Annotated in this window: 49 protein-coding genes (1 of these 49 running past the window's edge); 27 read left to right on the top strand and 22 right to left on the bottom strand. The window is 54.2% G+C overall.

Annotated features, from left to right (window positions below):
• The 4 genes in view from VB780_RS12915 to VB780_RS12900 are tightly spaced (at most 2 nt apart) and all read left to right on the top strand, a layout consistent with a single transcriptional unit that may run on beyond the window.
• Positions 1 to 660 carry the 3' portion of a hypothetical protein gene (locus VB780_RS12915; protein ID WP_323351567.1) on the top strand. 609 nt of this gene lie to the left of the window's left edge, so only the last 660 of its 1269 coding nucleotides appear in the window; the start codon falls outside the window, past its left edge; the stop codon is at positions 658 to 660.
• Complete coding sequence (locus tag VB780_RS12910) at positions 660 to 1208, top strand: hypothetical protein (RefSeq protein ID WP_323350650.1); 549 nt, start codon at positions 660 to 662, stop codon at positions 1206 to 1208. Before VB780_RS12915 ends, VB780_RS12910 begins: the two co-directional genes overlap by 1 nt.
• 2 nt (positions 1209 to 1210) lie before the next feature.
• On the top strand, positions 1211 to 1633 hold the full coding sequence (locus VB780_RS12905) for a hypothetical protein (protein ID WP_323351566.1): 423 nt from the start codon (positions 1211 to 1213) through the stop codon (positions 1631 to 1633).
• Positions 1617 to 2744 carry a peptidoglycan DD-metalloendopeptidase family protein gene (locus VB780_RS12900; RefSeq protein WP_323351565.1) on the top strand — a complete coding sequence of 376 codons (1128 nt, stop codon included), beginning with the start codon at positions 1617 to 1619 and terminating at the stop codon, positions 2742 to 2744. The genes VB780_RS12905 and VB780_RS12900 overlap by 17 nt, the downstream gene beginning before the upstream one ends.
• 524 nt (positions 2745 to 3268) lie before the next feature.
• Here the strand turns inward: VB780_RS12900 and VB780_RS12895 are convergent.
• From VB780_RS12895 to mobF, 7 genes are all read right to left on the bottom strand, one after another.
• Positions 3269 to 3553, bottom strand: a complete 285-nt coding sequence (locus VB780_RS12895; RefSeq protein ID WP_323351564.1) for a hypothetical protein — start codon at positions 3551 to 3553, stop codon at positions 3269 to 3271.
• A 299-nt stretch (positions 3554 to 3852) separates the two neighbouring features.
• The gene (locus VB780_RS12890) at positions 3853 to 7926 is read right to left on the bottom strand and encodes a tetratricopeptide repeat protein (RefSeq protein WP_323351563.1); all 4074 of its coding nucleotides are present in this window, start codon (positions 7924 to 7926) and stop codon (positions 3853 to 3855) included.
• Positions 7927 to 8398: 472 nt separating this feature from the next.
• Positions 8399 to 11434, bottom strand: coding sequence for a CHAT domain-containing tetratricopeptide repeat protein (locus VB780_RS12885; RefSeq protein ID WP_323351562.1), 3036 nt, complete (start codon positions 11432 to 11434; stop codon positions 8399 to 8401).
• 127 nt (positions 11435 to 11561) lie between these two features.
• A complete protein-coding gene (locus VB780_RS12880) occupies positions 11562 to 12653 on the bottom strand; it encodes a tetratricopeptide repeat protein (protein WP_323351561.1) in 1092 nt (363 codons plus the stop codon).
• A complete protein-coding gene (locus VB780_RS12875; protein ID WP_323351560.1) occupies positions 12638 to 13915 on the bottom strand; it encodes a tetratricopeptide repeat protein in 1278 nt (425 codons plus the stop codon). Before VB780_RS12875 ends, VB780_RS12880 begins: the two co-directional genes overlap by 16 nt.
• Before the next feature lie 24 nt (positions 13916 to 13939).
• Entirely contained in the window at positions 13940 to 18757 is a 4818-nt protein-coding gene (locus tag VB780_RS12870) for a tetratricopeptide repeat protein (protein WP_323351559.1), read from the bottom strand.
• 509 nt (positions 18758 to 19266) lie between these two features.
• Positions 19267 to 22710: a MobF family relaxase gene (gene mobF, locus VB780_RS12865; RefSeq protein WP_323351558.1), complete on the bottom strand. Its 3444-nt coding sequence runs from the start codon at positions 22708 to 22710 to the stop codon at positions 19267 to 19269.
• Positions 22711 to 22934: 224 nt separating this feature from the next.
• Between mobF and VB780_RS12860 the strand changes: the two genes are divergently transcribed.
• From VB780_RS12860 to VB780_RS12825, 8 genes are all read left to right on the top strand, one after another.
• Positions 22935 to 24038, top strand: coding sequence for a hypothetical protein (locus tag VB780_RS12860; protein WP_323351557.1), 1104 nt, complete (start codon positions 22935 to 22937; stop codon positions 24036 to 24038).
• The gene (locus VB780_RS12855; RefSeq protein ID WP_323351556.1) at positions 24035 to 24451 is read left to right on the top strand and encodes a hypothetical protein; all 417 of its coding nucleotides are present in this window, start codon (positions 24035 to 24037) and stop codon (positions 24449 to 24451) included. Before VB780_RS12860 ends, VB780_RS12855 begins: the two co-directional genes overlap by 4 nt.
• A gap of 100 nt (positions 24452 to 24551) precedes the next feature.
• Positions 24552 to 25295 carry a response regulator transcription factor gene (locus tag VB780_RS12850; protein ID WP_323351555.1) on the top strand — a complete coding sequence of 248 codons (744 nt, stop codon included), beginning with the start codon at positions 24552 to 24554 and terminating at the stop codon, positions 25293 to 25295.
• Entirely contained in the window at positions 25282 to 26301 is a 1020-nt protein-coding gene (locus tag VB780_RS12845; RefSeq protein ID WP_323351554.1) for a HAMP domain-containing sensor histidine kinase, read from the top strand. The genes VB780_RS12850 and VB780_RS12845 overlap by 14 nt, the downstream gene beginning before the upstream one ends.
• An 81-nt stretch (positions 26302 to 26382) precedes the next feature.
• A complete protein-coding gene (locus VB780_RS12840) occupies positions 26383 to 26703 on the top strand; it encodes a hypothetical protein (RefSeq protein ID WP_323351553.1) in 321 nt (106 codons plus the stop codon).
• A 33-nt stretch (positions 26704 to 26736) separates the two neighbouring features.
• Entirely contained in the window at positions 26737 to 27135 is a 399-nt protein-coding gene (locus VB780_RS12835) for a hypothetical protein (RefSeq protein ID WP_323351552.1), read from the top strand.
• 148 nt (positions 27136 to 27283) lie between these two features.
• Complete coding sequence (locus VB780_RS12830; RefSeq protein WP_323351551.1) at positions 27284 to 27751, top strand: hypothetical protein; 468 nt, start codon at positions 27284 to 27286, stop codon at positions 27749 to 27751.
• A gap of 77 nt (positions 27752 to 27828) precedes the next feature.
• Positions 27829 to 28467 (top strand): hypothetical protein, encoded by a 639-nt coding sequence (locus VB780_RS12825; RefSeq protein ID WP_323351550.1) that lies wholly within the window; start codon positions 27829 to 27831, stop codon positions 28465 to 28467.
• A gap of 62 nt (positions 28468 to 28529) precedes the next feature.
• Here the strand turns inward: VB780_RS12825 and VB780_RS12820 are convergent, their stop codons facing one another.
• Positions 28530 to 28748: a ribbon-helix-helix domain-containing protein gene (locus VB780_RS12820; protein ID WP_323351549.1), complete on the bottom strand. Its 219-nt coding sequence runs from the start codon at positions 28746 to 28748 to the stop codon at positions 28530 to 28532.
• 283 nt (positions 28749 to 29031) lie between these two features.
• Between VB780_RS12820 and VB780_RS12815 the strand changes: the two genes are divergently transcribed.
• The 6 genes from VB780_RS12815 (at position 29032) to VB780_RS12790 (ending at position 36736) form a co-directional block, all read left to right on the top strand.
• Complete coding sequence (locus tag VB780_RS12815) at positions 29032 to 29184, top strand: hypothetical protein (protein WP_323351548.1); 153 nt, start codon at positions 29032 to 29034, stop codon at positions 29182 to 29184.
• 169 nt (positions 29185 to 29353) lie between these two features.
• Positions 29354 to 31501 carry a class I SAM-dependent DNA methyltransferase gene (locus VB780_RS12810; RefSeq protein ID WP_323351547.1) on the top strand — a complete coding sequence of 716 codons (2148 nt, stop codon included), beginning with the start codon at positions 29354 to 29356 and terminating at the stop codon, positions 31499 to 31501.
• Positions 31498 to 33600, top strand: coding sequence for a GmrSD restriction endonuclease domain-containing protein (locus VB780_RS12805; protein ID WP_323351546.1), 2103 nt, complete (start codon positions 31498 to 31500; stop codon positions 33598 to 33600). The genes VB780_RS12810 and VB780_RS12805 overlap by 4 nt, the downstream gene beginning before the upstream one ends.
• Positions 33597 to 35027: a restriction endonuclease subunit S gene (locus VB780_RS12800; protein ID WP_323351545.1), complete on the top strand. Its 1431-nt coding sequence runs from the start codon at positions 33597 to 33599 to the stop codon at positions 35025 to 35027. Before VB780_RS12805 ends, VB780_RS12800 begins: the two co-directional genes overlap by 4 nt.
• Positions 35024 to 35674, top strand: coding sequence for a DUF4433 domain-containing protein (locus VB780_RS12795; RefSeq protein ID WP_323351544.1), 651 nt, complete (start codon positions 35024 to 35026; stop codon positions 35672 to 35674). The genes VB780_RS12800 and VB780_RS12795 overlap by 4 nt, the downstream gene beginning before the upstream one ends.
• A gap of 21 nt (positions 35675 to 35695) precedes the next feature.
• Positions 35696 to 36736 carry a macro domain-containing protein gene (locus tag VB780_RS12790; protein ID WP_323351543.1) on the top strand — a complete coding sequence of 347 codons (1041 nt, stop codon included), beginning with the start codon at positions 35696 to 35698 and terminating at the stop codon, positions 36734 to 36736.
• 112 nt (positions 36737 to 36848) lie between these two features.
• On the opposite strand, the gene VB780_RS12785 is transcribed toward VB780_RS12790, so the two are convergent.
• From VB780_RS12785 to VB780_RS12775, 3 genes are all read right to left on the bottom strand, one after another.
• Entirely contained in the window at positions 36849 to 37175 is a 327-nt protein-coding gene (locus tag VB780_RS12785; protein WP_323351542.1) for a hypothetical protein, read from the bottom strand.
• Positions 37176 to 37293: 118 nt separating this feature from the next.
• Complete coding sequence (locus VB780_RS12780; protein WP_323351541.1) at positions 37294 to 37884, bottom strand: hypothetical protein; 591 nt, start codon at positions 37882 to 37884, stop codon at positions 37294 to 37296.
• A gap of 657 nt (positions 37885 to 38541) precedes the next feature.
• Positions 38542 to 39627, bottom strand: coding sequence for an XRE family transcriptional regulator (locus VB780_RS12775; RefSeq protein WP_323351540.1), 1086 nt, complete (start codon positions 39625 to 39627; stop codon positions 38542 to 38544).
• Positions 39628 to 39694: 67 nt separating this feature from the next.
• Between VB780_RS12775 and VB780_RS12770 the strand changes: the two genes are divergently transcribed.
• From VB780_RS12770 to VB780_RS12760, 4 genes are all read left to right on the top strand, one after another.
• A complete protein-coding gene (locus VB780_RS12770) occupies positions 39695 to 39931 on the top strand; it encodes a DUF2188 domain-containing protein (RefSeq protein ID WP_323351539.1) in 237 nt (78 codons plus the stop codon).
• 46 nt (positions 39932 to 39977) lie between these two features.
• The gene (locus VB780_RS31420; RefSeq protein WP_416349230.1) at positions 39978 to 40190 is read left to right on the top strand and encodes a KTSC domain-containing protein; all 213 of its coding nucleotides are present in this window, start codon (positions 39978 to 39980) and stop codon (positions 40188 to 40190) included.
• A 190-nt stretch (positions 40191 to 40380) separates the two neighbouring features.
• Positions 40381 to 43404 (top strand): type I restriction endonuclease subunit R, encoded by a 3024-nt coding sequence (locus VB780_RS12765; protein ID WP_323351538.1) that lies wholly within the window; start codon positions 40381 to 40383, stop codon positions 43402 to 43404.
• A gap of 211 nt (positions 43405 to 43615) precedes the next feature.
• The gene (locus tag VB780_RS12760) at positions 43616 to 43861 is read left to right on the top strand and encodes a hypothetical protein (protein ID WP_323351537.1); all 246 of its coding nucleotides are present in this window, start codon (positions 43616 to 43618) and stop codon (positions 43859 to 43861) included.
• Positions 43862 to 43929: 68 nt separating this feature from the next.
• Here the strand turns inward: VB780_RS12760 and VB780_RS12755 are convergent, their stop codons facing one another.
• The 3 genes from VB780_RS12755 to VB780_RS12745 form a co-directional block, all read right to left on the bottom strand.
• Positions 43930 to 44358, bottom strand: coding sequence for a hypothetical protein (locus VB780_RS12755; protein WP_323351536.1), 429 nt, complete (start codon positions 44356 to 44358; stop codon positions 43930 to 43932).
• Positions 44355 to 45134 (bottom strand): hypothetical protein, encoded by a 780-nt coding sequence (locus tag VB780_RS12750; protein ID WP_323351535.1) that lies wholly within the window; start codon positions 45132 to 45134, stop codon positions 44355 to 44357. Before VB780_RS12750 ends, VB780_RS12755 begins: the two co-directional genes overlap by 4 nt.
• A 370-nt stretch (positions 45135 to 45504) precedes the next feature.
• The gene (locus VB780_RS12745; RefSeq protein WP_323351534.1) at positions 45505 to 46065 is read right to left on the bottom strand and encodes a site-specific integrase; all 561 of its coding nucleotides are present in this window, start codon (positions 46063 to 46065) and stop codon (positions 45505 to 45507) included.
• A gap of 364 nt (positions 46066 to 46429) precedes the next feature.
• Between VB780_RS12745 and parA the strand changes: the two genes are divergently transcribed.
• Together parA and VB780_RS12735 are read left to right on the top strand one after the other, a co-directional pair.
• Entirely contained in the window at positions 46430 to 47068 is a 639-nt protein-coding gene (gene parA / locus VB780_RS12740; RefSeq protein WP_323351533.1) for a ParA family partition ATPase, read from the top strand.
• Positions 47062 to 47370, top strand: coding sequence for a hypothetical protein (locus tag VB780_RS12735; RefSeq protein ID WP_323351532.1), 309 nt, complete (start codon positions 47062 to 47064; stop codon positions 47368 to 47370). Before parA ends, VB780_RS12735 begins: the two co-directional genes overlap by 7 nt.
• Positions 47371 to 47461: 91 nt before the next feature.
• Here VB780_RS12735 and VB780_RS12730 read toward each other — a convergent pair whose 3' ends face one another.
• The 3 genes from VB780_RS12730 to VB780_RS12720 form a co-directional block, all read right to left on the bottom strand.
• Positions 47462 to 48565 carry a pentapeptide repeat-containing protein gene (locus VB780_RS12730; protein ID WP_323351531.1) on the bottom strand — a complete coding sequence of 368 codons (1104 nt, stop codon included), beginning with the start codon at positions 48563 to 48565 and terminating at the stop codon, positions 47462 to 47464.
• A gap of 483 nt (positions 48566 to 49048) precedes the next feature.
• Complete coding sequence (locus VB780_RS12725) at positions 49049 to 49765, bottom strand: hypothetical protein (RefSeq protein ID WP_323351530.1); 717 nt, start codon at positions 49763 to 49765, stop codon at positions 49049 to 49051.
• A gap of 30 nt (positions 49766 to 49795) precedes the next feature.
• Positions 49796 to 50911, bottom strand: coding sequence for a hypothetical protein (locus VB780_RS12720; RefSeq protein WP_323351529.1), 1116 nt, complete (start codon positions 50909 to 50911; stop codon positions 49796 to 49798).
• Between the two features lie 663 nt (positions 50912 to 51574).
• On the opposite strand from VB780_RS12720, the gene VB780_RS12715 reads away from it, so the two are divergent.
• On the top strand, positions 51575 to 52102 hold the full coding sequence (locus tag VB780_RS12715) for an excalibur calcium-binding domain-containing protein (protein WP_323351528.1): 528 nt from the start codon (positions 51575 to 51577) through the stop codon (positions 52100 to 52102).
• Between the two features lie 154 nt (positions 52103 to 52256).
• Here VB780_RS12715 and VB780_RS12710 read toward each other — a convergent pair whose 3' ends face one another.
• Entirely contained in the window at positions 52257 to 52595 is a 339-nt protein-coding gene (locus VB780_RS12710; RefSeq protein ID WP_323351527.1) for a hypothetical protein, read from the bottom strand.
• A 496-nt stretch (positions 52596 to 53091) separates the two neighbouring features.
• Between VB780_RS12710 and VB780_RS12705 the strand changes: the two genes are divergently transcribed.
• Positions 53092 to 53232 (top strand): transposase, encoded by a 141-nt coding sequence (locus VB780_RS12705; protein ID WP_323351526.1) that lies wholly within the window; start codon positions 53092 to 53094, stop codon positions 53230 to 53232.
• Between the two features lie 622 nt (positions 53233 to 53854).
• Here VB780_RS12705 and VB780_RS12700 read toward each other — a convergent pair.
• The 4 genes from VB780_RS12700 to VB780_RS12685 all read right to left on the bottom strand — a co-directional run bounded on the left by VB780_RS12700 (position 53855) and on the right by VB780_RS12685 (position 56816).
• Positions 53855 to 55501 (bottom strand): hypothetical protein, encoded by a 1647-nt coding sequence (locus VB780_RS12700; protein WP_323351525.1) that lies wholly within the window; start codon positions 55499 to 55501, stop codon positions 53855 to 53857.
• A 347-nt stretch (positions 55502 to 55848) separates the two neighbouring features.
• The gene (locus VB780_RS12695) at positions 55849 to 56172 is read right to left on the bottom strand and encodes a hypothetical protein (protein ID WP_323351524.1); all 324 of its coding nucleotides are present in this window, start codon (positions 56170 to 56172) and stop codon (positions 55849 to 55851) included.
• Positions 56169 to 56627 carry a hypothetical protein gene (locus VB780_RS12690; protein ID WP_323351523.1) on the bottom strand — a complete coding sequence of 153 codons (459 nt, stop codon included), beginning with the start codon at positions 56625 to 56627 and terminating at the stop codon, positions 56169 to 56171. The genes VB780_RS12695 and VB780_RS12690 overlap by 4 nt, the downstream gene beginning before the upstream one ends.
• Positions 56628 to 56816: a ribbon-helix-helix domain-containing protein gene (locus tag VB780_RS12685; RefSeq protein ID WP_323351522.1), complete on the bottom strand. Its 189-nt coding sequence runs from the start codon at positions 56814 to 56816 to the stop codon at positions 56628 to 56630.
• 200 nt (positions 56817 to 57016) lie between these two features.
• Here VB780_RS12685 and VB780_RS12680 point away from each other — a divergent pair, with 200 nt between their 5' ends.
• Positions 57017 to 57535, top strand: a complete 519-nt coding sequence (locus VB780_RS12680; RefSeq protein WP_323351521.1) for a hypothetical protein — start codon at positions 57017 to 57019, stop codon at positions 57533 to 57535.
• Positions 57536 to 57671: the final 136 nt, after the last annotated feature.

Here is a 57671-nt window from a genome sequence, read left to right as displayed (position 1 = left end):
CTGCCCCAGCGGCCCAAGGTGCTGATCATCGACGAGCTGGCGATGATGAAGACGGCTTTTAAGACCTGGTATGAGGGGTTCCTCAAGTCGCAGCTCACGATGGAGTTGTCGTCGGGGGAGACGGATGATCGCGCTCTGTGGGCCATTACTCAGTCGTCGCTGGTGGGCGATATCGGGGTCAGCGGCGGTATGCGGGCCACGTTTGATCTGCTCACTATTCAGACCCCCAGCAGCCAGAGCCATCTAGAGAGCCTGCGGAAGTCTGACACCAGCATTCCGCCAATCGAGGATGAGGTGATTTTTGAGCGATCGTTCTCACCCAAGCAGGCTGTTTTTTACCACTCAGAAATCAAGGAATGGCTGCCGATGGTGGCCTATGAAGTGCCGAAACTGAGTTACGCCCCTGCAACGGCGGGTGCAACGGACGGAAACGAGGACGGGGTAAGGCTTTCACCTCTGGGTGAAACGAACGTTTCCAAGTTTCCAGACCCCTCTTTAGCCCCGGATCTGCCCCTGATCATCGCGGTAACCAACGCGTTAGCCCAGGGGATGCCCCGCTCCCAAGTCATCAAAGAGGTGCTGGGTTGCACTGGCAAGAAGTACCAGGAGGGCTCCGATTTGTTTGACCGCATCAAATCCATCATTGAGGAAAATTCCTAATGGCTAGCTCCAAGAACAATCAACTCGCCAACGGCAACAACGGCCCTGAGATCATCGACGGGCAAATCATCGACATTACGCCTCAGCTGTCATCTCCAGGGCGGGGCAGCGGTGTCCAGCTCGCGCCACGCAATGCCATGCGATCTAATGTGCAGGATGGCGGCTGGTTTGATGCCACTAGCGGCAAGCGCAAGCCGATCTTTGTCATCACCCCCACCACCGATCCCTGGAGCATTTTTCCGGTGATTCGTAGCGGCCTGAGCTGCTTGCGCAACCACCCGTTACAGACGATGGGTGGAGCTTTTATTTCGGTCTGGGGCGGGCTATTCGTACTCTCGGCGGGGCTAAATGTGCTGCAAGGTTCGGCGGTTAAGGCCGGGGGCGACATTTGGAATCCGGTGGTGGCGGGAACCAACTTCGGGGCCATGCTGGTGGTGCCAACCCAGAGTCTGGCGGGCAGCGCCCACAAGGTCTTGACCGGGGAAGAACGGGTGGGGCAGCCGATTGAGACTCGTCCCTACACCCGCGCTGTGAAGGTCGGGGAGTAGCGATGCTGTTCTGGCGAATCCGCACCCGGTACCTGCTGGCCCTGGCGGCGTTGTTCGTCGGGGCCGCGTTTTTAGACCTGAAGCAGCCAGGCCGGGGGCAGTTCTACAACCCGGTCTATGGAGTGAGGTCGTGGGTCAACACCCATCAGCCTGCGGCATGGCAGCTGGTGCATCGTCTGTCTGGCGAGGATGCCCGTCTGCAAGCCTGTGTGGCGGTGGCTCCTGACCCGGTTGCCCTCGATGCCACCAAGGCGGAGCTGCGCAGGGCGTTGGTGGGGGAATCGGAGGCGATCGCTCTGGAGTGGTTGGGGCAACCTGCCTGCGCCCTGGGTAACGGGGTCTACCGCTGGGCCTTGGACAACGGCCTGGCCCTCGATGTGACGGTGACGGAGGGGGAGGTGACCCACAGTGAACTCAACCGTTAAACATATCAAGCCCCACTGGTCGGAGTTGCCGCCCACCTGGCGCTACGTGATTGGCACGGCGATGCAGGCGGGCGAGCTGGTGCTCAAGCTGGTCTGCATGGGGGCGATCGCCACCTCAGTCTGGGTAATGGTCGATAAAGAGACGAATGAATCTTGGGGGGCACGGTTCCGTAAAGTCAGCGCCGTGGCGGAGGCGGTGGCCGGGTTCTATGACGATGACTTCAAGGCCCTGATCAGCAAGGGCGATGTGATCGCGGGCTACACGGTCAACTCGGGTTTTGGCCTGCGGATGCACCCGATCCACAACGAGATGCGGATGCACTCGGGTATTGATTTGCCGACGCCGGAGGGGGTGCAGGTTCATGCGATCGGCTACGCCGGAGATACGGTGTCGGTGCGCTGCTGGAGCGACCCCAAGGGGTATGGCACGGTGGCGGATATGACCAGTTCGGCGTTCCCTGAGATCACGTTTCGGGCGGCTCACCTGTCCCACTGCAAGGGGGGAGAGCACCGGGCCGGGGCGGTGGTGGCCAAGACGGGTAACACGGGCAGCAGCACGGGCGCTCACCTGCACTGGGAGCAGCGGCAGGGGGGCGTGGCCCAGGCTCCGCAGAAGGGCTATCTGGTCTGGGCACTCAATGGTCGCAAGCCGAATGAGAGGTTAGGGGATACGCTTGCGCTCTACCAGGCGATTGTTGCCAAGGAATCGGGCGGTGACCCCAGGGCCGTCAACCCTGACACGGGGGCGCTAGGGCTAGGGCAGGTGATGCCGCAGAATCTCAATTGCTCCTGGGACGGCAAGCCGAAGAGCAACTGCGGCTGGGATTACGATGTGCTGGGCCGCGATGTGTCGCCTCAGGAGTTTTTACAGAACCCCGAGATTCAGCAGCAGATCGTGGGGGTCAAGCTGGAGAGTGCGCTGCAGCGACAGATTCAGGCGGGCCACGATATGAACACGGCGGTGAAGCGGGTGGCGGCGGAGTGGTATTCGGGTAATCCTGAACTGGCCCACGATACGCGCCCCCAAGCGGGCTATGAGTCGATTAAGAGCTATGCCGACAGTGCGGCGGAGAAGTTCCACCGGCTCCGGCAGGAGAATCTGGAGAAGTAAGCCTTCGGCGATGATGGTGCCCTTGGCCAGTGGGGGCGGTAGCCGGAGTAAGCTAGCGGACGTAAATGGAATTTCACCTCTGCCCCTGGCGCTCGCTGGGGGCATTTTGTTGGCTATTGCCGTCGCCGCCCCACCCATCACACCCCATTGAAGGGGCCTTGGCCGGTGGGGCAGGGGCAGAGGGCCTATTGCGATCAGCCTGCCCCTGGAAATCGCTAAACCGATTGCTGGACGGGGTTTAGGAGGGTTGGACACCGCCAGGGATGGCGTAGTGTCTGTACGGTTCGGAAGCGTAGCCCTCTTAGGGCGTAGCTACCCTCGCGGCTAGGGCTACTGTGCCATCTAACGCTCGGTGTCGCCCCATGACGTCCCATGTCGCCCAGGGAGTCAGAATCAGAGAGCCCTGGCGGGGGAAAGCGGTAACTGGCGGTTGAGTGGCGGTAACTGACGGTAACTGGCGTCACACCGACCCAAAACACCACCGGACGGCAAGGGCTTTGAAATGGGAGGGGCGATCGCAGTCTCTAAGCAGCGATCGCCTGTTGTTGGGGCACGACTGCCGCAGCGCACCAGTAGACCAAGACATGATCATAGGTGCCCTCGGCAACCAGCTCAAATTCCCTCACGGTGCTAGCCACCCACCCCGGCATATCGTGGACTTCAGCACCCACCTCAGTGAGTGCCTCAGGATGCTCAGGTAAACCAAACAGCACGTCGTCGGGGGAGACGCAAACATACATGAGCCGCTGCCCGGCGCTGTCCCACGGGTCGCGTTCCGGAACTTGGCCATCCAGGGTCAGCACCGCCACGCTGAAACTGTTTGCCGAACCATCGGCGGGGGAATAATCCTCAACCTGCGCGACTGTCCACTGCCGTCCCTCCCAGGAACGGACATCGCCTGCCGCAGGGGCAACACCACTCAGCTCGAAGTCGTAGTCTTCAATAGCCCACCCTTGATAGGTATCAGGTTCGCAGGAGTACTGAGCCTCCTAAGGCCAAGAAAACACAAGCTGGGTAACATTCATGGCTGACTCCTGAATCGACATACTACTGGAAATCCTTGCTGTGCAAAGGATTGATCAGTAAGTTGCCCCAAATCGCGGACCCGCTAGTTTAAGGCCTTTAAGGAACGCCAATCCCCGGTGAGGACAAACGCGGCCCAGTAGTAGGGGTGGCTGTAATCATTCGAGTGGATCATCTCTAACTGCATCTGGCGGAGTGCCTCGCTGCGGCCCATGCCGTTGAGTAGGTTCTCGTAATAGCGCACCATCAGGTCTTGGGTACCTTCATCTTCCACGCGCCACAGACTCATGACCAAAGACTCGGCCCCCGCCAGGGTAAAAGCTCGCCGTAAACCGTAAACCCCTTCGCCGCTGACTACCTCGCCCTGAGCCGTTTCACAAGCTGAGAGCACCACCAGTTGAGTGCCGTAGAGGTTCAGGCTGGCCGCTTCCAGGGCAGTGAGAATACCGTCCTCCTGTCCACTTTTGCGGGCATTAAAGCCTTCCATGGCCAGCATGGCCCGCAGTAGAGGATTTTCGATAGGCACTTCGTAGGTGTCGTTAAAGACCGTGCCCTCAGCATCACCGTTTTCCTGACGGCGGGGCGCGTCTTCCAGAAAAAGACCGTGGGTGGCGATGTGCAAGAGGCGGGGAGATTGGGACTGCTTGAGGGCCGTTTCGGTCGCGTCACGTCCGGTGAGGAAGTCCGCATCCGGGAGGAGAGCGCTGAGGGCGCGACCCTCACGAAAGGCATATTCCAATGGCCCCACGGAGAGAGTCGCCAGATCAACCGAGCGCTGACCATTGTCATCGGGCACAGCGGCAACGATTTCGCCATAGCTGGGAGCCGCGAGGATCATAGGGGGGGTCAGGCTGGGGGGAATCAGGTCAAGCTTGAGCAGGTCACGACCGCTGGTGAGGTAGCTGATCTCAAAGGTTTCGATCAGGTATTGACCGTTGTCGGAGCGCAGCACTTCAAAGGGAATTTGGTTGAGGGCACCGTCAGGGGAAATCAGCAGGTGTTCGACCCCCTCCAGTGGCTCCCGGAGCGGAGCCATGACCAGTGCATCCAGGGTTTGAGCGCGGCTATGAATTTCGTCCACACTTTGGTTGGGGTCTTCTAAGGCCTTGGCAAGGGAGAGGACGGCGGCATCAATTTTGGCAGCATCCCCCAGATCCATTGCCTCCATCCGGCCATTGGGAAACAGCAGGTAGGCCGCGTAACGAGGGTCTCCCCAAGTGCTTGCTGGACCAGCTTGGGCATCAAAGGGCTGATAGCGCACGTACTCCACCAGCATCCCATCAGCGGGAATTTGAGCCTGCACCGTGGCCATGTCAACGGGTTGAGTCTCCGCCCGGAAGACGGCGCTGCGCTGGGCTAAAGTCTTTTCCAGGTCAGTGGCTTCGGTTTCCAGTTGCGCCAGTTGCTGCCGGTATTGTTCGGGCGAGAGATTAGGCGGAGGATTGAAGGTGAGAGTGGCGAGGCGTTGCTGCACCGCAATGAAATCCTCCAGCACTACCCGGTCGGCTGGGGTGAGGTTTTGCCGCAGCCGCTGCAGGCTGCTGCTACCTGCCTCTAGCAGCCGTCCCTTGCGGCGCAGCAGCGTGGTCAGCCCCAGGGGTTGCGCCTCGGTTGCCTGCAGGGATAGGGCAATGGCCCTATCCGTAGAGCCCGCGAGGGTGGCAGCATAGTCCTGCCGTTGGGCGTCAGTCAGGGTAGCCAGATTCAGCTCTAGGTTCCATTCTTGAATCTCTAACCCGGACTGGAAGGCGGGCACCGCCTGGGCAATGTCTCCCTGAGCTTGATACAGCCCGGCCAGATTGTTGAGGTTGGTGGCGACATCGGGATGGCGATCGCCCAGCTGCTCACGGAAAATCGACAGGGATTCTTGATAGAGGGGTTCGGCTTCCCCATAGCGGCCCTGGGCATAATACAGCAAGGCCAGGTTGTTGAGGCTGAAGGCGACATCGGGATGGCGATCGCCCAACTGCTCGCGCCGAATCGACAGGGATTCTTGATAGAGAGGTTCGGCTTCCCCATAGCGACCCTGGTCACGATACAACTCGGCCAGGTTGTTGAGGCTGAGGGCGACATCGGGATGGCGATCGCCCAACTGCTCACGCCAAATCGACAGGGCTTCTTGATAGAGGGGTTCGGCTTCCCCATAGCGACCCTGGTCTTGATAGAGTGCGGCTAGGTTATTGAGGCTGAGGGCGACCGCAGGATGTTGATTCCCCAACTGCTCGCGCCAAATCGACAGGGCTTCTTGTAAGAGGGGTTCCACTTCCCCATAGCGGCCCTGGGCATAATACAACCCAGCCAGGTTGCTGAGGCTGGCAGCCACATCGGGATGGCGCTCCCCCAACTGCTCGCGCCGTATCGACAGGACTTCTTGAAAGAGAGGTTCGGCTTCCCCATAGAGACCTTGGGCACGATACAACCCAGCCAGGTTGCTGAGGCTGGCGGCCACATCGGGATGGCGCTCCCCCAACTGCTCGCGCCGTATCGACAGGACTTCTTGAAAGAGGGGTTCGGCTTCCCCATAGCGGCCCTGCTCTTGATAGAGCGAGGCCAGGTTGTTGAGGCTGAGGGCGACATCGGGATGGCGATTCCCCAGCTGCTCTCGCAGAATCGACAGGACTTCTTGAAAGAGGGGTTCGGCTTCCCCATAGCGGCCCTGCTCTTGATAGAGCGAGGCCAGGTTGTTGAGGCTGAGGGCGACATCGGGATGGCGATCGCCCAACTGCTCTCGCAGAATCGACAGGGATTCTTGAAAGAGGGGTTCGGCTTCCCCATAGCGGCCCTGGTTTACATAAAGCCCGGCCAGGTTGTTGAGGCTGGTGGCGACATCGGAATGGCGATCGCCCAACTGCTCACGGAAAATCGACAGGGCTTCTTGAAAGAGGGGTTCGGCTTCCCCATAGCGGCCCTGGACACGATACAACTCGGCCAGGTTGTTGAGGCTGGTGGCGATATCGGGATGATGCCCATCCAACTGCTCGCGCCGTATCGATAGGGATTCTTGTAAGAGAGTTTCGGCTTCCCCATAGCGGCCCTGGTTTACATAAAGCCCGGCCAGGTTGTTGAGGCTGGTGGCGATATCGGGATGATGCTCATCCAACTGCTCGCGCCGAATCGATAGGGCTTCTCGATAAAGGGGCTCGGCGTCGCCATAGCGACCCTGGTCACGATACAACTCGGCCAGGTTGTTGAGGCTGAGGGCTACATCAGGATGGCGATCGCCCAACTGCTCACGGAGAATCGACAGAGATTCTTGATAGAGATGTTCGGCTTCCCCATAGCGGCCCTGGTCTTGATACAGAAAGGCCAGATTGTTGAGGCTGGTGGCGACATCGGGATGGCGATCGCCCAACTGCTCGCGCCGAATCGACAGGGCTTCTTCGGCTAAGGGAATGGCATCCTGGTAGCGTCCTGCCTGGTAGAGTTCAACCACCTGTTGGTTTAGACTGACGACCCGTTGAAGCGCTTCTGCTTGAGCAAAATCAGCGGCAGTTGCGGGTTTCCAGCTCAGGGTGTACCGTCCGGTTGCCCCCACAGTGTAGGAGTTAGCAACCATCTGATAAGTCCCGGTAGTGGGCAAGGTCACGACAATCCGAGAATTCGTGCCACCATTACCGTCATCATCTTGAGCGATAGTCTGGCCGTCCGGCCCTCTAAGCAGGAGATAGGTGTCAAACGCTTCACTCACCAGTTCAATGATGATGAACTCTCCGGCCTTTCCTTCAAAGGTATGCACGTTGAAATAGCTGCCGTCATCCTCCAGAATTTCGCTGTTCTCATCCAGTTGCCCAGTAACAGTAGTGGGCGTCACCTGAGCCAGTTGCGGCGACGAGGGGCTGGCCTGCACAGGGAACATACTGCCGCTGTTAGGGCTCGACAGCCCTGCAAAGTTATTGAGGCTGGCAGCGACATCGAGACGGCGATTCGCCGCGAGCAGTTGGGAAATCACCAGGGATTCTTCGGCTAAGGGAATGGCATCCTGGTAGCGTCCTGCCTGGTAGCGTTCAATGACCTGTTGGTTCAGTTCGTTAGCCTGCTCGAAAGGTGAGGTTTGTCTCGGCTGTAGAGACGGCCTAGAATGTTGCGCATTCACTGTCAGCGGCATTCCCACTACCGCCAGTCCTACCGCCAGCCCCATCCGTGTTTGATATTTCTTCATCCTCGCCTTTCCAGCTATCACGCCTACCCCCCCAACAACAGCCAACCGTGTCATCCGCCTCAATTGTGCGTCACCTGGCCGGAGGCAAGCGTTATCTAAAGTTTTTTTGAATAGCTGCCCGCGCCTCAGAGCAGAATCACAAGCTCTCTCGGCGGATGTTTCGTGAAAAGTTCCAAAGTTTGTCTAACACGGCGTTAAACAATTACCTTTCAGCTACGTCAGGACCTTCTGACAGGATAGGTATAGGTAAGTCAGAACGACTAGGTTGTGCCGGGAATCAACTAGTCGCGTTGCGCGTCAGACAGCCACTCAACGCAATAACAGAGAGTTCAACCTCAAAATCAGGCAAAAACGAGCGGTGTACCACCAGTCTTAAACAAAATTTAGTCCTTGGACTGACAAAGGACTGGACTACTGGAAATCCTTGCTGTGCAAAGGATTGATCGTTAAGTTGCCTCCAATCGCAGCCTCGCTAATTTAAGGCCTTTAAGGAACGCCAGTCGCCGGTCAGTACAAACGCGGCCCAGTGGTAGGGGTGGCTGTAGTCATCCGAGTGAATCATCTCTCGCTGCACCTGGCGCAGAGCTTCACTGCGGTCCATACCACTGAGCAAATTGTCGTAGTAGCCCACCATCAGCTCTTGGGTGCTGTCATCTTCCACATTCCATAGGCTGAGTACCAAGGACTCTGCACCCGCCAGGGTAAAGGCTCGCCGTAGACCGTAAACCCCCTCGCCGCTGAAAACCTCGCCCTGAGCCGTTTCGCAAGCCGAGAGCACCACCAGTTGAGTGCCGTAGAGGTTCAGATTGGCCGCTTCTAGAGCCGTCAGAATGCCGTCTTCTTGTCCACTCTTGCGGGCATTAAAGCCTTCCAGGGCCAGCATGGCGCGCAGTAAAGGATTTTCGATAGGCACTTCATAGGTGCCGTTAAAGACCGTGCCCTCAGCATCACCGTTTTCCTGACGGCGGGGCGCGTCTTTCAGGAAAAGACCGTGGGTAGCGATGTGCAAGAGGCGGGGAGCTTGAGACTGCTTGAGGGCCGTTTCAGTCGCGTCACGCCCGGTAAGGAACTCCGCATCCGGGAGCAGAGCGCTGAGGGCGCGTCCCTCACGAAAGGCATATTCCAATGGCCCCACCGTGAGGGTTGCCAGATCAACCGAGCGCTGACCATTGTCATCGGGCGCAGCGGCAACGATTTCGCCATAGTTGGGAGCCGCGAGGATCATAGGGGGGTTCAGGCTAGGGGGAATCAGGTCGAGCTTGAGCAGGTCGCGACCACTGGTGAGGTAGCTGATCTCGAAGGCTTCAATCAGGTATTGACCACTATCGGAGCGCAACACCTCAAAGGGAATTTGGTTGAGGGCACCATCAGGGGAAATCAGCAGGTGTTCTACCCCCTCTAGTGGCTCCCGAATCGGAGCTATGACCCGTGCATCCAGGGTTTGAGCGCGGCGGTGAACTTCTTCCACACTTTGGTTGGGGTCTTCTAATGCCTCGGCGAGGGAAAGGACGGCAGTGTCGATCTCGGCAGCATCCCCCAAATCCGTCACGGCCATCCGACCATCAGGAAACAGCAGATAGGCAGCATAGCGAGGGTCGCCAAAGCGGTTGGCGGAATCAGCCTGAGCATCAAAGGGCCGATAACGCCCGTACTCCACCAGCACCCCATTGGTGGGAAGTTGGGCCTGCACCTTAGCTATGTCAACGGGCTGGGTCTCCACCCGGAAGACGGCACTGTGCTGGGCCAGGGTCTTCTCCAAGTCTGTGGCCTGGGCTTCCAGTTGCGCCAGTTGCTGCCGATATTGCTCGGGCGAGAGGTTAGGAGGAGGATTAAAGGTGAGGGTGGCGAGTCGTTGCTGCACGGCAATAAAATCCTCCAGCACGGTTTGGTCGGCTGGGGTGAGGTTTTGCCGCAGCCGCTGCAGGCTGCTACTACCCGCCTCTAGCAGCCGTCCCTTGCGGCGCAGCAGGGTGGTCAGCCCGAGGGGTTGCGCCTCAGCCGCTTGCAGGGACAGGGAAATAGCCCAATCCGTAGAGCCCGCCAGGGTAGCAGCATAGTCCTGCCGTTGGGCGTCAGTCAGGGTGGCCAGATTCAGCTCCAGGTTCCACTCTTGAATCTCCAACCCGGCCTGAAAGGCGGGCACTGCCTGGGCGATGTTTCTCTGGGCTTGATACAGGGAGGCCAGGTTGTTGAGGCTGTCGGCGACATCGGGATGGCGCGTCCCCAACTGCTCGCGCCAAATCGACAGGGATTCTTGATAAAGAGGTTCCGCTTCTCCATAGCGGCCCTGGGTTTGGTACAGCGCGGCCAGATTGTTGAGGCTGCTGGCGACATCGGGATGGCGCTCTCCCAACTGCTCACGCCGAATTGCCAAGGATTCTTGATAGAGGGGTTCCGCTTCTCCATAGCGTCCCTGGTCCTGATACAGCAAGGCCAGGTTGTTGAGGCTGCTGGCGACATCGGGATGGCGCTCTCCCAACTGCTCACGGACAATCGACAGGGATTCTTGATAAAGAGGTTCCGCTTCTCCATAGCGGCCCTGGACACGATACAACTCGGCCAGATTGTTGAGGCTTTGGGCGACATCGGGATGGCGTTCTCTCAACTGCTTGCGTCGAATCGACAGGGATTCTTGATAAAGAGGTTCCGCTTCTCCATAGCGGCCCTGGACACGATACAACTCGGCCAGGTTGTTGAGGCTTTGGGCGACATCGGGATGGCGCTCTCCCAACTGCTCACGCCGAATTGCCAGGGATTCTTGATAGAGGGGTTCGGCTTCCCCATAGCGACCCTGGTCTTGATACAGCGCGGCCAGGTTGTTGAGGCTAGCAGCGACATTGGGATGATAATTTCCTGGCTGCTCGCGCAGAATCGACAGGGATTCTTGAAATAGGGGCTCGGCTTCCCCATAGCGACCCTGATCTTGATATAGCCCGGCTAGGTTGTTGAGGCTGGTGGCGACATCGGGATAGCGCTCTCCCTGCTCGCGCAGAATCGACAGGGATTCTTGAAATAGGGGTTCGGCTTCCCCATAGCGACCCTGGTCTCGATACAGCAAGGCCAGGTTGCTGAGACTGATAGCGACAGCGGGATGGCGCTCTCCCAACTGCTCGCGATAAATCGCCAGGGATTCTTGATAGAGGGGTTCGGCTTCCCCATAGTGCCCCTGGTCTCGATACAGCCCGGCCAGGTTGTTGAGGCTTTGGGCGACAGCGGGATGGTTCTCCCTTAACTGCTCACGCCGAATCGCCAGGGATTCTTGATAGAGGGGTTCGGCTTCCCCATAGTGCCCCTGGTCTCGATACAGCCCGGCTAGGTTGTTGAGGCTGGTGGCGACATCAGGATGGCGCTCTCCCAACTGCTCGCGATAAATCGCCAGGGATTTTTCGGCTAGGGGAATGGCCTCCTGGTACCGTCCCGCTTGGTAGAGTTCAATGACCTGTTGGTGCAGTGCCTCTGCGTGCTCTAGAGGATCCTGAATTTGAGCGTTAGGCGAGGTTTGAGCCAATCGAGTTTCCTCTGCTAGGGCTAGCGAAGCTGGCCCCCACAGCCCTAACGCCATCAAACATCCAACCCACCAACGCATTGCCATCATCCATTACCGCCCAACGTCCTCACCCTCCCCAAAACCCGCCTTAGCGTTGATTCTCCAAAAAATCGAGTCGCTCCGCCAGCGCCGCCACTTGCTCCGGGTCGCCCAACACGTCATAGAGCGCCAATGCCTGCTGGGTTTGAGCGATCGCCGTCTCAATATCTCCACGCTCCTGGGCCAACAGTGACAAGCCATCCCAAGCCCCCGCCTGCCCCTGGAGCTGTCCCGATTCTGTCGCCAATGCCAAACCCTGCCGATAAAGCGCTTGGGCCTCGGGCGTCAGGCCAATGGACAGGTAGAGATCGCCTTGTAGAACATAGAGCAGCCCATTGTCTGTCCCCGCCTCAATGCGGTCTTTCAGCACCGCCAACGCCGCCTGGGTCAGGGTGAGCGGGTTGGGTCCCGCCACTGTGGGGGAGTTGCTGTAGAGCAATGCTAGGGCGATCGCCGTCACATCTTCATTCAGCCCCGCCGCCCTCAACGCCTCCGCCTCCGCTAGAATCGGCTCTGCCTCCGAGGGCAACAGCAGCCGGAAACCCACCGCAGCGCCCAGCGCATTGGACGATAGCCCCGTATCCGACCTGACCTCAATCAGGTAGCGCACCCCTGGCTCTAGTGGCGGCCCGTCATAGGCCACCGAAGTCCCCGATACCGTCTCTGTCCAAAGGGGCTGCGTCGGGTTCGCATACACCTGCACCTGATACGTCTGCGCCCCCGCCACCGGATTCCAACTCAGGGTGGGCACCATCCCTGGCAGTAGCGCCGTCTCCCGAGGGCTGATCACATAGGGCACCGTGCCATTCACCTCCCGAGAAGGCCCCCGCCGCCGCCTTGTCCGCGACGAGGAAGATTCTGTACAGTAATCGCCAACGGTGTAAGTTCCTGCCGGAAACCGCCGCTCGCGGGTTTCGTTGTTGCAGACAATCCCCACATTGCCCCCGGATCGCACCAGCAATTCATCGGTGCCGCGCACAAAATCCCCCACGTAGGCCCGGTTACCATTCACCTCTGCCTGTCCGCCAATGTCTGAGATGTAATTCACCCCGCGGCTCTGAGCCAGGGCAGGAACGCTGAAGATCGGCAGCATTAAGCCCGTGGCAAACAGAGAAAGGGTAAAGTTCAATCTTTGACGCATGGCTGGTTTGACTCCGTGAGTTGCTGACAAGCTTGGAACCCCCACAGATCTTCATCGGGGTTGGTGCTTTTTCCGAGACGATAGCACTCAGCCCAAGATTTTAAGGCCGCCGTTTGATTCCCTTGCTGCGCTTCCACTTGCGCCAGCAGACAGTGAGCGGAAGCCGGATTGGTAATCTCTGCTGCGGCTTCCGGGTTCTGAGTAGCCCCGATCGCGGCCTGTAGGGGAAATTTCGCCTCCTCATAGCGGCCCTGCTGTAGCCGCGCCCAGCCTAGATTTTTGTACAGGTTGTATTGAGTGCTAAAAAATTCCCCTTTCGTTTTCAGCTCCGCTTCCTGCTCTACCAAGACTTCCAAGCCTGCTGATAACAGCGCCACCGCTGCACCGGGATCGGTCTGAGCCGGGAGCAAATATAGCCGCCCTAAGTTGTTATACGCCTGGGGCACATCCCCTTGCAGGGCGATCGCATACTGGGTTTGAGCTTGCTCAAACTGTTGCAGGTCTTCGTGGAGGGTGCCGAGGTTGTAGTGGGCATCCACATTATCGGGATTGAGGGCGATCGCCCTCTGATAATTTTGCTGAGCACTCCCTAATCGTCCGGCCTCTGCATTAGCTATACCTAAGCGATTGTAAAAGTTCGAGATGGTAGGCAGCGACAACCATAGCCCTAATAAAAAGAGTGACAGCAGTCCTGTGGCGCATAACTTGGCTTCCTCTTGCCAATGGGACGGCACCTTCAGGGTTTTTAACAAATCATCAAAGCCCTCTTGACCCGCCTCGGTCAGTTCACTGCGGGCATTGAGTAGGGTCAACAGGCTAGAGAAAGCGATGGCCGATACGCCCAAGACCCCCGGTCCCCCAAGGAAGAAGCGGCGGATAATGTCCCCTAACAGGCCCAGGCTGATCGTCCATAACAGCACTTGACCACCTCGATAGAGCCAGTCCCGGCGATCGCGGCGGTGAGGTGGCTGCAACTCGTCCAAAGACCACCACCAGCGGGTTGCTGGCGGGGAGAGGCTGCGACGATAGGCAGCAAAATTCACGAGGGGGGTCATGGCCGTGACCTGTTGCCGCAGGGTTTCATCCAAATTATGGAGATTTTGCAAGGTATAGATGCCCGGTGTGATCCCAGCGTCCAACACTGCCTGGAGGGCATCACGGGCTTTTAGCACGGCCAGGGCGCGATCGGCACTAGCCTCCTGCTGCCAGTCCTGTAAGGTCTGGCGGTAGTGTTGGAAAGATTGGGGCAGGCGATCGCGCATAGTCGTCTTGACTCATCAGCCCCATTATTGCTTTAAGGGACGCCAATCCCCGGTGAGGACAAATGCGGCCCAGTAGTAAGGGTGACTGTAATCATCCGAGTGGATCATCTCTAGCTGCACCTGGCGCAAGGCTTCACTGCGGCCCATGCCGTTGAGCAGGTTTTCGTAGTAGCGCACCATCAGGTCTTGAGTTCCCTCATCTTCCACACGCCACAGACTCATGACCAACGACTCTGCCCCCGCCAGGGTAAAGGCTCGCCGTAGACCGTAAACCCCCTCGCCGCTGACCACCTCGCCCTGAGCCGTTTCACAAGCCGAGAGCACCACCAATTGAGTACCGTAGAGGTTGAGATTGGCCGCTTCTAGGGCAGTCAGAATACCGTCTTCCTGTCCACTTTTGCGGGCATTGAAGCCTTCTAAGGCCAGCATGGCCCGCAGTAGCGGATTTTCGATAGGGACTTCGTAGGTGCCGTTAAAGGCCATGCCCTCAGCATCACGGTTTTCCTGACGGCGGGGGGCATCTTCCAGGAAAAGACCGTGAGTGGCGATATGCAAAAGGCGGGGAGATTGGGCCTGCTTGAGGGCAGTTTCAGTCGCGTCACGCCCGGTGAGGAAGTCCGCATCCGGGAGCAGAGCGCTGAGGGCACGACCCTCACGAAAGGCATATTCCAATGGCCCTACCGTGAGGGTCGCCAGATCAACCGAGCGCTGACCATTATCATCGGGCAATGCGACAACAATCTCGCCATAGTTGGGAGCCGCGAGAATAAGAGAAGGGTTCGGGCTGGGGGGAATCAGGTCAAGCTTGAGCAGGTCACGACCACTGGTGAGGTAACTAATCTCGAAGGCTTCAACTAGGTATTGCCCCCTGTCGGAGCGCAACACTTCAAAAGGAATTTGGTTGAGGGCACCATCAGGGGAGATCAGCAGGTGTTCGACCCCCTCCAGTAAAGCCCGGAGAGGAGCCATAACCCGCGCATCCAGGACTTGGGCACGGCGATGAATTTCTTCCACCGCTAGTGCATTGGCGAGGCCATCACTGAGAGAAAGGACAGCGGTGTCGATGTCAGCAGCGGGGCCGAGATCCACGGTGGTGATGTTGCCATTGGGAAACAGCAGGTAGGCAGCGTAGCGAGGGGCTCCCCACCACTTAGCAGGGGATACCTGGGCATCAAAGGGCTGATAGCGCACGTACTCCACCAGCACCCCATTGGCAGGAATTTGAGTTTGTACAGCTTCAATTTCAATGGGTTCCACCTCTACTCGGAAGAGAGCACTACGCTGGGCTAGCGTCTTTTCTAAGTCATTGGCTTCCGATTCCAATCGAGCCAGTTGTTGCCGATATTGCTGGGATGGCAGACTAGGTGGTGGATTGAAGGTGAGGGTAGCGAGCTGTTGTCGCGCAGCCAACCAATCATCGATCACGACTTGGTCATCTGAGGTTAAGTTCTGTCGGAGTCGCTGTAAGCTACTGCTCCCGGCATCCAGTAGCCGTCCCTTACGCCGCAGCAGCGTGGTCAACCCAAGCCTTTGTGCTTCAGGTGCTTGTAACGAGAGAGCAATAGCCCAGTCACTGGTGGCTGAGAAGGTGGCAGCATAGTCCTTACGCTGAGTCTCTGTGAGTGTAGATAGATTTATCCCCAAATTTGCCTCTTCAATGGCTAATCCTTCTCGAAAGAAAACAACTGCTTGAGCGATTTCCCCCTGGGTTACATAGAGTGCTGCCAGATTATTGAGGCTAGTAGCGACATTGGGATGTCGCTCACCCAACTGTTCGCGAGCAATGTCGAGAGCTTCCTGGTAGAGGGGCTCAGCCTCACCCAATCGCCCCTGATTTCGATAAATTCCTGCCAGGTTATTGAGGCTTTGGGCAACACTGGGATGACGATCTCCGAACTGCTGCCGACGAATAGCTAAGGCTTCTTGAGAGCGTGCCTCAGCCTCTAAGAAGCGCTCCTGGGCTAGATAGAGTAATGCCAGACCCTCAAGGCTACCGGCGACATCAGGATGACGTTCACCTAGTTGTTGCAGACGAATAGCTAGGGCTTCCCGGTAAAGTGACTCAGCTTCGCCATAGTGGCCCCGGTCTCGATACAGCCCTGCTAAGTTGTTGAGGCTCACAGCAAAACTGGGATGATTTTCACCTAGTTGCTCTCGCTTAATATGAATAGATTCTTGGTAGAGGGATTCAGCTTCCAAGAAGCGCCCCTGGTCTAGATAAAGCGATGCCAGGCTATTAAGGCCTCGGGCGATATTGGGATGACTTTCACCCAATTGCTCTCGCCAAATAGCGAGGGACTCTTGGAAGCGAGATTCGGCTTCACCATAGCGGCCCTGGGACTTGTACAATACTGCCAAGTTGTTGAGGCTAGCAGCAACACTGGGATGACGGTCGCCCAACTGCTCCCGCCAAATAGAGAGAGACTCTTGGAAGCGAGATTCGGCCTCATCATAATGGCCTTGGATTTCATAGAACACTGCCAGGTTGTTGAGGCTAGCAGCAACACTGGGATGACGAGCGCCTAATCGCTCCCGGCGAATGTTGAGGGACTCTTGGTAAAGAGGTTCTGCCTCACCATAGCGGCCCTGATCTCGATACAACTCTGCCAGGTTATTGAGGCTATCAGCAACACTGGGATGACGGTCGCCTAATCGCTCCCGACGGATGTCGAGGGACTCTTGGTAGAGAGGTTCGGCCTCACTATAGCGGCCCTGGTCTCGATATAACTCTGCCAGGTTGCTGAGGCTATCAGCAACACTGGGATGACGGTCGCCTAATCGCTCCCGGCGGATGTCGAGGGACTCTTGGTAGAGAGGTTCGGCCTCACTGTAGCGGCCCTGGTCTCGATATAACTTTGCCAGGTTGCTGAGGCTAGCAGCAACACTGGGATGACGGTCGCCCAACTGCGCTTGCCAAATATCAAGGGACTCTTGGTAAAGAGGTTCGGCCTCGTCGTAGCGCCCCTGGGCTTGATAGATTAATGCCAGGTTATTGAGGCTTTGAGCAACATCGGGATGATTTTCGCCCAAGTGCTCATTGCGAATGGCAAGGGATTTTTGGTGGAGAGGCTCAGCCTCGTCATAGCGCCCTTGGTATTGATAGAGCCCTGCTAGGTTATTAAGGCTTACGGCGACACTGGGATGATTCTCGCCCAACTGCGCTCGCCAAATGTCGAGTGACTCTTGATAGAGGGTTTCTGCCTCGCCATAGCGGCCCTGATCCTGATAGAGCAATGCCAAGTTATTAAGGCTCTGGGCAACATCGGGATGGCGTTCACCCAACTGCTCACGGCGAATATTGAGGGACTCTTGGTAAAGAGCTTCTGCCTCGCCATAGCGCCCCTGATCGTGATAGAGCCCTGCCAGGTTATTAAGGCTCTGGGCGACACTAGGATGATTCTCGCCTAAGCGCTCTCGGCGAATGTTGAGGGATTCTTGGTAGGGGGATTCGGCCTCACCATAACGGCCCTGGTCTTGATAGAAACCTGCCAAGTTATCAAGGCTAGTGGCGACACTGGGATAATTCTCGCCTAAGCGCTCTCGGCGAATGTTGAGGGATTCTTGGAAGCGAAGTTCAGCCTCGTCATAGCGTCCCTGATCTTGATGCAGCGCCGCCAAGTTATTAAGGCTAGTAGCGACATCAGGATGATTGTTGCCCAACTGTTCGCGTCGAATATCGAGGGATTTCTGATAAAGAGGTTCAGCCTCGTCATAGCGTCCCTGGGCCTGATACAGCAATGCTAGGTTATTGAGGCTGATGGCAACATTGGGGTGACTTTCGCCCAACCGCTCTTGCCAAATATCGAGGGACTCTTGGTAGAGAGGTTCGGCTTCGTCATAGCGCTCCTGAACCCGATATAGCTCTGCCAGGTTGTTGAGGCTATTGGCGACATCGGGATGGCGTTCACCAAAATGTTCAATATAAATATCGAGAGACTCTTGGTAGAGAGGTTCGGCTTCGTCATAACGTTCCTGAGCCTGATACAGCAATGCTAAGTTATTAAGACTTTGAGCAAAATCGGGATGGCGTTCACCGAAATGTTCACCGCGAGTGGTGAGAGACTCTTGATAAAGCGGTTCGGCCTCATCATAAAAGCCTTGGTAGTAAAGCTGGAGAGCTTGTTGGTTGAGCTCAGTGGCTCTCCTCAATGCTGCATTCTGTACTACCTCTTCAGGTGCTGCGGCTCGCCAAGTTAAGGTGTATTCTCCTGTTTCTCCTGGGATGTATGAGTTTGTAGAGATTTGATAGGTTCCAGTTGACGGTAGAGTGGCCACAATACGAGCATTTCCATTGCCGCCTGCATCATCGTCTTGAACGACGGTACTCCTATCTGGCCCTACCAAAATCAGATAAGTGTCAAAGGATTCACTCACCATTTCAATGGAGATGATTTCCCCTGAAGTTCCCTCGAAGGTATGCACGTTGTAATAGCTGCCATCTTCCAAAGTGTCGCTAGTCTCATCCAGTTGTCCGTTGACGGTATTGGGCGTTACCTGAGCCAGTTGCGGCGATGGGGGGCTGGCTTGCATAGGGAACATACTGCCGCTGTTAGGGCTCGGCAACTCTGCCAGGTTATTGAGGTTAGTGGTCACATCGGGATGGCGATTCGCCGCGAGCAGTTGGGGAATTGTCAGGGCTTCTTCGGCTAGGGAAATCGCCTCCTGGTATTGTCCCGCTTGGTAGCGTTCAATGACTTGTTGGTTCAGTTCGTTAGCCTGCTCCAAAGGTGAGGTTTGTCTCGGCTGTAGAGACGGCCCAGAATTTTGCGCATTCACTGTCAGCGGCATTCCCACTACCGCCAGCCCTACCGCCAGCCCCATCCGTGTTTGATATGTCTTCATCCCCGCCTTTCCTGCTATCACGCCTACCCCCCAGACAACAGACAACCCTGTCATCTGCCCCAATTGTGCGTTACCTGGCCGGAGGCATGCGTTGTCTACAGTTTTTTTGAAGAGTTGCCGCGCCGCAACCCCTCCGCTGTTGGGATTAAGGCTAAAACTCTTGTCCAGTCTTGAATCCAGCTCCCTGGACTAGGGTTCAAGGTAGAGAGAAGACTGAACGAAGCTATCAGACCTTTGGGGAACTGGCACAAGCCAACATAGTCAATATTTAGGCCACTCAAGGTGGCCACTGTCACAGAGCACATTTGCTTAGGGTACATAAGCCCCGCTCCCAGCCTGGCCTTTGACCGTGAACTCGTTTGAGCCGCTAATCCCGCCTGATTTGGGTCACCCTCAAAGCACTTCAGGATAAAAGTTTGAGGCCCTTCCCCCCGGTTATTCCGGTCACCCTCTTGGAACCATTTTTTAGGGAAAGAGGGGACAGCCAGACAGTGGGTTACAAGCTCCACTTAGCGTTCCATCTCAACCTGACGAAAGCGCTGGGGGGCTTCTATCGCCTGATGCAGCAGCCGATGGGCCTTTTGGATCTGACCAACATCCTCTACCGTGATGCCCTGGGCCACCTGCGGTTGCCAGGCTCCCTGGGGCCGCTGAAGTCGGAGCAGCTCGCCGCGACCATCCTGGGCGACCAGGGAGATCGTGTCGGTCGATTGGCAAAACGACAGCGTGTAGTGTCGGCCCTTGAGTACCCAGGTGTCAGGCCCAGTTTGCTCGGTCTCGCCTGCCTGCCTGGCTAGCGTCAGGATACCTCTCACCTCCGGCACGAGGCGTTCAGCCCACATCATCTGCTCGGCGCTGATCCGCTGTCGCTGCTCCCGCTGCTGGCGTCGCCGTTCAAGGCCGCGAGCGAGTTCATGAGCAAGGCGAGCGAGCGCTCCTGCCCATCGAGATTGCTGCTCACCCGCTGACTTAACGCGTTCAACTGTGTCACTAAGGCCGATAAAAGTGCCTGCAATTGTCTGGAGCTGTCGCTGCTGCTGCCAGCCTCTAGCCCCTTGAGCAATGCGTTCAAGGTCTGCTGGAGGTGGCTGTGCTCGGTGGTCATCTGCCCTAGCACCAGCTCCGATTGGGCCTGGTGGTTCACCAAGTCCTCGATCTGAGATCGCAGCTGGGCGTTGTCCTGCTGGAGTCCCGCGATCTGCTGCTGGAGCGGTAGCAAGGCCTGCTGCAACGCGCTCACCAGCGCCTCGGCCAAGATCCCTGGCGGCATCTCGATTGCCCACTGCTGAGGGGGCGGCGGCGGCGGTACTTTCCGGGGTCTGGGCATGGGTATTCACCAAGGTAAAGAGGGGGACATAGTCGCTGACGTTCTCCTTGGCTGAGGATCGCTGCGCCTGACGCAGTAGGTCATCCGGATCGGCGGTGTAGAGCGCGAGCTGGTATTTGGCCCGCGACACGGCCACATAAAACGATTCCTGGCTGGTGGTGGCATCCATCGCCATCACTCGGTCGGCGGTTTTGCCCTGGGCACTATAGGTGGTGCTCACCAGGCTGTAATCGACATACTGCAAGCCAGTTAAATCCACGGCATCACAGCGGCCATCGGGGTAGCGGACCTCGGCCTGGCCCTGGGCATTGATAGCACTCAGGGTAAAGGCCTGGCCGTTGCGGATGTTTTGCGTCCGGTCGTTACGGGTCCAGCGCAGGCGATCGCCCACGGCAACGGGTATTGCCTGGCGGGTATAGACCGTCTTGTTGGAGCAGGCCGTTGGGTCAATCTCCAGCATTTGACCAGCTTCATTGGCCAAGGTGAGTCGGTTGCGGTGGGCATCCACCTGGATCACCTGGTAGGGCTGCTGCTTCACCAGGCATTGGCGTTTGTACGGCTGGTTGACGATGACGATATCGCCGCTGGCGTAATGGGCGGCGTAGCCTGACTGGGCCTGGGTCAGGTCTTTGCGCCGCAGGGAGGTCAGGGTAAAGCCGTCGGCATCCAACTGGTCTTGGGCCTGAAGCCCTGTGCGAATCAGGGCAGTGAGGGCCAGACGCTCTTGGTTAGTTCCAGCGAGCAGCAGGGTTTTGTCGCGCTCTACCTCGTCGAGGGCCAGATAGTCGGTGGCCACCTGCTGAAGTCGGGTCTCTGGCGATTTGATCGTTTGAATCGCGCCCGCTCCCACAAGGGTTTGAAAGGCGGCTTCCGTCTGGTCAGTGGCCAGCAGGTTGACCGCTTGTTTGAGGGCCGCTGTCTTTTGTCGTCGGGACTCATCGAGAAAGGCGGTTGGAATGCCTCCGGCCTGCAAACTCTTGAACGGGTTACCTGCCTCCACCGCTGAGAGCTGACGGGTATCGCCCACCAGAATGACGCGAGCCTGCTGCTGCACGGCCAGGATCAGGAGCCCGTGGGCATCTTTGGCGGAGAGCAGCCCGGCCTCGTCAATTACCCAGATTTCTCGTTGTTCAGGTGCTGAACCTGGGGCGTGCAGCAGGCTGGCCACGGTGTCGGTCGGTAGGCCAGCTTCTTTGCCCAGCACGTTGGCCGCTTCGGCGCTGGGGGCAAATCCTCGCACTGAAAAGCCTTGGGCTTCAGCCGATTGTTTAAAGGCCTGCAACACAAAGGTCTTGCCGCTACCCGGCAGGCCCTGCCAGGCCAACATCTGATCGCGACTGGTCAAGGCCAGGGTGAGCGCCCGCTGCTGACCAGCACTCAGGGTTGGCCACTGATGCAACTGCTCCTGGAGTTCGGCTTCGCTTAGAATTGGTGCCCACTGGTGCTGCCCCTGGTGCATGAGTTGAATGGTGTCTCGCTCTCGGTGCAGGGCGGCGGCGGTGGTGCATTTGTCTTTCACCACATCCACTGACAGCAGCTCGCCCTGGGTTGAGATCGCCTGAGATAGAGTGGCGAACGGCATTTCACCCAGAGCATGTTCTAGGGTAAAGCGCTCTACCTTCCCCCGGCGAAATACTGACTCTCGCTCTGAGGCATGGTCGGTGCCCGCGCGGGCCATCTGGTCTGCTTGATAGTAGGCGGCAGTGGAGAGATCTCGCCCCTGTTGGGGCACCTCCGGCAGAGTGAGATTTTGGTCGCTAATCTGCTGCTGCCAGGCTGTCAGCAGCACCTCGCGGGGCACCGCCTGTTTGCGTTTTCGGGTACGCAGGGTCGCCTGCTTTTTCTGGCTGGCGTGGAGCGGGGTACCCTGGGTTTCGTCCAGACTTTGCTGCCACTGCTGGAGGTAGGTTTCGATCTGGCGGGTGCGGGTTGAGAAGGTACCGAGCAGAGGTTGGCTGTAGTTGCTTAATTCAAATTGCCCTTTGCCCTGGGGGTCGATGTCATAGCCCAGCTGCCGCAATTGGTAGGCCAGCTCGTTTTGATAGATCTGCCCCAGCAGGATCTGATTGGCCACGATCTCTTCATTGCTGAGGCTACGCCAGGCTCCATCGGGTAGCTGGGTGGTATTCATTACCACGCAGTGGCTGTGGAGCTGCGGGTCGAGTTCGCGGCTGCTGTCGTGCTGAAACACTGCCGCGACGATGTTGCCGGTCACCACCCGCTGCCGTCCTTCAGGGGTGCTGACTCGAGCTTGGGCAAAGCGCTCTTGCAAAACGCCTAGGGCAGTATCGACGGCCTGATTATGGGCTGAGATCACTCGCTCGTCGCCTTGCACCAACCCGGCAATGGAAATGCTCTTGGGGGCTGAGAAGGTGTAGTCGGTGGCCGCCCGGTGACGGGTGGGATCGATGGCACGGGCATGGAGGCAGTCACCGTTGGGGGCAGTGCCGTGGAGCAGAGCTTTGAAGTCCTCGGGCTTGACCTCGCCTTGGAGTCCGAGGGTGTTTGCGCCCTGGCCATACCAGCGGGCAGCTGAGCGGGCTGCGTCGGTGCCTGCGGTGTAGTAGTCGTCTTTTTCGTAGTAAGTTTCGGCCTGGGCAGCGGAGACCGAGCACATCGATAGCATGGGGCTACAAGTCCCTCAACAGCGAAGTCCTCCTGGACATAGCCGTCAGCGTAAGGGACAAGACGGGCAGAGCCGGGGCGTGGGACGCCCCGGCTCTGCCTGTTTCATCGTCTAGAGTCGAGGAGATTGTGCGCCAATCACCGATGTCTGACGCCTCTACCCCAGGCTGGTCACCTGGGGTTCGCGTCTAACGCTGATCGCCCATTTCGCTGGAGGAACCCTCTATGGCTACCCATCAACTCTTTATCGACCTTGGGATGTCGGGCACCAAGGCCTGTTTAACCGATGGCAACCGCTGCTATGGCTATGCCTGTCCACCCAAGGTGGCGGATTTGCCGCCCTCGGAGCTGGAGGTGCTGCGTCACCAGGGCCAGGAGTACGGCGGTGGATTAGGGGCTGGAGCCTATCTCCAGTGGAACAATCAGGCCTATGCCCTGGCCGATGATGCCGAGGGGCGTCCCAACAAATCCACAGCCACCCTGCGCAAGAGCACTCTGGCCCATCTCCGCAGCCTGGGCGCGGTAGGGGAAATGGCTTACACCCATCACCTGAAAACTCTGCATCTGGATATCGGCATCGCGCTGCCCTTTGAGGAGTATCTGTCCGAGGCCGAGGAGCTGACTCAGCGGCTGCAAGAAACGGGTCGCTTTCTCTATCGCGGACAGGCCTACGATCTCCAGATCGATAGCGTTAAGGTGCTGCCGGAGGCGGCGGGGCTGGTGCTCTGGCGCAAGCAGCAGCATCAGGCCAGCCGCCAAAACTATGTCGTGCTGATGATTGGCCATCGAGATTTGAGCTTTCTGGTGTTTCGCCAGGGTAAGCCCCCGACGGGGAAGCCCAGTGATTCGGAAAAGTTGGGCTATGTCGCTTTCCTTGAAGCGGTGGCCCAAACCCTCTGTGAACCGGAGAATCCCTACCTGGTGCAGGCGTTGTTAAGGCAGCAGGATTCGGTGCAGTTTCCCGACCAGCCGGGCAAGGTGTTTCCGCTGGCCCAGCGCAGGCAGGAGGCGGAGGCTTTTTACTGGGAGCAGGTGCGGCACCATCTGAGCGAGCATTTTGCTGCCCTCGATTTGACAGAGTATGAGGTGCTAATTGGTGGTGGTACCGCTGCGACGCTCTTGCGGCCTCATCTGACGGACTACCTGGCGACGTTGCCCGGTGCGACGCCCAACTGGCTGCCCGATCTGGCTCAAGAAATGGCGTACCGGCTTCAGGAGGTAACCTCTGCAATCGACCAGGTGCGCTTTGCCGACTGCTATGGCGGGGTGAAGTGGTTGGCCACCAGGGCTCATGCCCGCACCAGGGCACCCCAGGAGGTGCGAGCATGAGCCGTCGGCAGCGGGTGATCTTGCGCCTGGATGTGGAAGTGGATTCGGATGCGGGGCGGCTCTTCACCTATCTCAAAACGAACCCAGCGATATCGCTGCGGGAAGCGGTGCTCAGGGCGCTGAATGTGTTTTACCTGCCCTGGGCGTTGGAACCAGACCTCAGCCCGCCCGAGCTTCAGACCCTGGCTCAAACCCTGCTGGAAGATATGCAGCTGCGCAGTCTGCAACTTCAAACCCGTTTTTTGGCGATCTCTGGAGCACCGCCGGTGCTCGTCATGGCTCAGTCTCCTGGGCCTCAGCCGCTGTCTGAGGTGCCGAGGGCGGCGGAGTCGCTGTCGTCGGTGCAGGCTGAATCTGACCCGTTTATTGATGTCGATATGGATCTGGCGGCGGCGGGCCTGGACGATTTTTAGCCTCGTTCTGAGAACCGGCTCGGCCACACCTCCGTCTCTAGTCTAGGTAGGGCACCGCTGATACCGGCGGGGCTAGCCATTCCTTACTCTGACGATTGCCATGGCGGTTGTACTCATCATTGAAGATGACGCGGATGTGGCCGATACCATTCAGGCTTGTATTCAGGCGGCGGGCTACACCGGCTATCTGGCTGAGACGGGCGAACGGGGGCTGGAGCTTTGCAAGCAGCTCCAGCCCGATATCATCGTTCTGGATTTGATGCTGCCCGGTATGGATGGCATTGAAGTCTGTACTCATGTCCGACGGCTGGCGCTGAGGCGAGACCCCTATATCTTGATGCTGACGGCGCGACGGGAGCAGACCGATGAATTATTGGGTCGTGCCACCGGGGCCGATGACTATATGACTAAGCCCTTTAGCCCTGACATGTTAATCCTGCGGCTGCGGGGGCTGCTGCGGCGCGAGTTACGCCATGAAGAGCACGCGGTCGGGGCCGATACGGCGTTGATTCAGTATCAATATCTGCGGCTGCACCAGACCCATCGGCGGTGCAGCGTCCGGGCGTCGTTGAACAATGACTGGGTTGATGTGGTGCTCTCGGCGGTGGAGTTTGACTTGCTGGCAAAACTGGCCCGACAGCCGGGGCACGTTTACCTCAGGTCGCAGTTACTGGACGATATCTGGGGCCTCGATCACTCGGGGGATGAACACACTACGGTCGATTCTTGCGTTAAGCGATTGCGGAAGGAACTCCGCTCGAAACTGCGGGTGCCGGAGGGGGTGAACCCGTTGGTCAAAACTGTCAGAAGGGTGGGATACAAGTTTGAAGATGCCATCGATTAAGCAGGCCTGGCGCTCTGCGCCGTTGCAGATACAGCTGCTGACTTCCCACATTCTGACGTTGGGGTTGGGGGTGTTGATTGCGCTGAGCCTTACGGCGATCTATCCCTCGCTGGCGGAGGGGGGATTAGAAGTCGGTCTGGCGGTGATCACGATGGTCGTCTTTCTAAGTCTGTCGTCGGGAGAAATTGTCGTCAGGCCGCTCAAGGCGTTGCGGCAGGCAATAGCGGCGTTCATGGCGGGTGACCTGGAGGCGCGAGCCCCCCTGAGCGATGTGCCGGAGCTGCGGCGCTTAGCGGTTGACTTTAACCGCTTGGCGATGAGTCTACAGACGGTGGAGCAGCGGCGGCGACAGCGACTGGCCGTGCTGATGCATGAGCTCAACACGCCCCTGACGGTACTCAAGGGGGATTTGGAGTTGGCCCGCCAGGGGACTCGGCCATTGACGCCTGACCTGTTGGGCAAGCAGCTGCGGCAAATAGAGCGGGTGAACCGCCTGGCGGAGGCGATCTCGGACTATTCAAAGCGGATGGACGATTATCTGCCGACCCGCTGTCAGGTGTGTGCGCTGCCCGCCATCATCGGTGAGGTGGTGGAGCTGGTGTCGTCGCTGCCCGTGGCCCGTGGCCGGACGATATCGGTTCGATGTCCTGATGCCCTACCTTCGGTGTGGGCTGATCCTGACCAGGTCTATGAGGTTCTAGAAAACCTGCTGAAGAATGCGGTGCTGTACACGCCCCAAGGCAGCATTGCCGTCGAGGTTGAGGTGAAGCACAATTTCGTCTGGACGGCGGTTGTCGATACTGGCCTGGGGATTGCGGCGGCTGACCTCCAGGAGGTATTTAAGCCGCACCGGCGCTCTGAGGCGGCGCAGCGGTGCAACCCAGGTGGAAAAGGGTTGGGGCTGACGATTGTGAAAGATCTGGTGGAGTTGCAGGGGGGTGCCGTTGCCGTGGAAAGCCAGCTGGGAGAGGGGAGCCGGTTTTCGTTTTCGTTGCCAGTGGCTTAGCGCCTGGCAACGAAAGAACTTAATTAATTTCGGAACTGGCGAGTACTCTATGGGATGAAGCTAAGCGAGAGCACACGTCCCATGCCGATGGACCGCAAGCTTTACCCGCCTAACTGGGATGCGATCGCTACCGGGATTAAGGTCGAGGTCAACTGGTGCTGTGAGTTCTGCGGGCGGGCTTGCATTCGGCGGGTGCGGTGGCTAGGGCAAAACCCTGATGGCAGCTTGGGTGTGGAGCTTACTTTGCTCATCCGCGACGGCGGCGCTACCGTGCCTGGACAGCTCGACGGAATGCCGGGGGAGTTGACGAGCCGAGCGATTCTCAACAGCCGGGAGATTCAGGTTATTGAGCAGCGGATGGAGCTGGCGGCGGAGCAGCGGCAATATACCGAGTCTCGCTGATGGTTTAACTGGATTACGGCTGACCCCTTTCAATTGGTGCAGAACATCTTGGGCGGGGGTGATGTGGGACGCGATCGCCTGCAAGTGGCCGCGATCGAGGTAGAGGCCGCTAACCTAATTCGACGGCGGGAGGAGGTGGCCACCGCCCTGGCCCGAGAGGTGATCGACCAGGTGTTGGGGTACGAGCAGATGGGCCGACAGCTTGAGTTATTGGATTCGCAGATTGTTACCCAGCGGCACCGGCAGGCGGTAATGGAGGTGGGCTACCGCATGGGCGAGGGTACCACCGGCACCATGCTAACGGTGTGGCAGCAGACTGAAGATTTGGAGGCCCGTAGGGTGGAGATGGCGATCGCCCAGGGTCGGTTAGTAGCGGCTCTGGAGCAGTTGGTAGGAGCACCTGCTGACAAGCTTGAGGAGATCAGTGACTGACAAAAGGTGACTTTTGTCAAGAGTGTACTTGACCAATTCTTCTAAGTAAGGTTATCTTTTTTGATACGGGTGTTCTACCGCAGGGCTAGGTTTCCTGCATACGTTTTCTTGGTTACGTGTCGTGTCTTCTCTATAAGGGTACGAAGCAATGGCATTAAGCAAACGAACAGCAAAGGTAAAGCGCTCGTCTTGGAGAAACTGGGGGGATAATCCCATCATTGTTGCTTTAACAGTGGGTAGTGGCGTGGGCGGGCTCTTGGTTGGCATCCTGTCGATTTCAAGTCCGCAAGAGATGCGCCTTGCTCAAAGCATTCAAGGGGATTTTAATAATCAGATTGTGGGTAGTGGTAACGCAATTGGCAATGGGAACACCGTAGTTGGTAATCCTTATTCGCCATTTTCTGATGGAAACTATCCTTCGGCAAACATTGCAGGCAATGGCAATAATCAGCTTGTGGGTAGTGGTAACGCAATTGGCAATGGGAACACCGTAGTTGGTAATCCTTATTCGCCATTTTCTGATGGAAACCATCCTTCGGCAAATATTACAGGCAATGGCAATAATCAGATTGTGGGTAGTGGTAACGCAATTGGCAATGGGAGTTCGGTTAAGTAGCCCTTTTTCATGAATTAAATGCTTTTTTAATTCCCTTCAATAAACTTGAAGGGAATTATTTATTCCAGGAGCTGAAAATGAAAATAAATCGTTTAATTGCTGTTGTTTTGACAACGGCAATTGTTTCTGCGAGCAACCAAGATGGAGGCTATGCGCAAAATCCGTCTGTTGATATAGTTGGAGACTGTAATGTAGCGGTAATTGGAAATACCAATGTTGTTGAGGCAGTTACTTGTTATCTGAATACGGAGCTTCCTGAGGTTCCACGCCCTGTTTCTGACCCATCTAACCCTGTCTCGGTTATTCAAGGAGGGCAATGGTGGGCACAATATTATGATCAAGATTTTGGTGCCTTAAGGGGTTATGGCATGTTCCCAGGGCAGTTTCCAAACGACAGTAGCTTAGGTTATGTGTGGGGAAGAAATAGCCGACCACCGATGTTTCCTCAAGGAGCTGGTGTTCTATTTTCAGCAAAAATATATGGTCGGCGGAATTTTGATAATGGTGTTTACTGTTTTAGTGTTACTCAAAAGAGGGGTAATTACACTAAGGTGTTTGTCAATGATTCATTGGTTTTAAGCGATTGGTATCCTGAACCTGGAGGTTATCCAAAAAATTGTCTGAACTTTAGGAGAGGTGTGTACTCAATTAAGGTTGAGTATAAGAGCACAGGTGGTGGCGCTAAATTAGACGTCCGCTGGCGACGTCAGCGATAAATAGAGTATGCAGCTTCGTATTTCATGCTTAGCTTGCTCGGAAAAGTGTCTGGCCCCTTGGCTTAAGAAGTCTGCGTCAAAATCAGCGCCTTGACCTGCTTCTCTAGCTGGGCCACGCAGCGGCTCATCTTCTCCACGGCTTCGGGCTCAGTCTTGTCGAGGTAAGCAGCGATCGCATCCCGCACCAGCTCACTCTGACACTTCCCGGTCTCAGCCCCAATTTTGTCGAGTTGGTCCACATAGGACTGGGGCACCCGGCCCGCGACGAGAGCTAAACGCATCCTGATAACTCCGTTAACGTGGTTAACCCAAGCTGGGGAATGGCTGGGTTGCATTTTGTATTCCAAAACTGATTAATCGGGTTAACAGGGTTAACTCAGGCGGAGGCTAATATTCAGTGATTTGGCATTCTCAAAAAGAGAGGCAGATTCTCAATAAGGATGGCTGTTTTTGCGTAGATTCGCTGAAACCACTGATAAATCGATAAACTGTACTTGCTGAAATTACAAAAAGAGTAGGCCAGCATTTTCAGGGCTTGTTTGGATCCATTTCTAAAGTGTCCCCGTGCCGAAGCGCGATCGCCACGATCAGGCCGAAATTTGGTCGGCAGATCTCTTCGAGCAGGTGGTGGCGGAGCTGAGCCCGAAGATAAGGGCGCTCTTCTCGATCTGCTACTACACCGGCTGCCGGGTCAGCGAGATTCATACGCACCAATAAGCAGGGTTGAATACCTGCATCAAAGAACCCAGATTTGTACTCCCCTACCCTGAAAGAGTATTAAGACTGTCAGAAGAACTACCCGCTCAACGTCATGCCAGGGCATTCTGGCTGTACTAGAGCGATCGCTCTCGATGATTGACAACGGTTTTCAACCACAGAGATTTGAATGGAACAGGCCCAACTCAACTGGATCGCTAACTTTATTTGGGGCATAGCAGATGATGTCCTCCGCGATCTCTATGTTCGAGGCAAGTACCGCGATGTGATTCTCCCGATGACAGTGCTTCGCCGCCTGGATGCCGAACTGGAGGCGACCAAGCAGGCAGTGCTTGATATGAAAGCGAATCTAGATGCTGCCGAAATCGTCAATCAAGAGGTGGCGTTGCGACAGGCCGCAGGACAAGCTTTCTACAACACTTCCAAGTTCACCCTGCGAGATTTGCGCAATCGCGGCAGTCAGCAACAGCTCAAAGCTGATTTCGAGGATTATCTAGATGGATTCTCCTCCAACGTGCAGGATATTCTCGATAACTTCGAGTTCCGCAACCAGATTCCACGGCTCTCCAAAGCCGATGCATTGGGGACGCTGATTGAGAAGCTGCTCGACCCGGCTATCAACCTCAGCCCCAAGCCTGTGCTCAATGGCGACGGATCGGTGAAACATCCTGGGCTCGATAACCACGCCATGGGCACCATCTTCGAGGAGCTGGTACGCCGCTTCAACGAAGAGAACAACGAAGAAGCTGGAGAGCACTGGACACCACGGGATGCCGTGAAGCTGATGGCCCGGCTGATCTTTCTGCCCATTGCTGACCAGATTGAATCGGGCACCTACCTGCTCTACGACGGAGCTTGCGGCACAGGGGGAATGCTGACCGTTGCAGAAGAGACCCTCCAAGAGTTAGCGAAAGCCCACGACAAGCAGGTTTCTACCTATCTCTACGGGCAAGAGATTAACGCCGAGACCTATGCGATCGCTAAAGCCGACCTGCTGCTGAAAGGCGAAGGCGAAGCCGCCGACAATATCATCGGTGGCCCCGAGCATTCGACCTTGGCCAACGACGCCTTCCCAGCTCGTGAATTTGACTTCATGCTGTCCAATCCGCCCTATGGCAAGAGCTGGAAGGGTGATCTAGAGCGCATGGGTGGCAAAAGCGAGATGAAAGATCCTCGCTTCATGATCGAACATGCTGGGGATCCGGAGTACTCGCTGATTACCCGCTCAAGCGATGGCCAGATGATGTTTTTGGCGAACATGCTCGCCAAGATGAAGCATGGCACCGCCCTGGGTAGCCGTATTGCGGAAGTCCACAACGGCTCGTCGCTGTTTACCGGCGATGCAGGCCAGGGGGAGAGCAACATCCGTCGCTGGATTATTGAAAGCGACTGGTTAGAGGCGATCGTCGCCCTGCCGCTCAACATGTTCTACAACACGGGTATCGCTACTTACATCTGGGTCTTAAGCAACCGCAAGCCTGACCACCGTAGGGGCAAGGTGCAGTTAATTGACGCGACGAAGTGGTTTAGGCCGCTGCGCAAAAACCTGGGCAAAAAGAACTGCGAGTTGTCGGAGGAAGATATTCAAAAGGTCTGCGATACCTTTTTGGCTTTTGACGAGAGTGAAGAATCCAAGATCTTCCCCAATCAGGCCTTTGGGTACTGGAAGGTGACCGTAGAGCGTCCTCTACGGCTTCAGGTGACGTTAAATCCAGAAACCTGTACGGCGTTTCGTCGAGTCTGTACACCGCTCAAGGAAGAGCCTCTGGCGAACCTGGTGGATCAGGCCCATGAGGTATTAGGCGCGGGCTTGCACAACGACTACAACGAGTTTTTGGCAGCGCTAAAGAAGCTGGCCACCCAGAGCAATGTCAAGCTCACCGCCAAACGCGAGAAGCTCCTGCAAGCTGAACTGGCCCAAAAGGATGACGCCGCTCAGCCGGTAATTAAGAAGATCCACAAACCAGGCAAGGCCGAAGCCAACGTACTCTATGGTCGCTATGAGGCTGATGTAGATGGAAAAGCCTGCGTGGTGGAATACGAACCGGATACGGAACTGCGCGACACAGAGCAGGTGCCTTTGCTAGAGCCTGGTGGCATTGCGGCGTTCATTGAGCGGGAGGTGCTGCCCCACGCCGCCGATGCCTGGGTGGATGCGAGCAGTATCAAAATTGGTTATGAGGTGAGCTTTACGCGCTACTTCTACAAGCCCCAGCCGCTGCGCACCCTTGCCGATATCCGCGCCGATATTGTGGCTCTTGAGAACGAGAATAAGGGCTTACTAGAGGAAATTATTGGGGGCATTGGCCTGACATGAAGGCAACTGAAGCCAAGCTACTCGACTTTCTGAAGAAATCCACGCAATTCATCATTCCGATTTACCAGCGTACATACTCGTGGACTGAAAAAGAATGTCGCCAGCTCTGGGATGATGTCCTACGGGCGGGTCTCAATGACAATATCTCGGTACACTTCATCGGTTCGGTGGTGTACATCGAGAAAGGCCTCTTTCAGGTGATGAATCAGCCACCGCTGCTCGTCATTGATGGACAGCAGCGGCTCACTACCATAACGCTGCTGCTAGAGGCGCTGGCCCGGCAACTGGGCGATACTGAGCCGTTAGATGGGTTCTCAGCTATCAAGCTGCGTAGCTATTACTTGCTTAACCCGCTGGAGAGTGGCGATCGCCGATACAAATTGCTCTTGACCCAGACCGACAAAGACACCCTGCTAGCCCTGGTACAGCAAAAGGACTTACCCAAAGAGCAATCGCTGCGCGTGCGAGAGAACTTCGAGTTTTTCGAGAAGCAGATCATTGCCTACAAAGATGACCTTACTGTGCTCTGTAAGGGGTTGTCTAAGCTCGTGATCGTAGATGTGGCGCTTAACCGAGACCAAGATAACCCCCAGCTCATTTTTGAGAGCATGAACTCGACCGGGCGAGAGCTAAGCCAGGCCGACCTGATCCGCAATTTCATTCTCATGGGGCTGGAGCCTGACCACCAGACTCGGCTGTACGAAGACCACTGGCGACCGATGGAGGTGGAGTTTGGCCAGGAAGCTTACGGCAGCTACTTCGACAGCTTTATGCGCCACTACCTGACCGTGAAGACTGGCGAGATTCCCAATATCCGCGATGTCTATGAGGCGTTCAAAAACCATGTGCGGTCCGACGACAGCCATGCTGCCGGAGTTGATCAGCTCGTGGCCGATATCCATGCCTATGCCCGGTATTTTTGCGCCATGGCTTTGAGCAAGGAGACCGACAAGGACTTGGCCGAAGCCTTTCGGGATCTGCGGGAATTAAAGGTGGATGTAGCCTATCCATTTTTACTGGAGCTTTACCACGATTACCAAAACGACCTCCTGCCAATAGAGCACCTGCTAGAGGCGGTACGGCTGACAGAAGCCTACGTGTTTCGTCGGGCGGTGTGTGCCATCCCCACCAACTCGATGAACAAAACCTTTGCCACCTTTAGCCGTGCGTTCAAGAAGGATCGCTACCTGGAAAGCATCCAGGCTCATTTCATGTTGCTGCCATCCTATCGGCGATTCCCAAAGGACGAGGAGTTTAAGCGTGAGATCAAAGTACGCGACCTCTACAAGTTTCGTAGCCGATCCTACTGGCTGCGCCGTATGGAAAACCACGATCGCAAAGAGCGCGTGCTGGTCGATGAATTCACCATCGAGCACATCCTGCCGCAGAACGAGAACCTCTCACTGGCATGGCAGGAAGCTCTTGGCCCTGAATGGCAGCGCGTTCAACAGACCTGGCTGCATACGTTGGGCAACCTCACATTGACGGGCTACAACTCCGAATACAGCGATCGCCCCTTCCCTGAGAAGCGCGATATGGCAGGCGGATTTAAGGAAAGCCCAATTAAGCTCAATGCCAAGCTGGGGCAAGTCGAAATCTGGGATGAAGCCGCAATTGCCGTAAGGGCAGAGCGGTTGGCGGGTCAGGCCGTAGGCGTGTGGAAGGCCCCTGCTATTGCCCCCGACATGCTGGATGCCTACCGAGCCAAGCCCCAGAAAACGGATGGATATACCATCAATGACCACCCGTTCTTGATTGCCGCCTCAATGCGAGAGGTGTTTGAGGCATTTCGCGCCCAGGTACTCGCCCTCGACCCGGTGGTCAATGAGGAGTTTCTCAAGCTCTATGTGGCTTATAAGGCAGAGACCAACTTTGTTGATGTGGTGCCCCAGGCCAAGCGGCTGCGTCTGACGTTGAATATGCAGTTCCCGGAGGTCTATGACCCCAAGGGGCTGTGTAAAGATGTAACCAACCTGGGCCGGTGGGGCAATGGCGATGTGGAGATTGGTCTAGAGACGCTGGAGGAGTTGCCCTATGTTATGGGGCTAATTCGGCAGGCGTTTGAGAAACAGATGGGCAGTGGTGAGGGAACAGAATGATTGGTGAGTTGAAACCCTATTCGGCCTATAAGGATTCTGGGTTGCCGTGGTTGGGAGAAGTCCCAGAGCATTGGGAGGTTGTACCCCTTTCCTCGATTGCGAGACCTCGAAAGGTGACGAATGAAGAGCACCGTGATCTCTTATCTGTTTACCTCGGACGGGGAGTCATTCCATTCACATCGGTCGAGGAAAAACGCACCAACACGACTAGTGAGGACTTATCGAAGTACCAACTCGTCGAACCAGGTGACTTTGTCCTAAACAACCAACAGGCGTGGCGTGGTTCCGTTGGTGTGTCCAGATATACCGGTATCGTGAGCCCTGCTTATCTCGTATTAGCTCTCGACAAACGCCTTGATCGTGAGTTTGCCGACAAGCTGTTTTCCGACAGGGCAATGGTCGCTCAGTACCTGGTGTGTTCGAAGGGGGTGGGCTCTATTCAAAGGAATCTGTATTGGCTTCACCTTAAGCGAGCAGCAACCGTTATTCCTCCCCTACCCGAACAAACCCAAATTGCAACTTTTCTCGACTACGCCGATCGCCGCATCCGCCGCTACATTCGCAGTAAGCAAAAACTCATCAAGCTGCTCGAAGAACAAAAACAAATCATCATCAACCAAGCCGTTACCCGTGGCCTCGATCCCACCGTCCCTCTCAAGCCCTCCGGCATCGAATGGCTCGGCGACATTCCAGACCATTGGGAAGTATCAAGATTAAAATTTGAGGCATCACAAATTGTTGATTGCCTGCATGCAACACCCGAGTACGTTGATGATGGTATTTATCCTGCCATTCGAACAGCAGATATTGAACCAGGGAAGCTACGTCTCAAAACTGTGAGACGTGTAAATGAAGAACAATATCTTTTGTGGACATCAAGGATGACTCCAAGAGCAGGAGATATTCTATATAGTCGTGAAGGGGAGCGTTTTGGGATTGCTGCAATTGTGCCGGAAGGTGTCGAGTTGTGCATTTCGCAAAGAATGATGGCCTTTCGCATTCGTTCTTCTCAAGACAGTGAATTCATCATGTGGCAGCTCAACTGCCGCCATGTTTATGCTCAGGCATCAGGCGATATTATTGGCGCGACCTCCCCACATGTGAATGTAGAGAGAATTAAGAACTACGAGATAGTTCTACCTCCATTGAATGAACAAAAATGTATCGCTTCGGAAATCGAAAAGAGATGCAGCGATCTTGAAAAAGCGATTGCTTGTACACATGACGATATTTCTCTTCTTCGCGAATTCCGTACCCGCCTGATCGCCGATGTCGTTACCGGCAAACTCGACGTGCGCGAGGCCTCCGCCCACCTGCCCGCAGAGCTAGACGAGCCAGAGCCCCTTGAAGACGACCTCCCCAACCCAGAACTAGACTCCGACGCTGACAGCTACCTTGAAGCCACAGCCGAGGATGAAGCCGCATGACGGCAGTACCCGCCAATCCCAAGATTTACCACATCACCCATCTAGACAACCTCGCCTCCATAGCCGCGAGTGGCCAGTTGGTGTCCGATGCCATTCGCCTTGCTCAGAGCATGAATTGTTCAGTGGTTGGCATGCCTGAAATTAAGCACCGACGGCTCGAAGAGATCGAGGTCTCGATCTGTCCTGGCACCACAGTAGGGCAATATGTACCGTTCTACTTTTGTCCCCGCTCCGTCATGCTCTATATCCTGTACAAAGCGAACAACCCCGAACTGACCTACCGAGGCGGACAGCAGCCCATCGTTCACCTAGAAGCAAGCTTCGATGCGGTAGTTACATGGGCTGATGTTCAGCCTGTCCCCTGGGCTTTTACCGATGGCAATGCAGGAGCTCGTGTCACCCAGTTCTATGGACGACGCGCTGAGCTAGATCAGGTTAACTGGGCGGCTGTTGCCTCAACCGACTTTAGAGACCCGCGCATCAAAGAAGGTAAGCAGGCCGAGTTCCTAACGTTTGGTACATTTCCCTGGACTTTAGTCGAAAAAATAGGGACGATCAATAACGCAACAGCTGATAAAGTCAGGGCAGCTATTGCGGGCAACCCCCATCAGCCAGTTGTTCAGGTCGAGCGTAACTGGTACTTTTAACCTCTACCGACGAATAGAGTCATGATTGAACTAGCCCAAGGCGACATCCTTCAGGCCGACGCTGAAGCGTTAGTGAACACCGTCAACTGTGTCGGCGTCATGGGGCGTGGCATTGCCTTACAGTTCAAAAAAGCCTTTCCAGAGAACTACAAGGCCTACAAGGCTGCCTGTGATGCCAAATCGGTGCGCCCCGGCAAGATGTTCGTCCATAGCCTGAACCAACTGTATAACCCGCGTTACATCATCAACTTCCCTACCAAGCGTCATTGGCGGGGCAAAAGCCAGCTCGAAGATATCGAAAAAGGGCTAGCTGATTTAGTCGCAGTCATTCAAGAGAATCAGATTCGATCAGTTGCTATTCCCCCCCTAGGCTGTGGCCTCGGTGGTCTCGACTGGAATGATGTTCGTCCTCTTATTGACCAAGCATTTGAAGGTTTGCCAGAGGTGAATGTGCTTGTCTTTGAGCCCACCGGGGCACCTGATGCAGCCGCTATGGTGAAAACAGCCGAGGCTCCTGATATGACCCCAGGACGAGCCGCCTTACTAGGGCTGATGCGTCGCTATCAGGCCGCAGTTATGGATCCAACTATCACCCTGCTAGAGATCCACAAGCTCATGTACTTCATGCAAGAAGCCGGGGAACCCCTGAGACTTCAGTATGAAAAAGCGCCCTATGGCCCCTACGCCGAAAACCTGCGCCACGTACTCAACCACATCGAAGGCCATTTCATTAGCGGTTACGGCGACGCCGAAGATCGCCCCGATGTACCGGTAGAACTCAAGCCCCATGCCGCTGAGGTAGCTGAGGCATTCCTGCTGGGGCAGGCCGACACCCACCAGCATTTTGACCGGGTAGCCGAGTTGATCAAAGGCTTTGAAACTCCCTACGGCATGGAATTGCTGTCCACCGTTCACTGGGTCACCACACACGAACGGGCCACCACTCCTGAGGCAGCGGTAAAAAAAGTCCACGCCTGGAATACCCGCAAGCAGCAAATGTTCCCCCCGCGCCACATCGAGCTGGCTCAAAAGCGCCTGCGGGAAACTGGCTGGGTAGCTTAGTTATACCTTAGCGCTTTCATAATAAAGGTCATTCTTCTCTAGCATCACCTAGCAAAAAAACTGGATAATGTTAGAGAATAACTTCTAGGTAGCACCATCATCCCAACAGAGGCTAGGGTGTTTTCTTTTCAAAAAATGAAGCATAAGTGCCTTCACCTTTACCAGCAAGGATAGGGTCACCTCTGACTACCCCGCGACTATAGGTACACACTTTATAACATTGAGAACTATCAAAAATAGCCACCACGACCTCGTCACCAGTTCTAAAATAAGCAGGGAGTTTTTCCCCTACTTCACACTCCATATTCATGCCATTGTGACGCCACTGAAGTTTTCTCACTCTTCTTTCATTGATGGGTGCTTCGACAAACTCTGCTACTGCACGATAGACTTTTTCAGCCTCTTCAGGGTTCTGAGCTGTGGGGACAAAAAAACTCACCGTATATTCCTTAGATAATTCTAAAATATACTTTCTCTTTTAGAAGTATTGCTCGGGAAGACCTATATAAACTGTGTATGCGTGATGTATGCACATCTGTTGGGTCTGAAGCTCGTTATTAGTAAGGTGCTTGCGCCTCGATTTCAACGGCGATCGCCTTAAGGTCATTAACGATTCTCTGGAATCGGTCTTGAACTTTGATCCAACTCCCAGCTGAGCCGATCCGTCTCTGTCTAATTGCACTCAAGCATGCTTTTTTCGATTTCGAACTATCATGTGCCGCAAAGTTCCTTAGGGTCGAAAGCTTGTCGAGGCTGTCCTTATATTCTGATTTCGTGAGTATAGATACTAGGGAGTGGTCGATTGGAACGTACGATTTAAGAGTTCTTATAAGACCGTCCCTTCCTTTAAAGTCAAAGTAGCCGTCTCCAATGACGAGATATTTACAGACTTCATCAGTCAAGTGCTTAGGGAAATCAAAGCCAGTCTTGTTTGAGAGCACTGTAGTGTCGTTGTTAATTGCACCTACAAGTGCGTCGAGCATCATAATCTCAAATTCGCGATAAAGTCTGATGACAGCATGCTCATATACCCAAGAAGTGAATTCTTTGGAGAGTCCAGGCTTTACAGTGTCGATAAATTCAATAATCTCATCAGCGTTATCTTGGAAAAGTTTGGCAGTCCGTTTTATGCTTTTCTTTCGTGACATCTACGGAATTAGAACTTCTAGGGGGAATAAGACTAATCAGACTATTAGATTTAATTTGGGTTGATAAACCTTCATTCTACCGCATCTCCCAAATAGTTTACCCTTCACAGTCTCTGCATACCCCCTCGCTCATTTCTTTTTATTAAATAGGTGTCATTTGCGTAAAACTCATGGGTCAACATCCCATCAGTTGCCTTAGTTTGTTAACCTCTTGTTGGGGTAACCGTCTGTCCCTTTCGCTCAGTGCGCCTAGCCATTCACATAAGCTTGCAGACGGGACTAACCCTTTGTCATAGGCTGACCTGACGATCCACAATGTACCGTGAACTAAAACCTTCTGCTGTTGGCAGCATTGCCTCAGGGTTTTTTCATTCGTCAATAGCGATCGTTGAAACGTCTTGGCATAGTAAAGGCAGAGCCCGTCCTGAAAGCTCAATGCCCTGGTTTGATAGGGGCTGGCCAAGGCAGGCCACTCTTGTGGCACAGTGATAACTTGGATTCCTGCTTGGCAGATATCATCTACCAGAGTTGGTTGACGTGAATGCTTGCACTCTTCCAAAACCACATCGAGAACCTCTACTTCACTAAGTTGGGTTAGCACCTGCAAGCCAGTGACATACCCTAAGTCAATCAGAACGTTGGCATCAGAAAGCAAAATCAATCTGCCATTTCCTCCAGCCAATCGTTCAGGGATTCACGAACTTCAGGTAGAGGTTTGCCCAAAATTTCAGCCGCTCTGGATATCGTGATCTCTTCTTTCAGCAAGGCTAGAAATACAATACGCTCTAGTCGCGTGAGATGTTGGATGGGCGGTAGTTCGATCCCCTCTTTGTCAGCACCGTATTTTTTGTTGAGCTGTCCGATTTGCTGCCCTTTCTGCTTCTGAGAAATCAACCCCGCTTGAGCTGCTCGGTACAGTACGGTTCTCATGCTGACCCCATAGCGCCGCTTCATGTCTGCCAATAGTGGTTCTGGTAGCCACCGATTGCGATAGCCATATAGTTCCCGGCGAATTACCTCCTCTGGCAACAGCACTGCCCCAGCAAAATGGTTGGCAACCTTTTCGCGAGGGTCTAGGCGGGTCGCCTTTTCGTTAGGGCGTCGATACTCCTGACGGTGAAAAATCAAATGGGCTAGCTCATGGAGGCCCGTAAAAAACTTTCGTTCAGTAGGGTGGCTAGCGTTGATAAAAATGGATGCTCCTGAGGTTTCGGTATACCCAGAAAAGCCCGAAATCTCCTCGGGTAGGGGATGAAGAATAACCTTCAGTCCCTTAGCTTCGAGCAAAGCAACCGCATCCCCTAAAGGGCATCCTTCCCCCATACCTAGCCAATCGCGAATTTCTCGCGCCACTACTTCTACCACATGGGCATCGTAGCCTTCTAAAGGGCGCATTTCCGGCAGGGTCGGCACTTCACCCGCCAAGTGCTCTACAAAGGTGTAGTCATCTGCCTTTCGCGATAGCGCTGCCTTGAGCTGAGGCGTTAGAGCTTGAGGCTCGTCCGCTCGGAACATTAGCCCCCTGTCGTCAGGCGCTGATGTGTCATGGGCAGTGGGAATGAGTAACTCAACCGCTACACCCAGAGCTTGCGCCAGTTGGGTGAGCTGAACTACCGAAGGTTCGCGATCGCCCTTCTCCCAGGCCGCAATGGTTTGTCGAGTCACCCCCACCGCTTGGCCTAGATCCGCCTGGGGCAACCCCGCCTGCTCGCGATAGATTCGGATCAAATTAACATTTGTCATATCCCATTTGGGAAGATTATACTTATGATGTTATACAAATCTAACATTAAACGAGGCAGGTTCATAGATGGCTACACCACAAAAAGGCAAAAATCAGCACATCGTGCCCCATCCCGATGGTTGGGCTGTTAAGGCTGAAGGAGCTGATCGGGCAACACGAGTCACGCGCACCCAGCAGGAGGCTATGGATATCGGTCGAGAAATTGCCAAAAACCAGGGCTCAGAGCGCATCGTACACGGTCAGGACGGCAAAATCCGGCAAAAAGACAGCTATGGGAACGACCCTCATCCTCCTAAGGGGTAATCAACAAGCCTTGAGATCTCGTCCTTAATTCCTGGAGAAAGTCACAATGGTTAGACAGTCTGTAGTTTCGAGCAATCTCAGTAGCGTCGGCTACGATCCTGCGACAGCCACCTTAGAAATTGCTTTTCATAACGGAGGCATTTACCAATACTTCAATATTCCCTCCTCAGTTCATGCTGGCTTGCTGACTGCACCCTCAAAAGGAAGCTATCTGCATCGCTTCATCAGAGGGAAGTACCGCTACCGCAAAGTTGCCTGAGCCCAGAGATGTAGAACACTTTCGTTAGCTGGCTGTCACTGTGTAGTTAACACCAGCTAATGAAGGTTGTTCGCGCAGTGAACTCGTGAGCAACCTTCACACAAAATAAATAACCCAGAGCCTGATTTTGGGTACGTTGCTATCGTTAGGGCATGACCATTGATGCCAGCCGCAGTGCCTTGGATCAGCTATGAAGACAGATACCAGCGAGAAAGGACTAGAGTCCTTGATCGTCAACGCGATGACCTGCCAGCCTCAAGCTAATTATTCGGGCGGCACCGTCAGTGATGGCTCCGGCTCTTATGGCCAATGCTGGATTCAAGGTCATTCTACCGAGTACGACCAAGACTATGCCATTGACCTGGCCCAGCTCACGGCTTTTCTGAAGGCCACTCAGCCAGAGCTAATAGAAACCTTTGATCTCGAAAACGCCAGCCCGATCCGACACAAATTCCTTTCCCGCTTACAGGGCGAGATCACCCGACGAGGCACGATCGACGTGCTACGCAAGGGGGCAGACCACGGGCCGCATCACATCGACCTCTTTTACGGCACCCCGTCTTTGGGCAATCTCAAAGCCGCTGAGCGCTATGCTCAAAATCGGTTTAGCGTCACCCGGCAGCTCCACTACAGCCGCGATGAAACCAAGCTCTCCCTTGATTTGTGTTTGTTCATCAATGGGCTACCCATCGCCACCTTTGAGCTAAAGAACAACCTCACCAAGCAAACCGTAGAGGATGCCGTTGAGCAGTATCGGCGCGATCGCGACCTCCGAGAACTACTGTTTCAGTTTGGCCGCTGCGTGGTTCACTTTGCTGTGGATGATCAGGAAGCGCGATTTTGCACCCACCTTCAGGGCAAAAGCTCCTGGTTTTTACCTTTCAATCAAGGTTACAACGACGGGGCCGGAAACCCTCCAAACCCCGACGGCATTAAGACCGACTACCTCTGGAAGCAGATGTTGGCTCCCCGCAGCCTCACCAACATCCTAGAGAACTTTGCCCAAATCGTCGAAGAGAAAAACGAAAAGACTGGCAAGAAGAAAAAGAAGCAGGTGTTTCCCCGTTACCACCAACTCGACGTGGTGCGTAAGCTGCTGAACCATACTAATCACCAGGGATCTGGCCACCGCTATCTAATTCAGCACTCCGCAGGCAGCGGTAAATCTAACTCGATTGCCTGGCTAGCCCACCAGCTTCTTGGCCTTGAACATGATGGGCAGCCCGTATTCCATTCCATTCTGGTGATCACCGATCGCCGCCTGCTCGACAAACAAATTCGCGACACCATCAAACAATTCGTACAGGTTGGCTCAACGGTAGGAGCAGTGACCGAGGGCTCCAAACAGCTTAGGGAGTTTATCGAAAGCGGCAAACGCATCATTATCTCGACCGTTCAAAAGTTTCCCTTCATCCTCGATGAGATTGGAGCCGACCATCGAGGGCGAAGCTTTGCCATCATCATCGACGAAGCCCATTCCAGTCAGGGGGGGCGTACCTCTGCGGCGATGGCGATGGCCCTGTCAGAGTCTGGGGCCGCAGAGGACGAGGAAACCCCGGAAGATCGTATCAACCGCATCATGGAATCGCGGAAGTTGCTGCCCAACGCCAGCTACTTTGCGTTTACGGCAACACCAAAAAACAAAACCCTGGAACTGTTTGGTGTGCCCTACCCAAGCGAGGGCAAAACCAAGCATCGGCCCTTTCACAGCTACACCATGAAGCAAGCTGTACAGGAAGGCTTTATTCTCGACGTGCTGAAGTACTACACGCCGGTTAACAGCTACTACAAGCTAATCAAAACCATTGAGAATGACCCTGAGTTCGATACCAAGCGCGCAAAAAAGAAGCTGCGTAAGTATGTGGAGGGTAAGGAGCACGCCATTCGGTTGAAGGCAGAAATCATGGTTGATCATTTTCATGAGCAGGTGATCGCCCTCAACAAAATCGGTGGCCAAGCACGGGCCATGGTGGTGACCAATGGCATCGAGAGAGCCATCCAGTACTTCCATGCCTTTCAGCGCTATCTAAAGGAGCGAAAAAGCCCCTATCAGGCGATCGTGGCCTTCTCTGGCGAGCCTGAATATGGCGGCATCAAGGTGACAGAGGCATCGCTCAATGGCTTCCCCAGCAGCCAAATCCCCGACAAGATTCAGGAGGATCCCTACCGCTTCTTGATCTGTGCCGACAAATATCAAACTGGCTACGACGAGCCATTGCTCCACACCATGTACGTCGATAAGCTGCTCTCCGGCATCAAGGCCGTACAAACCCTCTCACGACTCAACCGTGCCCACCCCAAGAAGCACGATGTGTTTGTACTCGACTTCATGAACGACGTAGATACCATTCAGGCGTCCTTTGCTGATTTTTACCGTACAACTGTCCTGAGTGATGAGACCGACCCAAACAAGCTCCACGATCTAAAAGCTACGCTCGATAGCTATCAGGTTTATGCGTCTAAAGAGATTACAGGACTCGCTCATCTTTACCTGGGCGGAGCTGATCGCGACCAACTCGACCCCATTCTCGATGCCTGTGTCGCTGTCTATAACGAAAGCTTAGATGAAGATGGCCAGGTGGATTTCAAGGGAAAGGCCAAGGCCTTTTGTCGCACCTACGGCTTCTTAGCCTCGATTCTGCCCTACACCAATGCTGACTGGGAAAAGCTGTCCATATTCCTCACATTTCTTGTCCCCAAGCTCCCCGCTCCCAAGGAAGAAGACCTATCGAGGGGAATCCTTGAGGCAATCGATATGGACAGCTATCGCAGCGAGAAACAGGCTACTATCCGCATCCAGCTTCCTGATGCTGAAGCTGAAATAGAGCCGGTTCCGGTCTCTGGTGGTGGGTTTAAGGCAGAGCCAGAACTAGATCGCCTCTCTAACATCCTTCAGGTCTTTAACGACCAGTTTGGTAATGTTTCGTGGACTGATCGCGATCGTGTCCACAAACTCATTACCGAAGAAATCCCTGCCAAGGTAGCCGCAGATCCCGCCTTCCAAAATGCCAAGAAAAACTCGGACGAACAAAATGCCCGTATTGAGCACGAGAAGGTGCTACGGCGAGTAATTATTGATGCAATGAAGGATGACACGCAGCTATTTAAGCAATTCAGCGACAATGACTCATTTCGCAAATGGCTAACCGAGACGATTTTCACGATGAACTACCGCGATCAGTTGCCAGGCAGCAGAGAGGGCTTGGCTAGCTAAATAGGCCCTAAAGTAGCAAAGCTTCAGTTTGGGGCAGTTTAGTTCCTTTGTATTAAATGGATAGCTGCACCACAGGCAACCCTTCAATGAAAGAATGAGAGTTTCAGCCTCTGAAAACGACAAATATAGGCAGTGTACTACTCAGTTTTGAAGAAAATTAGTTCAGGACTAGTCTAAGTGGTGTACTACCTGAATCCCCTGTTGGGTGAGGATGGCAGCGACCAACCCGGATAAGTCGGCGGCGATCGAATATGAGGGGAATGAGGATTCTGTTTTCTTTTACCAGACCCTGATTTCCCATGCCTACGGCATGTTTGGCCACCCAATCGAGGATGAGACAACCCCGATGGATCTTCACTTTGTTATGGAGATGCTGTTCAAAGGGCAATACACCCTAGTCAAGGGCCAAGACGTACTCGACAGCTATGAGCCTCTAGATGAGAGGCTAAAGATTTAGGGTTTCCCTCTGATGATGCATGGTTAAGCACACTGAGGATGACTTGGGGGACGCCCCAACCACATTACCTAATCGGGAATTGAATTTTTTGGCTTTTCTAATTTTAATTGTTTTTGTTCTCTATATTTCATCACGATTTCCATAGAAAAGTCATCTATTAGCTTTCTTTGATGATAACGCTTTTCTGCATTGGAAAGCCTTGTCTTATCGATTATATCTATAGCTGCCGATAATGCTTGAGCGTCTTCAGGTAAATCTTTTTTCAAAAAATATGAAATACTGAAAGCAGGAATTCCTATCCCCATCCATCCCCAGAGACCCACTGAAGATAGATCGATACCAAACTCCTTAAGTATTAGAGGGGAAAGAATTGTAGAGAGAGTATTCAAAAACCATGCCAACAGTGTTCCCGCTGCTACCCCCTTTGGATTTTTCAGTATTAAATTATCGATAACTGAGAGAGCAATTTTACTGGCAGAATCATTAGCATCGCTCATGCCAATTCTCCTCCCAGGCCTAAATCTGTTTGAGATGCTGTTTCCTCACTGCTTCTATAAATAGGAAATACGCTCATAGAACCATCGTCGGGCGGTTCAATTTTTTCATTGTTATCAATAATATATTGAATGATAAGTTGTGCTTCATGGGGAGAAGAACCAAAAAACTCCTTAGATATTCGATATTTTATGAGGCAAATTCTACTTATAATTACGCAGGCTAAAACTAAAAGTAAAAGATGACCTCCATAGAAATTATGCGATATAAAAAATGATTGGACTAGAAAAGCTGAAGTCAAAGCAGCTGAATAAACTAAAGAGTAACGCAACTCTTCTTTATAATATTCATCTGCTATTGTGAGGTGAACAGTTAGATTATCGACCTCTGGAGACTCAGGTTTATAAATAGAATTACTGAGCATTCTAACAGCGGCTGAAAGAATACCCAATGTGAGGATCGATGAAGCTGTCATAGGCTTTTCCAAAGGGCCTGTTCTAGCGTCAGTGCTAGAAGAAAATGCCTCTATAATCTCTTTCCTTGATGCGTTAGTTCCTAATAATTTATCAATCTCAAGACGCATTTCATCGGTAATCTTGAGCTCTTTAATTGTTTCAAAATACATTTTTTCTACGTTTTTGGTTACGCGATTAATACTTGGCTCATACAGATATGATATGTATTCTGCTATGTATTTACGAAGCTGATTTCCTTGATTCTTTCTTCCCAATCCACTAATAAAATTAGGTGTAGACATACGCGAAAAATTAATCGGCATACACTAAAAATCCTCTAAAGTGGTGAACACCAGATATTACAGACAGCCTCCCCCTAACTGGTAAACCTTGTAACAATTTGAGTGAGGTTCATTGGTTTTTCAAATATAACCTCGAATTAGGCTAAGTGCCTCTATAGCAGCCCCTAACCGTAACTGGGCTAAGGTATCCACTACCCTCTTAGCCCAGACGCAGCCCTGGATCAATACCAGGCACAATAGCCCTAACGGAATTTCACTTCTACCCCTGGCCAGAGCCGAGGGTATTTTGTTGTCTACGCCCGCTGCATGAGGTAGAACCACATCAGCGCACGAACCTTCCTTGGAAAATATTCAGTCTTAAGACACATCGTTCTTCAGAAGGGCGCGTCGATTACTCCACATACCGGGCCGTCATCGTGGGGGAGCTGTGGTCTAGCAGCCGAGCAATCTTGGCCAGGCTGTAGCCCTGCCTGTGCAGGTTGGTAGCAAAGCTACGCCTAAAACTGTGAGTGCTCACCCCATCTAGGTCGATCATCACGCAAACATCGCGCAAAACCAGATCAGCAGCTTGCCGGGTAATGTAGCTGCTGCCTTTCGCATTATGCCTAGCCGGGAATAGGTGGCCAGCCTGAGGGATATCGTAGGCCGCCAGGAAGGGCCGCAGGGCATCCACCACCATCGCTACCCGTGGCTTTCTAGTCTTGGTGTTCTCGCGCCGAAAGCTGATCCGGTCAGTGCCGATGTCGCTTACGTCGAGGCTCAGCACCTCAGAGATTCTAGAGCCGGTAAAGTAAGCGATCGCGAACACCGCCCGCCACTTGTCACTAGGCAGCTCCGCAAAGATGGCCCCCAGGTTTTCGGGGGTTAAGTTGCGCGCCTGGCCCCGCCGATCCACTTTGCGGGCCTCGGGCAGCTCGATCGAACCCAGTTCAAAATCTGACGCCGTGAACATGGCCTACCTCTGATTGCCCTCCCACCCTACTTGCTCTTTTGCTATTTCAGCAAGTAGAAACCAACGCAAATAGGGGCTTTCCGGGTATTAGGTCATGCGGTCGTTTTTCGTCTCACATGAGACTGCCCAAAACCCTTGATTTCTCGTTAGCAAGTCTTAGAGCTAGACGAATGAGACAGAAATTGCATCATTATGAGTCTCACACGTATCTAAGTAAGCACGTGTCTACTTGAACACTTATGTACTTGAGCACGTTTTCACTTATTTACTTGCTTGTGTGACTACTTGAGCACGTGAATAAGCCTGTTAGCTTCAACAAGGCGTAATATTCACTTGAGCACTGATTTACTTGAGCACGTGCCCAATGATAATAACCATCGCCTCATTAAAAGGGGGTAGCGGTAAAACATCGTTATCGGTTCACCTTGCCCACGCGATCGCCTTGGCTGGCCGTAAGGTGTTGCTGGTCGATGCTGACCCCCAAGCTTCAGCAAGTACGTGGGCAAGTGCCCGTGAAGAGAAGCCGCCGTTCTCCGTCGTGGGGATGGCCAGAGATACCCTGCACCGTGAGTTACCCGACCTGGTGGCCAACTATGACCACGCACTGATTGACACCCCTCCACGTACCAGCAAGTTAACCGGCTCTGCCATTGTGAGCAGCGACCTGGTGCTGATTCCGGTACAACCATCGAGCTATGACGTGTGGGCAGCTGCTGAGACCGTGGCCATGGTCGAACAGGTGCAGGGCATTAAGCCCGACCTTCTGGCCGCTTTCATCGTGAACCGGGCCATCGGTCGAACGGTGATCGCCCGTGACATCCTCGATGCTCTGGAGGACTATCCTTTCCCAGTGCTGCCTACCAGCATTGCTCAGCGGGTTGCGATCGCAGAATCCAGCGGGGGGCATACCGTGTTTGAGGTAGAGCCCAGCGGTGCGGCTGCACGGGATTTTAGGGCACTGGCTAAGGACGTTTTGAAACTGACGGGGGTAGAGAAGTGGTAGAGAAGAAATCAAGAATTACCCGTAAGCCAGCACCTAAGCCAGAGGCTGTAGAGGGCTTTCTAGAGCAGCTGGGCACCGATCCAGAATCTACTAGGTTAACGGCACCCACCCCACCGCCAGCAGCGCCTGTGACTCCCCAGGATGATAAGGACAAGGGCAAGGCATTCCCACACAGGTTGAGCGCCGACTTCACCACCGATCAGTACAAGCGCCTGAAGCGGGCCGGGTTCGAGACCGATCAGCCCATGACCACGATTGTTAGAGAGGCTGTCGAAGACTGGCTTAAAGCACGTGGATACTGATTCACTTGGGCACGTACTCAAATAGACAAGTATATACTTGCACAAGCTAAGCCTATCTCTTATCAAGAGGTAGCCAGTAGTTAGGACTTGATCAACGCCTTAATAGGGAGGGAGCATCTGAGCTGGGAGGAAATATAGCTCCACGGTCTTGTAAATCTCTCCTATCCGCCTCTGAGAGTCCTTGGTTATTCCCAAACCTAGTACCAGTTACATCAGCATACGTGAGGTCAGCGCCTGTAAGGTCAGCGCCTGTGAGATCTAAATAGCTAAGATTAGCTCCGCTGAGGTCAGCATACCTAAGGTCGTGGGGGCTGAGCAGGGCGTGGTCAATGTCGCGAATAATTTCGCGGTCGCGGGAGAGATCACGAGCGATTTCGAGGGCAAGGTCACGGTCACGGGAAAGATCACGGGCGCGGTCACGGGAGAGGTCACGAGCGATTTCGAGGGCCTTGGCATGGGAGAGTTCGAGGCCGAAGCCGAGGGGGAGTTCGACGGCGATTTCAAGGGCAATTTCGAGAGCGCGGACAAGGTCGAATGCACCGGCGCGGGAGAGGGTACGAGTGAAGGTGCGAGCGCGAGTGCGGGCGTGGTCGAGCGCGCGCGTGAGGTCAAAGACACTGGTATGGTCACAGTTATGCCGTAGCGCTTGAACAAGGCGAACCTTACGGGCATCCGAAGAACTGCTATCAACCAAAGATAGTGATTGCAAAGGTAAGTCAGTTAGTCCTTCTAGTTCTCCTGCTTCAAATAGCTCTTGCAACTTTGCTACCCCTTCGGGCGTTCCAGTCACTAAGGCTTTTATGCTTCCCTCTTTGAAAAATGCAATGTCGATAGTGTCGTCCCCTGTCTTTTTTCTCAGCAGTTCAACAAAAGCCCTAAGCTCAGCAGCAGTCGAGTTGTTCACTTTGCCACTCATCACAAAAGCTAGAGCCTGCTCAGCTGTCCTAGATGCCTTAGGAATGATCTTACTCAAAACCTCATCTACAGAATGCAAACCCGGCCCTATAGGACTCTTAGCCCACTCCAGTAATTTGTTGGCGCGATCGCTCTGAGCAGCAGAGCTACCGGGAACATTTCCACTTGGTGGATCAAGGGTAAAGACCACCTGAGCGAACTGAGCTTCAGGCAAAGCATATAGTGTTTGGATTAAGCGGAGTCGATCCTCACTTGATAATTCCTCCCGCTGCATATCCATTGCTGCCGTCTCCACCAGACCTAGCCCTAACTCTTTTGCTTCATCATACGGGTCAGCACCAGGCCGGGTGCCCTGGATGTTTAATCCCTTTCCCTACCGCCTGCTGGAAATGAGATTAGAAACGCTAGAGCCTAGGGAGCCCTGAAAGCATTTCCATCATATCCTTCACTCTCAGGGTAGTCATTCCGTAATGAGCTCTAGCGCACCCCTCCGATCGAGCAAGGCGGGGTCGAGACCGATCAGCCTATGACCACAATCGTTAGAGAGGCCGTTGAGGACTGGCTTAAAGCACGTGGGTACTGATTCACGTGAGCACGTGCTCACGTATCTGCAATGTCTGGATTGTAATCTAGCAAAAGCATCCCGAACAGGTCAGCAGCAGCAAATCTATCTCGACTCATCCATCTAGGGCACCCTACACACCTCCCTAGGGGGGAGGGGCAAACTAGAAAGGGCGCGATCCAGGGATAGTCAAATGGATAATTAATCTTCTTTGGGTTCTCCCTTCTTAAATCGCCTCTTAAGAAGTAGTAAGAACAAAGATCTGGAAAACCAAAATGTCGTAATTATCGCTAAAGCAATGATGATATATAGAAATAGTTTTCCTAGAGATGGACTTGAGTAAGTTTCTGCTATATAGCTCGAAATAATATTAGAAATTTTGTCTAGCTCTAGCGCTATTTCCGCCAATTCATTTTTCTGATCTTGGGGCAAAAGAGGATTATTTGCGGGACTTTCAATTAGTGTTTTAGTTGCTTCAACATTCGTTTCTATTTCACTAAGGTTTATTGGGGTTACTCTAGGATCCAGGTGACCAAAATAGAAAACCATCAAACCTACTTCTTCTTTTAGAGATCTGATAAGGGCTCCTGATGACTCAAAATCACCTCTGCTTGCCGCTGAGGATATGGATAATGAAATCCGGAGCAGTTTCTGAGATTTCTCTTCAGCAGTCTCATTGTCGAGAGAGGCTGCTCTTCCAGGAGTTAGTGTCTCGCCAGAAAAAGTTGTTGCGGGCTCAAGAGGTTCTTTTTCTGCTCTAAAAGACAACCAGGTCTCAACAAGACCTCCAGAAACAGTCATAAAAGTAACAAGAACCGTTGTTATAGAAGGAAGAACAGCCCCTACAAGAAGCAACATCCTATTGAAGGTTTCGGAGCTAACTTCAATTTTATTGTCTTTCTGATCTGGCTCATTCATGATGAGTATTTTGATAGAAAAAGATCAAAGTCAAGTCTTACCTGTATTGCGTACGTCACGAACTGTAGAAGGTAGGACTCCTATGAGAAGAGCAAAAGCTTCATCGGGGATTTTTTCTACTACAGACTCGTCAAAGTATGAACGAAACTGTTCAAGTAACAGCAGGACACGATCCCTTGATAGAGGTTTATCTGTAAAATTCGTAAGAAGGCGTAGCCACTGGGTTCTAATTTTTATTGCTTTTTGTAGATCATCGCTCGACTCAGGTTTGATCAAAGACAGGCTTCCAAGAGCAACTGCATCAATACAATCCTTGTCTATTTCTCCTCCAACAGCTGCTCCTGGCCCTGCGAAATGGGAAATAAAGCCATAATTTATTATCAGGCCATTTCTGCGCCGAGAATTGACAATCCATAGTTCGCCACTATGGAGACTGTCCAATATATCTTGATTATCAGGCGTACCTTGTCTGGTTTTAACCAGATTTGATTTTAGCTCTTGGAGTAACTGAACCCTTGAATTTCCGTGAAGGAAATGGCCGCTACCAGATATTTCGGAAGCATATTTTCTTTCATTCAATACTCGAACCTCTGCCAGGCTCTGTTCCAAAGAATTTATCAAACGATCATTTCTAGAATCTGAATATTCTTCGGATTCAAAATCGATATTATCAACAGCTATGTCTGCGAGGGATGTTAGTTCTCCTTTGTCGAATAGCTCCTTCAGCTTATGAAGGTCATCCTCTGAGCCTGACAGATGAAGAATGACGCTTCCTCTTTGTACGTTGAAAACCTCTATAGAATCACTCCCCACTTTTTGTTGGATATCGCTTAGGATATCTCCCAGTTTTACGGCATCCAGCTCATCTAGACTAAACTTGAGCGTGACTGTGAGTGACTTTACCCTCTTATTCTCAGGAGGCCGCTCTCTCACATAAGAAATTACTTCTTCCAGTTTTTCCATTCCGCAGCCAGAAGAACCTTCAACCCATTCCAGGAGCTTCGCAGTACGAAGCCCCAAAGCAGTATCATAATTAGGCATTATTCCAGAGGGTATGGCCAATCCTATTTCAAGTTTCAGAAAGTCTGGTAGCGGCAGGCTGCATAAAACCTCAAATAGCTCAAGTCTCTTCTTAGAATCGGTCATTTGGTATAACACCATGCACTTCTATATAGAGTGGATAGAGTGGCAACTTACCTAAGATCTTTCCTGAAAGGATTATGTAAATCATACCCTGGTGCTTCGAATGTCCTAAGCATTCACCCCCTATGCCGCGAGCCGTGCGATGTAGCCCAAAATTTTAGAGGTGTCTTTTGACAGGATCGGGTGTCTGTACCATAAGCTGCCTAGGGCTATTGGCGAGGGCCATAATCGCCCCCTTCAGGTAATCCAACCGGGCTAACCACCTGGCCGCTGCTATCGCCCTCTGAATGGCTCTAGTGGTCGCTAAGTATCAAGGTGGAAGCTACCCAGGCCATCCCAACACCATCGACCGCAACCCTCAAAGATAACGGGAATAATGGTAAGGCATTCCCACACAGGTTAAGCGCCGACTTCACCACCGATCAGTACAAAAGCCTGAAGCGGGCCGGGTTCGAGACTGACCAACCCATGACCACGATTGTTAGAGAGGCCGTCGAGGATTGGCTTAAGGCACGTGGGTACTGATTCACGTGGGCACGTGCTTGCTTGGCCAATGGAATATGTGCTTACGTGTCATCGTAGCTAACACAAACTTTTCGTGAAGCGTCCAGACAGCAGGGAACCTGAAGCGTAGGGATAGGCAGAGCACTTTCAGCAAAGCCCCCCATGATTAGGTCTATCGCCTCCACCGCTGCCCTGATTGGGGTAAGCCTACTGCTGCCTACTGCTGCCAGAGCCGACTACTCAAACATCGATCACTACTGCTACATGGTGGATGGGACTGGTGCAGTTGTTGACCTCAACCACTTTTGTCTCAGAAGCACTCCTGAGTTGGCCGAAATAGCTAGCGTTGAAGAGGCTGCCCCTATCACTGGCCAGGTCTGTGCCGATTTTGCATCATGGGGAGAGGCCCAGCACCACTTTGAAGCGGGGACTGCCCCCAGCAGATTAGATGGCGATAATGATGGAATCGCTTGTGAGGAGCTGAAACGGGTGATTCGTTCCGGGGGAAATTCTATCTTCACGAATCGCAATTCCCAGGGAGATTCTATTCAAATCATGAGGGAAAGCGGAACCGGAACCGAGCATTATCTTCAGGTGACCCTTGGGGGAATTGCTTTTACCTCTAAATCTTTCCCAACGCAAGAAGCCGCACGCGACCACATGTATGCCTATTACGGCGACTTGATCTAGATGACCTCTACCAGAGATTACGAATCAGTCTGCCGCCAGCCCCCCCACAAGGCAAAGACCCACAGGTGCGACTAGCTAAAAACACGTGGTTACTTATTTGCGTAGGCACGTGAGCACGTGTCCCTAGGTCTCCCCGGTGAGAGGGGTTTAGAGTTTATGCCACCCCTACCGTGGCGCTCTTGTCCCAATCCAGGCTGTAGCCCTTCTGCCGGGAAAAGTTCCTCAGTGTGGCCCGCGATATCTCAGCACCAGAAATATTCGCAACCCAAGCGTGGTACTCATCATGCACCGCGCCGCAGATAACTATGAGGTTGTCCTCGTCAGCGGCCAGGGCTGGATTAATGGACTCAGCAACAATGTGGTGAACGTGCTTCTCATGCTCTCGACCAAAGACCTGCCCGGTGAGCTGGCAGGCTTGGTACTTAGACTTGAGCCGTTTTATCAAGGCGTCCTTGATGCTGTCCAATTTCTTAGCTTCTATGGAGGAATCCACAGCTAGCTGTGGATGGGCCGCGACGATGTAGGCCAGGAGTGCTGAACTAGCCCGGTAGTCAGATGCCCTCTGTGGTCTATCTGTAGCTGTAGCGGCTCGCAAACAGCGAGACTCATGCTCGCAAACAAGGCGATTTTGGGCTCAGATTAAGTGCGAATAAGAGTGCCTCGATGCTCACATTATTTGCGAATGGGCTCAGATTAAGTGCGAACAGCTTGCAAACAAGACCTTCGGCTCACATTAACTGCGAATAAGCCGAAAGGCTCTGGCAGCAAAGCATTCAACGATTTTTGGCCGACTTGAATAGCTGCTCTGTGACGCAACTATCCAAATTTTGAGAAACGGCTTAAAGTGTATACAGGATAAGGCTTTCTGCAACTGAGCTGAGTGCAGTGGCAGGCTATGAGACTCACGGATTTCCGGCGTTTGATGACTATGACCTTATCTCGAAAAAGTGGACATTCCCGAAGAGTCGACAAGGAAGGAGAATGTTCAAATGACCCAAAAACCGCGCAGGACATTTACAGACGAGCAAAAAACGGAAGCTGTTCGCATTGTGGGCCAATCGGGTAAACCGGTCAGCCAGGTGGCTCAAGAAATGGGTCTAACTGAAAGTGCACTGCGTAAAGGGGGTTGAGTAGTAATGGAACAGGAACCTACGCTAAGGCTGAAAGCCTTGCAGGTAGGGCTTTTCAGAACCCATTTTTTGAGGTTCATTGGTAGACGCTCTTGTCCCAGTTGAACAGTGCCCTAATTGGTACAGAAAAATAGAACGGTATATCAAGGGTTCCAGCCCCTTTCTGTCAGAGAGGTTCAATTGGTACAAAAATTAGAAGTGCTTAGCGTAGGTTTCTGTTCCATTACTACTCAACCCCCTTGAGTACGCCCTTGATGCTGTGCAGCACCCGATCGGCGTCTCAACGTACATGGTGCGTGACGAACTCCCGCCAGCTCTGCAAGATAGCCTACCAACTGCCGAGCAGCTGGAAATGGAGTTGGAAGCCGCCGTGAAAGAGCTGGGAGACGATCAGCCAGATGAGCAGTGAATTCAGCTTTACCTATAACCCTACTTGCTCAAGCCGAATCCAGGCTTCTCGTTGTGAGCAAATAGTGCTACAACCCGTAGCACTATTCCTTGGGGAAAGAACCAGCCGTTAATCAACAAGCTCAACAGCTCAGGACTCTGATTTGGGTCACCCTGAAAAGACTTAAGGGTAAGGGTTTCAGGTACCTAGACCCTCTAATTTGCATCACCCCACTTATCTATCAATCACACGCAGATGATAGAGCAGCAGGAACCGCTCATCTTCCGTCAGCTCAGGCCATCGCTTGCCCTCAAATCGGTCAGCAATGAACTGGCGAATCACCTCCACAGACCAACCCAGGCTCCTAATTTGGTTTTGAATCTGTTCGTGCAGAGCTGGGTCGTAGGCCGCAGGCTCTGCCTCCTGTGGAAAAACAGGTTCATCCCCCCGCACCCCCCTCTCCGGAGGAGAAGAATTTGTATCCGACCCCAAATCACCGGCGCAAAGCGCCTCACCCTTCATATATCTCTCCGAGGGGTGTAATTCCTTGATTTCAAAGGGTTCTGATGATTCTGGCATGGCTCCAGAACTAGCCTCTTCAGGGGCTAGAAGGCTTGCTAGCTGGGCTATTACACCCTCTTGGTGGGCAGGGTGCCAGAGGCTGAGGTGCTTGTAGAGGGTCTGCTGGCTGACTTTGGCCGCCTGGGCGATCGCCCTAGCTCGGGCCGTGATCTGCTCAGGCAGCTCTCCGGCCTGCTCTAGCTCGGTATAGGCAATACAGATGCGGTGCTGGGCATCTTCAGCCTGCTGCTGGTTGAAGGGCACCAGGGTGTTCTGGGGATGGCTGGTGTCGCGGCTGGAGGTGGTGCCCAGAGGCCAGTAGTAGCCTTCGACAGCTCTAGTCCAGGCGGTGACTTTGCGCTCGATGTCGTGCTGGTGGCGGCAGTACTGCTCGTAGCCGGGGCAGTTGAGGGCGATGCGCAGGGTGTAATCAGTCAGGGCTTGGCCCTGGATGCCCTCGAAGACGTGGCCATAGCAGGCAATGGTTTTCAGCAGGTGGTTGGTTTGGCCGTAATCGGTCCAGCCTTCGGTGATTTCGAGGTCGAGGTCGTGTCGCCAGCTCTCGACGGGGTGGCTGCGGCGTTTGGGCCGCTTGCGATGGTTGTCGCGGCCTATTTTCATCGCATGGAGCAGGGTGTCCATGTCTTGATGGCCCGCTGCACCGTCCCAGAGCCAGAAGAACCGGGCTAGGCTGCTGCCGATGGGGTTAAGGGCATCGTCGAGCAGGCAGGAGCCGCTACCCGGCTGGAGGGGCAGCCGGTGACCCATGTATTCGATGAAGGTTTGAACGCCGTAGGCTTTGACGTTGGGGAAGATTTCGAGCTGCCCGGCTTGGAGTCGAAACCCCTGGGTCTGGAGACATTCTTTGAGGGTGACGGCCAGGTTGAAGGTGTTGACCAGCTCCGCAAAGGGGAGATAGAGGTGCAGGCCGCCGCTCCAGCTGGAGCGAATCAGCAGGGTACGGGTGATGCCAATAGTCTCTAGGGCGGCGCGGATCTGGGCGACGCCTTCGGCGGTGCAATAGTCGCCGCCAGCGTCGAGGTCGAGCAGGGCGTAGCGGGTGTCGTGGGTAAAGCGGACGCCAATTAGTTGGTTGGCGTCTTGCCACTGGTTCCAGAGAACGCGGGGCCGCAGCGGGTAGGTATTAACAGTCGTCCAGGCGGCTTTGGTGGTAGCGTCATCCGGCAGGTCAGCGCGGATGAAGTTCCAGGGGTAGTGGCCAAAAATTTCACACAGCCGCTGGCCGGTGGGGTCAGCGGGGAGGGGTTCGGAACGGGGAGTCTTACGCGACTCCTCGCCCCATCCTAGCGATGCGGTCATGGGGGGCCTCTCTCTCCTAAAAAAGAGCAATGAGTATTGCCCCGAGAGAGATCCGGTGTTACCATAGCCGCATAAGAATACTTTGCGCGACTCGGGACTGGTCCTCTCGGGTTTTCGCTTTTTAAAGAGCCGGTGGCATTCGCTGCCGGTTCTTTTTGCGTATTAAGGGTCTGGTCAGGACGCTTAACACTGATTCACGCGATCGCTAGGTGGTCAGCCCAGCGGGGCGTCAATCATTGCCGGATCATAGTACAGGTGTCTAAACCGGGCAAGCAGACTCTAGATATTTGATTTCATCGGGTTTTTGGGTTGGTATCGGCCTCCTAACGTGCGACAAAAGACTGTGGTTACCGCTCGATCAGCGGTAGTTGCCAGAGCTCTAGACCAGCGTCGTGGAGCTGCTGTTCTAGTTGAGCTACTTGTTTGTGCAGAGCATCGTGTTCTGCGTAAGCTTTACCCCGATCAGAAGTTTGTGGCGTGTAACTACTGACCTGTAAGGCTTTGAAGGCATTCAAGCACAAAAAGTTTGATCCGTTCTGCTGAGCAGTCCCAACCACCTCAGCCGCGCTGGTGATACTCATCCGGCAACTACCATCGGGCATCTGGAATCCAGCAATCGCCAACGGGCCGATCGCAACCGTGGCGCGTTTAGCTCTGTTGCTAGTGGTCATCCTGCTACCCGCTGCCATAGCCGGGCAATCTCTGCGAGCATGGTCTGGAAGGTCTCGCGAAAGGCCCGGTGCTCGCTTTCGTTGAGGGTGCGATCGCGGTCAGCGCGTTGTCGGTCTGCTCTAGCTTCTTCCAGCAGGGTATTGAAGCGCTGGGTATGCTCCTCATGTAGGGCATCAAAGCGAACTCGGTCAATGCCCTGGTTATGGGCATTGTCGTCAATGCGCACTGCCAGATCGGCCCTGGTAGAGCTGGTAGCCTCTTCGGTTTCGATCTGCACCTCGTCAATGCGACTGCCCCAGGCTTCGATGGCGCGAGCATTGGATTCGGTGATCTGCCGTGTGGCCTCCAGGTTTGCCTCAAAGCGATCCATTCGTACAGCGCTGGCCGCGTTGGACTCCGCCACGGTGGCCAGCAGGGCTTCTATTCGGTCTAGGCGATCGCTGCTATAGGTCATCTACTTACCCTCAACTGGTTGATTAGGGGGAATTTCGCCCTGCTCTTTTGCAGTTCGCATTGATAGCTCAATGGCGATCGCCGCCGCTGTAGCTATCGCCTGTCCCCTTGCATCGGCCCAGCGCTGCAAATCGCCAGCAACAGTGTCCGGCAGTGTGATTGTGATCCGCCTGGGCATCAGTTCAGTCATGAAAATACGCCTTAATACTACTTCAGATCACCTCAAAAGCAGCTATGAGCTGCAAGCTTGCTTCAAAGCATACCTCAATATGCTTTGGATATGCTAATACTGTAACTATCCGTGGAACGCACTGGAACAACCGGGTTCCACTAAACCGCCTAAAGCATTGATTTACCGAAGTTTCGAGCTGTAACAAGAGGTGTAACGACGTGGAACGTCAACCACTATCAATTCGCAAGTTTGCCGAGGTCTGTGGGGTCTCCCACACCGAAATCGGGCGCAAGATGAACGCCCTGGGTATCTCAGGAACGCCTCAGGGCAAAGGGTTACCCACATTGCTGAGTCCGGCTGAACAAGACAGCATCGCTCAAACCCTGTTTATCCCTGATAAACCGCCCGCCGCACCCGCACAACACGTCGAGGTTCTGGGCAGTGGTTTATCGGTTTACACGCCCCCGCCGCTAGCAACTCGGGGCGTCAACAGCGAGTTAAGCCGCCACCTGCAACAGCAGCAGCTCACCCAGGCGCTGGGGGCGTTTAAGGGCAACCAGTCCAGTTTTAGGAACGCCCTGTTGGGCATGGCGGCTGAGTCGGGTCGCCAGCTGGGCCATGAGATGGCCGTTACCGAGATGAACTCCGCTCTGGCCACCCACGCGCAACTGCAACAAACGGTGGGAAAGGAACTGGGCGTCGTTGCGGATACGCCCGATACCGCTGCTGCTGGTTAGGGGGTTTAGCCCTGATAACCGCCGTTTTCATCCTGTTAACGCCGTAACTCTGGTCATAACGCCATGGAAGCTAAATTCACTCCCCCTGCCGTCCCCCTCGAATACCGTCGCGAGGTCGTTGGCGGTGCATCGCCCA

This window comes from Leptolyngbya sp. CCNP1308 (genome assembly GCF_034932455.1).
Lineage (GTDB): Bacteria > Cyanobacteriota > Cyanobacteriia > Phormidesmidales > Phormidesmidaceae > Nodosilinea.
Note: the sequence above shows the minus strand (reverse complement) of the source record. Positions and strands in the feature narration are given on the sequence as shown.

Excerpts from the sequence above, each read along its gene's own strand:
- VB780_RS12755 (WP_323351536.1), bottom strand. The coding sequence starts at position 44,358 with ATGAGCGATGCTAATGATTCTGCCAGTAAAATTGCTCTCTCAGTTATC.
- VB780_RS12725 (WP_323351530.1), bottom strand. The coding sequence starts at position 49,765 with ATGAATGAGCCAGATCAGAAAGACAATAAAATTGAAGTTAGCTCCGAA.
- VB780_RS12690 (WP_323351523.1), bottom strand. The coding sequence starts at position 56,627 with ATGACCTATAGCAGCGATCGCCTAGACCGAATAGAAGCCCTGCTGGCC.
- parA (WP_323351533.1), top strand. The coding sequence starts at position 46,430 with ATGATAATAACCATCGCCTCATTAAAAGGGGGTAGCGGTAAAACATCG.
- VB780_RS12830 (WP_323351551.1), top strand. The coding sequence starts at position 27,284 with ATGGCATTAAGCAAACGAACAGCAAAGGTAAAGCGCTCGTCTTGGAGA.
- VB780_RS12905 (WP_323351566.1), top strand. The coding sequence starts at position 1,211 with ATGCTGTTCTGGCGAATCCGCACCCGGTACCTGCTGGCCCTGGCGGCG.
- VB780_RS12875 (WP_323351560.1), bottom strand. The coding sequence starts at position 13,915 with ATGCGCGATCGCCTGCCCCAATCTTTCCAACACTACCGCCAGACCTTA.
- VB780_RS12705 (WP_323351526.1), top strand. The coding sequence starts at position 53,092 with ATGACCCAAAAACCGCGCAGGACATTTACAGACGAGCAAAAAACGGAA.
- VB780_RS12890 (WP_323351563.1), bottom strand. The coding sequence starts at position 7,926 with ATGAAGAAATATCAAACACGGATGGGGCTGGCGGTAGGACTGGCGGTA.
- VB780_RS31420 (WP_416349230.1), top strand. The coding sequence starts at position 39,978 with ATGGTTAGACAGTCTGTAGTTTCGAGCAATCTCAGTAGCGTCGGCTAC.
- VB780_RS12720 (WP_323351529.1), bottom strand. The coding sequence starts at position 50,911 with ATGACCGATTCTAAGAAGAGACTTGAGCTATTTGAGGTTTTATGCAGC.
- VB780_RS12750 (WP_323351535.1), bottom strand. The coding sequence starts at position 45,134 with ATGCCGATTAATTTTTCGCGTATGTCTACACCTAATTTTATTAGTGGA.
- VB780_RS12700 (WP_323351525.1), bottom strand. The coding sequence starts at position 55,501 with ATGACCGCATCGCTAGGATGGGGCGAGGAGTCGCGTAAGACTCCCCGT.
- VB780_RS12765 (WP_323351538.1), top strand. The coding sequence starts at position 40,381 with ATGAAGACAGATACCAGCGAGAAAGGACTAGAGTCCTTGATCGTCAAC.
- VB780_RS12810 (WP_323351547.1), top strand. The coding sequence starts at position 29,354 with ATGGAACAGGCCCAACTCAACTGGATCGCTAACTTTATTTGGGGCATA.
- VB780_RS12825 (WP_323351550.1), top strand. The coding sequence starts at position 27,829 with ATGAAAATAAATCGTTTAATTGCTGTTGTTTTGACAACGGCAATTGTT.
- VB780_RS12730 (WP_323351531.1), bottom strand. The coding sequence starts at position 48,565 with ATGGATATGCAGCGGGAGGAATTATCAAGTGAGGATCGACTCCGCTTA.
- mobF (WP_323351558.1), bottom strand. The coding sequence starts at position 22,710 with ATGCTATCGATGTGCTCGGTCTCCGCTGCCCAGGCCGAAACTTACTAC.
- VB780_RS12805 (WP_323351546.1), top strand. The coding sequence starts at position 31,498 with ATGAAGGCAACTGAAGCCAAGCTACTCGACTTTCTGAAGAAATCCACG.
- VB780_RS12745 (WP_323351534.1), bottom strand. The coding sequence starts at position 46,065 with ATGTTCACGGCGTCAGATTTTGAACTGGGTTCGATCGAGCTGCCCGAG.
- VB780_RS12695 (WP_323351524.1), bottom strand. The coding sequence starts at position 56,172 with ATGACCACTAGCAACAGAGCTAAACGCGCCACGGTTGCGATCGGCCCG.
- VB780_RS12715 (WP_323351528.1), top strand. The coding sequence starts at position 51,575 with ATGATTAGGTCTATCGCCTCCACCGCTGCCCTGATTGGGGTAAGCCTA.
- VB780_RS12770 (WP_323351539.1), top strand. The coding sequence starts at position 39,695 with ATGGCTACACCACAAAAAGGCAAAAATCAGCACATCGTGCCCCATCCC.
- VB780_RS12790 (WP_323351543.1), top strand. The coding sequence starts at position 35,696 with ATGATTGAACTAGCCCAAGGCGACATCCTTCAGGCCGACGCTGAAGCG.
- VB780_RS12685 (WP_323351522.1), bottom strand. The coding sequence starts at position 56,816 with ATGACTGAACTGATGCCCAGGCGGATCACAATCACACTGCCGGACACT.
- VB780_RS12800 (WP_323351545.1), top strand. The coding sequence starts at position 33,597 with ATGATTGGTGAGTTGAAACCCTATTCGGCCTATAAGGATTCTGGGTTG.
- VB780_RS12760 (WP_323351537.1), top strand. The coding sequence starts at position 43,616 with ATGGCAGCGACCAACCCGGATAAGTCGGCGGCGATCGAATATGAGGGG.
- VB780_RS12840 (WP_323351553.1), top strand. The coding sequence starts at position 26,383 with ATGCCGATGGACCGCAAGCTTTACCCGCCTAACTGGGATGCGATCGCT.
- VB780_RS12780 (WP_323351541.1), bottom strand. The coding sequence starts at position 37,884 with ATGTCACGAAAGAAAAGCATAAAACGGACTGCCAAACTTTTCCAAGAT.
- VB780_RS12850 (WP_323351555.1), top strand. The coding sequence starts at position 24,552 with ATGGCGGTTGTACTCATCATTGAAGATGACGCGGATGTGGCCGATACC.
- VB780_RS12795 (WP_323351544.1), top strand. The coding sequence starts at position 35,024 with ATGACGGCAGTACCCGCCAATCCCAAGATTTACCACATCACCCATCTA.
- VB780_RS12880 (WP_323351561.1), bottom strand. The coding sequence starts at position 12,653 with ATGCGTCAAAGATTGAACTTTACCCTTTCTCTGTTTGCCACGGGCTTA.
- VB780_RS12860 (WP_323351557.1), top strand. The coding sequence starts at position 22,935 with ATGGCTACCCATCAACTCTTTATCGACCTTGGGATGTCGGGCACCAAG.
- VB780_RS12910 (WP_323350650.1), top strand. The coding sequence starts at position 660 with ATGGCTAGCTCCAAGAACAATCAACTCGCCAACGGCAACAACGGCCCT.
- VB780_RS12820 (WP_323351549.1), bottom strand. The coding sequence starts at position 28,748 with ATGCGTTTAGCTCTCGTCGCGGGCCGGGTGCCCCAGTCCTATGTGGAC.
- VB780_RS12845 (WP_323351554.1), top strand. The coding sequence starts at position 25,282 with ATGCCATCGATTAAGCAGGCCTGGCGCTCTGCGCCGTTGCAGATACAG.
- VB780_RS12775 (WP_323351540.1), bottom strand. The coding sequence starts at position 39,627 with ATGACAAATGTTAATTTGATCCGAATCTATCGCGAGCAGGCGGGGTTG.
- VB780_RS12855 (WP_323351556.1), top strand. The coding sequence starts at position 24,035 with ATGAGCCGTCGGCAGCGGGTGATCTTGCGCCTGGATGTGGAAGTGGAT.
- VB780_RS12870 (WP_323351559.1), bottom strand. The coding sequence starts at position 18,757 with ATGAAGACATATCAAACACGGATGGGGCTGGCGGTAGGGCTGGCGGTA.